We start from the raw sequence: 55,924 nt of genomic DNA, 5'->3' as shown, positions 1-55,924 counted from the left end.
CCTTCTTGATGGTGTGCAGCGACACGGCCCCGTAGATCGCGAACTGTTCCAACGGGTAGGCGTCCAGATACATCGGGTACGCCCCGGCCAGCACCAGGCCGTAGTGGTGCGATTTATGACAGTTGCGGTCGATCAGGACGATGTCGCCTGGCCGGGTCAGTGCCTGCACGACGATCTTGTTCGCCGTGGATGTCCCGTTGGTGACGAAGTAGGTCTGGTCGGAGCACCACGTCGCGGCGGCTTTGTCCATCGCCGCCCTGATCGTGCCGTGCGGATCCAGCAACGAGTCGAGTCCGCCCGAGGTGGACGACGTCTCGGCCATGAAGATGTTGCGGCCGTAGAACTCGCCCATGTCCTGCAGCGACTTGGAGTTGAAGATGCTGGCGCCACGCGCGACGGGAAGCGCGTGGAACTGGCCGACCGGTGCGGCGGCGTAGGCGCGCAGGGCGTCGAAGAACGGCGTGGCGTAGCGGCCGCGGATGCCGGCGAGCACCGTGCTGTACAGGTCGGTGACGTCGTTGAGCCGATAGAACGTGCGATCGTAGACGTCCGGCTGGTCCTCGGTCTCCGCGGCGATCGACTCGTCGGTGAGCAGATACAGGTCGATATGCGGCCGCAGCTTCTTGATCCACTCGCCGCATTCGATCCAGTCGTGGGTGCGGTCGGTCACGTCCACCGCGTCGTTGGCGCCGAGCAGCGTGGTCATCAGCGGGACCCGGTCGCCCGAGCGGAGCGGGAGGTCGTGGCGGATGATCGCGGCCTGGATCTCGCCGTTCAACGCGGCCGCGGTGATGGCGTCCTCGATGCTGGGCACGACGAGCAGTTCGAACCGCACATCGTCCGACGGGGCGCGCAGCGCCCGCAGGCTCGCCGCGAGGCCATCGGGGACCTCGGGTGGGGAATCGTCGCCGAGCAGGACGGTGTAGAACTGCTGCTGTTCGGCCCTGGCCACGAGTTCCTGATCGGCCAGCGGGGCGGAGGTGTCGAACACCGCCGCGCGGTCGCCGTACTCCGAGAGCAGGCGCACGGCCAGCGACACCTCCTCGGTGAGCCGCACCGTCGCGAGGTCGTCGAGATAGTCACGAAAGGTCGTCAGTCTCGCCGGGCCCGGGTACAGCCAGTACCGCTCGTAGGTGCCGAGGCGATCGAGCAGACGCCGCACCCTGGCGGCCACATGGGTGGTGTCCAGCCCGGCCCGATCGATATCGGCGAGCCTGCGGCACGCGTCATCGAGCAGATTCCACGTGTCGATGCGGGAGTACGACGGGTTCGCCACCGCCGCAAGCGCGGAAACAGAAAGCCCTTTCGGGCGCTCGCCGTCTCGATGCATGTCGTCAGCTCCGCCCCTCGGTGGGCTCTCCGAACAGCCATCTCTGCCAACATTCTGCTCCGCCGACGAGCGAATTCCTAGCCGTCGGTCACCGAGCACGGACCGGGCAGTGCGGAAAAACAGGTATACCCCCGGGCCATTCGGCCGTCGCCGGACGCGGCTTTCCGGGGGAGTCTGGAGCGGAACTTGCAGCATCGTTCCTGGGAGCTTCTGTGCACATGAACCAGCTGAAGAGCAGTCCGGATGCCGTCGGGAGCGGCAGCGCACCGTGCCTGGACATGTTGATGATCAACCGCTGTCTGCGGTGTGAGAAGCTGCTCGCGCCGATCACGTCCGGATGTTCGTCCTGCGGATCCGGCGAACTCGAGCGTGTGCCGTCGTCGGGTGCGGGGTCGGTCGTGTCGTGGCGGATTGTGGACCGGGCCCCGACCGATCGGCCCGGCGGGTTGGTGCCGCTGACGATCGCCATCGTGGCGCTCGACGAGGGCCCGTGGGTCTACACCTCCCTCGAAGGGGAGATCCCCTCGGTGCCCGGCCGGTCCGTGCGCGTTCGATTCCAGCCGCATCCCCCGGAAGGGGGGTTCCCGGTCTTCGCGGTCAGCACCGATTCGCCCTGATCGCGCCGCTGCCGGGCACAGCGTTTGCCAGCGCCGCTGTGGTGCGGGAAGGGTATACGACCCCACCGCATCCGACCTGGCGATATCCTGGGGATACGTCCTCGAGAGGTGGGCAATGGTGGGTTGCCGTGGATGGGGTGAATCGGTGTAGTCGATGACCGATGCCGATCCCTTCGCGACACAACGCGATGTGTCCGGTTCGGTCGCGGCGGAGTTGGCGGCGGCCGGGTTCTGCGACGCCGTGGAGATCGGCCGGGGTGGTTTCGGCACTGTCTATCGCTGCACGCAGGTCTCGCTCGACCGGGTCGTGGCCGTCAAGGTGCTCACCGCCGATCTGGACGAGGACAACCGGGCCCGGTTCTTCCGCGAGCAGCGGGCCGCAGGCAGGCTGACCGGACACCCCAATATCGTGAACATCCTGCACGCCGACGTCGCCGATGACGGTCGCCCCTACATCGTCATGCCGTACTACCCACACGGCTCTCTGGACGCACGGCTGCGCGGCAACGGGCCGCTGGGACTCGAGGAAACGCTGCGGCTGGGGGTGAAGATGGCCGGGGCGCTGGAGGCGGCGCATCACTCCGGCGTGCTGCATCGTGACGTCAAGCCGGGCAACATCCTCTACACCGACTACGACGAGCCCACGCTGGTGGATTTCGGCATCGCACATATCGGAGGCGGGTTCGTCACCGGTTCCGGCATCGTGACCGGCACGCCCGCCTTCACCGCTCCGGAAGTGATCGCGGGCGAGGCGGCGAGCCCGGCCGCCGACGTCTACGGTCTCGGCGCCACCTTGTTCGCCGCGATCACCGGCCATGCCGCGTTCGAACGCCGCGACGGTGAGCAGGTGGTGGCCCAGTTCCTCCGGATCACCTCCGAGCCGGTACCCGACCTGCGCGAGCACGGCATACCGGAGGACGTGTGCGCCGTCATCGAAGGCGCCATGGCCGCCGATCCTGGCAGCCGCCCTTCCGCCGCGGAACTGGGCGAGCAACTTCGAGCGGCGCGAACCCGGCACGGTTTCCCCGTCGACGACATGGCTCGGTACGCCTCGCCCGCGGGCGGGTCCTCCGACCGAAAGTTTCCTTCGACGGGCTCGCGGCCGTTGCGAGCTGCGGAGGCTTCTCCGGCTTCGGGGAGCATCCCGCTGGAGCTGACCAGCTTCATCGATCGGCGGACAGAGTCGACGCGAGCGATGAACGCGTTGTCGAGTTCGCGGTTGGTGACCCTGACCGGGATCGGGGGAGTGGGCAAGACGCGGCTCGCGGTGCAGGTCGCCACCGCCGCGAAACGCGATTTCGCCGACGGTGTGGTGTTCGTGGAGATCGATGAGCTGCGGGACGAATCGCTGCTGCCGAGCGTCATCGCGGGCGCGCTGGGCCTGCAGGACCGGTCGGCGCGGCCGTTACGCGACGTACTCGCCGATTTCCTCGCCGATCGTGAACTGTTGCTCGTGCTGGACAATTGCGAGCAGTTGGTGGCAGCGGTGGCCGACCTCGCCGAGTCGTTGCTTCGCGCGTGTGGTCGATTGCGGATTCTCGCGACGAGCCGTGAGCCGATCGGCATCGCGGGGGAGGCGATCGTGCCGATCCACCCGCTGGCCGTCCCCGACCCCGATCGGCTGCCGAGGAACCCGGCCCGTAACGACGCGATGAGATTGTTCGGCGACCGGGCTGCCACGGCAGTGCCCGGCTTCGAGCTGACCGAGGACAACCAGGTCACCATCGCCAGGATCTGTCAGCGGCTGGACGGGTTGCCGTTGCCGATCGAGCTGGCGACGGCTTGGTTGCGGGTGATGTCGCCGGAGCAACTGCTGGGGCGCTTGAACGATCGGTTCGCTTTGCTCACTCGCGGCAGCAGGAGCGCCCCGCCGCGACAACAGACATTGCGCATGTGCATCGACTGGAGCTACGACCTGTGCACCCCCTCGCAGCAACGCGTCTGGGCTCAGTTGTCGGTGTTCGCGGGCAGTTTCGATGTCGAGGCCGCCCACTACGTCTGCGGCGACGATCTGTCAGCGGGCGACCTCCTGGACATCGTGGCGTTCCTCGTCGACAAGTCGATCCTCACCCGCGAGGAGCCGGGTGACATGGTGCGGTTTCGAATGCTGGACACCGTACGTGACTACGGCCGCGAGAAAGGAGAACGGACCGGTGAATACGACGAACTGTGCCGCCGTCACCGCGACTGGTATCGACAGCTGGCGCTCGACGCGTATGCCGACTTCATCAGCCCCCGCGACTTCGAATGGATCGGCCGGTTGCGCCGGGAACAGGCCAACCTTCGGCAAGCGCTGGAATTCTGCGTCTCCGACGATCCCGAAGCCGGACTTCGGATCGCCATTGCGCTGTTGCCCTTCCGGTTCTCCCACGGCTCACTCGTCGAAGAGCGTGGCTGGCTGGAGCGCCTGCTGGCCCACCGCACCGGCCGCGTCACCGTCGACCAGGCCGAAGCGGTGTACGCCGCCTGCCTCATCGCCGCGGTACAGGGCGACCTGCCGGGGGTGGCCGATCTGGTACGCGACGGACACGCGCTGGCCAGGCAGGCGAGCGACCCGCTGATCGACGCGCACATCGACTTCACCGAGGGACTCCGCGCGCTGTTCGGCGGGAGTCCGTCCGAAGCACGCCCATATCTCGAGAGAGCCCTTCGGGTCTACACCGAGCGTGGCGGCCTGCTCCTGTTCCGGATCGACGCGCTGACCTTCCTGGGGCTCACCCACGGATTCGACGACGACAGCGCGCGGGCTATCGCATGTTACGAGCGCGCGCTCGCGATCATCGAAGAGCACGGAGGGACGATGTACCAGGCCTACGCGCTGTGGGCGCTCGGCATTTGCTGGTGGCGCTGCGGCGAACCGGCGCGCGCGTCTCGCCTTCTCACGCGAGCACTTCGGGTGAGCAGCAGAGCGGACGACCGTACGAACATCGGCATGTGCCTGCAAGCACTGGCCTGGATCGCCGCCGACCAGCAGGATGCCGAGCGCGTGGTCGTATTGACCGCGGCCGCTGAACAGATCGGCCGGTCCGCGGGCACCACGCCGACGCAGTTTCCGGACCTGCTGCGCTACCAGGAGGAGTGCGAGCGCCGAACACGAATTTCGCTCAGCGAGCAGACCTACGCCGCGGCCTATCGGGAGGGCGCCGCGCTGGATATCGATGCCGCGATCGCCTACGCCCTGGGTGAACAGGCCTCGCCCGTTGCGGGCGATCCCACCGGCCGCAAACTGACCAAACGCGAGCGGGAAGTCGCCGAACTCGTCGCCGAAGGCCTGACCAACAGGGAGATCGCCGCTCGCTTGGTGATCTCGCCACGCACCGCCCAGGGGCATGTCGAGCACGTGCTGACCAAACTGGGGTTCACTTCCCGGACCCAGGTCGCGGCGTGGATAGCGGCATCGCACGACAACCGCTCCGGAACATGAGCGACCCCCGCACCTCTGTGCCCGCGGCGTCGCCGAGGCCGGAGCCGCCTGCGAGCACGAGCCGGACCACGCCGCGGCACCGCCGTGCGGAACATTTTTCCTATGACCGGCGCGGCCGGCCGGTCGATAGTGGTGGCCCCGAACAGCGAGAAAGGGCCACACATGAGCGACGACGATCTGCTCGACTTCGAGCGCGATACGTTCACCTATGACGGCAAGACCCGCGCACTCTTTCGCCGGGGCAGCGGTCCCGCCGTGATCGTCATGGCGGAATTTCCCGGCATCTCACCCGAGGTGTTCGACTTCGCCCGCCGAGTGGCGGGCCTTGGATGCACGGCGGTGGTGCCGCATCTGTACGGCAAGCCCGGTCGCGACCCGAGCCCGGCGGCGCACGGCTTGGTCTCCGCGCTGGCGAACGTCGCAGGCCAGTTCGGGCCGATCTGCGTCAGCCGTGAGTTCGTCGTGCTGGCCACCGGCCGCACTTCACCGGTCGTGCACTGGCTGCGGGCGCTGGCCGAATACGAGCACGGCCGGTGCGGCGGACCGGGAGTTGGCGCGGTCGGAATGTGCTTCACCGGTGGTTTCGCCCTCGCCATGGCGGTCGACGACCGTCTGATCGCGCCCGTGCTGTCCCAGCCGGGACTGCCGCTGGGGCTGACCTCCCGGCAGAAGTACTCCATAGATCTGTCCGCTTCCGACCTCGCTCGCGTGAAACAACGCTGCGGCGAAGGACTTTCGGTGATGGGGCTGCGATTCCGCGGTGATCGGCGCTCCCCGGCCGAACGATTCGACTTCCTGCGCGACCAACTGGGTGACGCCTTCATCGCGATCGAACTCGACGACGCCGCCGCCAACCCCGACGCGGTGCTCAGTCCCCACTCGGTCCTGACCGAACACCTCATCGACGAACCCGGCCAACCCACCCGAGCCGCCCTGCATCGGGTACTCGACTTCCTCGGCGGGCGGCTGCTGCCGGATCACCGGCCGATCGGCGAGCGCTCGTAGCCTCCTCGCGCTTCGAGCCCGCCACGCGAACCGGGAGCAGAAATTGTCTCCGCCAACCTCTTGCACTCGCCTGTGGAGAGTGCTAAAAATTATCTGTGTCTAGCGACATAGGTTATCTGAGTTCTCTTCAATAGAGAGTGGAGTGAGCTGGAGGTGACGACCATGTTGATGCGCACCGATCCGTTCCGGGACTTGGATCGTCTGACCGAACAAGTGTTCGGCACCCCGGCCCGGCCGGCGGTGATGCCGATGGATGCCTGGCGGGACGGGGACGAGTTCTTCGTGGAACTCGACCTGCCCGGCGTCGACCCTGATTCGCTGGATCTGGACGTCGAACGCAACGTGGTCACCGTGCGGGCCTCGCGCCCACAGCTGGATCCGGGGCGGGCGATGATCGCCTCGGAACGCACTCGCGGCGTGTTCAGCCGTCAGCTGTTCCTGGGCGAGAACCTCGACACCGATCACATTCGCGCGGACTACCGCGACGGGGTGCTGCGGTTGATCGTCCCGGTGGCGGAGGAGGCCAAGCCCCGCAAGATCGAGGTCACCTGCGCCGGGCACGAGCGTCAGGCGATCAACGCCTGAGCGCGGGTGCTGCCGCACCGGAGGTCTGCGTCATGACCGCCGTGGCCGACGTCGGCGCACCCGAGTTGTCGTGGCTGGATGACCGGCTGCTCGCGCTGGATCCGGACCTCGAAGAGTTGTTCGGCGAGGTGGACGACATCCTGCGCGGGGCACAGGCGCGATGGCGGCCACGACCGGGCCGGGCGCGTCCGAGCAATAGCCGGCGACCGCGGCAGCCGCCCCGGTTGCGGGGGCGGCGTCCGGAGCCGGCGCCCGCGACCCAGCGCAGCCCGCCCGCGCGCCCGCTGCGACTGGATGGCCGACCAGGAGTGAGAGCGAGGTGATGCGCGTATCGCACAAGAGCACAACATGATTCCGCGGCCAGCGGAACACGACCTGCCGCACCCGCATCGAGCAGACCGGCTCCCGGCTGTGTCCGGGCATTGACGGTCGCCGTGCCCGCCACCGGAAGTGGCACCGGGCAGGCGCTGTTCCGCCCGTCAGCGGAAGTTCATCGACACATGTCCTTCGATCCCTTCTGTCGACGGGTGGGCCCGGTCGGCGCAGAGCGCCGGGCCCACCCGGCCCTTCGCCGGACTCCCGCACGATCACGGTTCGAGGAAGGAGACCGCCATGTCCACGTTCCCGTACGGCAGCGACACCGATCGCGCCGGCCAAGACACCCTCGTCTACGACCATGACCGCGACATCGGCCTGGACCCCGCGGCGGTGCACCCGCTGGCCGAACGCATTCGTGCCGCGTTCGACACCGCCGCTCTCACCGACCGCATCGACCAAGCCTGGATCACCCCGGACCCGTATGACGACTACGACCTCGCCTACTGACCGCATCCCGCACCTCGACCCGCACACCGAAACGGAGCTACCGCGCTGGCAGCACGGGCACGTCGCCTGGTTCAACACCGAGAAAGGCTTCGGCTACCTCACTCCCGACCGCGGCGAGCCGGTATTCGCCGAGTATCGCGTCATCGCCACTCCCGGCTACAAAACCCTCACCGCCGGGCAACCGGTGATCTTCACCTACACCGACACGCCTCGCGGTCCCGAAGCCACCCAGATCATTCCGTACACCCGCACCGGCACCACTCCACGTCCCGCACCGCATCGCCAGCGCGGCGACCACGGGAGATCGACTCGCCCGCGCCGACCTCACCGCCGGTACCGCCCATGAACGTCGGCGGTACGGGGGCCGAGCGGAATTCGGCTCCGCTCGGTCTCTCGGCCGCCGGCTGCTTGCGCTGGGCGAAGCCGCTCCCCGGTGCCGGGTTCGCCGCACGCGTGCTCTCGAGCCGGTGCCACCGATCGCCCTTGCCGGGTTCCGATTCCACTGCTACACCGGATCTATGTCGATGAATACAGATTTATTAGTTCGCAATCCACAAAATCTGCCACAGAACGCACCGGCGCGCCCGAGTGACTGGCATCCGGGGTCGCTGTGGTGGGATGCCCGAACCGTGCTGGTGACCCACGAGATCGAACCGGGCCGCTGGGAGCGGCTGCGGCGGCTGGTGGTACCGGTCGGGCTCGGACGACTGGCGTTCCGGCTCTCGTCGTGGTCGCCGGAGGCGGCGCGGATGATGCGCGACCGCCGGGTCATCGTCCAGGCCGGGGACTGGCGCGGCGAGCCCGCCATCGGATCCCGCGAGCATCAGGGCAGCGTGCAGCTCTACGGCCCCGGTCCGCTGGCCGACACCGTCGCCGAGGGCCTGCGGATCAAATACGGCCGGCGCTTGACCATGGCCCGGCTCGGGCATCAGCTGCGGCTCGGCTCGGCCCCGTACGCGGACCTCGTCGCCGTGGTGACCGTCCGCGAGAACAAGGGCCTGCTCGCCCTGCCCTGACCGCGCGGCCCTGTGCTCGGCGTCGGCCGCCCACGCGGGAAGGCGGGACCCCGCCGCGTCCTCGAACTATGCCGTGTCCATCGACGGCCCACTAAAACTCGTGCCGGAACAATGCCCTGACGGCGGGGGATTCGACTCGCCGTCGGCCTGCGCGTTTTCCATCTTCTCCGCTGGGTACAGCACCGTGGTCCCCGAGAGAAGGAGTGATGCAAAATGCGCAAGTTCATCGCGATCCCCTTGACGGCGCTCACCCTCACCCTCAGCGGAGTCGGTGTAGCCGAAGCGGTCCCCGCCCCGGCGCCCGTGACGCTGGCCCAGGACATGCATAACGAGGACAAAGACAGTGACAAGACCGGTCTGTGGGGCCTGCTAGGGCTGCTTGGCCTGGCGGGCTTGGCCGGCTTGGCTCGCCGCAAGGAAAACCGCGATGTTCCGTCCACCGGAGCACGCCCCCGCCAGCCCTGAACCGCTTTCGACTCGGGCCCTGTCATGGGCAGGGCCCTTTCTGTCGAATGTTCGGCCGCCAGCTGCGCACGCCGGACGATCCGGCCGGACCTCGGCCACCGTGCCGCCTTCTCGGTGTGTACAGCGGTCTTTCACCCGGACGAATCTCGGATCTGGTCGCTCCTGCGCGAGGCCTGGCGTTGCACGCGCACAACCGGCGGCCCGGCGTGGTCGGCCGAATGCCTTCACCGGCGCAGCGGCGGCCTTGCCATCGCGAGTTCCCCTCGCCGGGCCGCCCGCCACCAGCGCTGTCCGGAGTCGATGCCACGCCGGATCCTGCGCACGGCGGGTACCTGTGTGAGCAGGTGTAGCTGATATCGCCACGGCATTTGCAGCCCGTGCCGAACCGCCATCGCATAGGCGAAGCGCACGGCGTGGCGGTCGAGATACCGGTCGGCGTGTTCGAACCAGACCATGCTCGTACGGGCGGCGGCCTGGATCGGGCGCAGCGCGGCGCGCCGCTGCGCGTCGTAGTTCTCCAGCGCGTCGGCGACCTCGGCATGCTCGTACAGGTTCTGTGCGAGCACGACGGCGTCGAGGATCGCCAACCGGGTGCCCGAACCGATGGTGAAGTGCGTCGTGTGCGCCGCGTCGCCGAGCAGCACCACGTTGTCGTGATACCAGGTCTTGTTGGTCACCTCGGGAAAGCGGCTCCACCTTGCGAACTCGCCTCGTGTCTTGCTCATCAACGAGTGACCGTCGAGGGGGCGCCGGAAGATGTTCTCCAGAACACGCAGGGTCTCGAGGTTGTCCAGGGCATCGAAGCCGAGTCCGTGCCAAGTCTGCGGTTGACACTCGACGATGCAGGTGCTGATTTTCCCGGCAACCGACGGGTAGGCATGGAACCAGATCCACCCGGCCGAGGTGTGTTCGAAGGCGAAAGTGAATCGGCTGAACACCATGTCGGTACCGAGCCAGATATATCGATTGTCGCCGAAAGCGACGGAGGTACCGAAACGTTGACCACCCAGCTGCCGTATCCGGCTGTTCGCGCCGTCGGAGGCGACAACGAGATCGGCGTCTTCACAGCCGGACAGATCGTCGATCTCTCGCCCGTGCTGGACATCGACGCCCAGCTCGCACGCCCGTCGGGAAAGGACGTCGAGCAATGCCGCGCGCCCCATGCTGAATCCGTAGCCACCGAAATATGCGGTTTGGTCGTCGCGTATCCGGATCGCCTGTTCACGCCAGAGGACCGACCCGGCACGCACCGCCTGAGCGCTGTCGGGGTCGTTCCGATACAAAATGTCGAGCAGGTCGTCCCAATACACGACGCCCCAGCCGTAAGTGGACCCGGGGGGATCGCGATCCATCACCGTGATGTCATGGGCCGGGTCGCGCCGCTTCATCGAAATAGCGAAGTACAACCCGGCCGGCCCCCCACCGATACACACGATCTTCATCTCGTCACCGGCTTCAGCCCGGTCGGTCGATCCTGGCGTCACATGTACTCGATGTGGCCGAGCCCGGCACGCTGTGCGTGTCCGGGCTCGATCACCGGCGCTGGAACGCTAGAAGCTGCCCCAGCCTCCCCATCCGAAGGGGTTCCACCAGCCTCCGCCGTTACCCCAGCCGCCCCCACCCCAGCCGCCGCCGCGCCAGCCCCCTCCACCCCAGCCGCCGCCACCCCAGCCCCAGCCCCCGCGGCCCCAACCGCCGCCACCCCAGCCCCCGCCGCCCCAGCCGGGGTTGTCGACGAGTTGGGTTGCGGACGTGGGCGTCGTGGCCTGCGCGGTGGGCGCTTGCGCCGCGGCTGTGACGACCGGAATCGCGGCAACAGCGGCTATACCGGCGGCAGCCGCCAACCGGGCGAACTTCGTGTGTGAATTCTTTCTCTCGAACATGATGGGCTCCAGGTACAGTCCCGACCTGCTCGAATCCTACGCGCCTTCGCGGAACTCCATAAGCCACCGCGGGAACTAATTCAGAATTACACCGCATTTCCGACCGTTGCCCTCTCCGAGGACTCCGGAACGGGCCCAGTGGTCGAGGCGCGTCGCATAGGGATCATCACTGCGGCGTGGCTGCTGGCAATTGATCTGACATATGTACCTAAAGGCGACATTCCCAAGACCTACCTGTTGGACGCCGCGATGGAAGTAGGCTGGTTGACGGCGTGGTCGCGTCCGGCTCTGCGGGCGCGAGCCCAGGCTTGATTCCAACGTGTTCCGGGTTGCCGGCGCTGTCGGACAACCCGTCATTCACCCGGTTTCGGCTCTCGCTTCACGGGTACTTCGCGGGCGCCCGAACGACGAAGAAGGTGCAAGATGGCGGCGATTGCGCGTGAGATCCCACCTGTCGAGGCGATACGGCCTTACCCCGCGCGAGTCGGGCCGAAAGGCTCGTTCCTGTGGAAGATGGTCACCACCACCGATCCCAAAGTGCTCGGGATCCTCTATCTGACCTCGGCGACCGGATTCTTCCTCATCGGCGGTCTCATGGCACTGCTGATGCGCGGCGAACTCGCCAGGCCGGGCCTGCAATTCCTTTCGCCGGAGCAGTACAACCAGTTGTTCACCATGCACGGCACCATCATGTTGCTGTTCTACGCGACACCTGTGGTGTTCGGCTTCGCCAACGCGATCCTGCCGTTGCAGATAGGGGCGCCGGACGTCGCCTTTCCGAGGCTCAACGCCCTCAGCTACTGGCTGTATCTGTTCGGCGCGACGATCGCCACCGCCGGATTCCTCACCCCGGGCGGCGCCGCCGACTTCGGCTGGACCGCCTACACCCCGCTCAGTCTGGCCGAGCACTCGCCCGGCCCCGGCCCCGACCTATGGATCATGGGCTTGGCCGTCTCCGGTCTGGGCACCATCCTCGGCGCGGTGAACATGACCACCACGGTGATCTGCCTGCGCGCACCGGGGATGACGATGTTCCGGATGCCCATCTTCACCTGGAACATCCTGGTCACCAGCATCCTCGTGCTGCTGGCCTTCCCGATCCTCACCGCCGCGCTGATGGCCGTGGCCTATGACCGGCATCTGGGCGGGCACATCTACGACCCGGCGACCGGCGGCTCGATCCTGTGGCAGCACCTGTTCTGGTTCTTCGGCCATCCCGAGGTCTACATCATCGCGCTGCCGTTCTTCGGCATCGTCACCGAGGTGATCCCGGTGTTCAGCCGCAAGCCCATCTTCGGCTACACCGCCCTGGTCTACGCCACGCTCGCCATCGGAGCTCTTTCGGTCGCGGTATGGGCCCACCACATGTACGCCACCGGCGCGGTGCTGCTGCCGTTCTTCTCGTTGATGACGTTCTTGATCGCGGTGCCCACCGGTGTGAAGTTCTTCAACTGGATCGGCACGATGTGGCGAGGTCAATTGACCTTCGAGACGCCGATGCTGTTCTCCGTCGGATTCATCGTCACCTTCCTGCTCGGCGGACTGTCCGGCGTCATCCTCGCCAGCCCGCCACTGGACTGGCATGTCACCGACACCTATTTCGTCGTCGCCCATTTCCACTACGTGCTGTTCGGCACCATCGTGTTCGCCACCTTCGCCGGCATCTACTTCTGGTTCCCGAAGCTCATCGGACGCTTCCTGGACGAAAGACTCGGGAAAATCCACTTCTGGACAACCCTGATCGGCTTCCACGCCACCTTTTTGATCCAGCACTGGCTCGGCAACGAGGGCATGCCCCGCCGGTATGCCGACTACCTCCCGACCGACGGGTTCACACTGCTGAACACGATCTCCACCCTCGGATCGTTCCTGCTCGGCGTCTCCATGATCACGTTCGTCTGGAACGTCTTCAAAAGTGCCCGTTACGGCGAGGTGGTGACCGTCGACGATCCCTGGGGCCAAGGCAACTCCCTGGAATGGGCGACCACCTCACCGCCCCCGCGGCACAACTTCTACGAACTACCCCGCATCCGCTCCGAACGCCCGGCCTTCGAACTGCACTACCCGCACATGTCCGCGCGCATGCGCGCCGAAGCCCACGCGGGGCGCACGACACATGGAACACCCGTAGCGATCGCGAAAGCAGACCAGCAAGCCGACACCGAGCCGACACCCCCCTCCGGAGGATGATGCTCGGAATGCGTGCCCACGCGTCGCCGATGGAGGTAGCCGCGGGAAGCGCGCTCGTCTGAGCGCCGGAAGCGATCGAACCGGCGACGAGGATTCCGGCGCGCCCGCCACGTGTGAGCCGGGGACGGCTCTCGGTCAGCAGCGGCCGAAGACGACGGCTGCGTTGTGGCCGCCGAATCCGTAGGAGTTGTTCAGCGCGTACTCGATGTTCTGGGTGCGTGCGCTGCCGTGGACGATGTCGAGGTCGATCTCGGGATCCTGGTTGTCGAGGTTGAGGGTGGGCGGCACCACCCCGTCGCGCACGCTGAGCACGGTCAAAGCTGCTTCCACCGCGCCGACCGCGCCGACGGAGTGTCCCAGCGCGGATTTGGGTGCGTAGACCGAGGGATGGTCGCCCACCGCCGCGCGGATCCCTCTTGCTTCGGCCAGGTCGCCGAACGAGGTGGATGTCGCGTGGGCGTTGACGTGGTCGATGTCGGTGGGGCTCACGCCCGCGGTTTCGATCGCGCGGCGCATCGCCCGGATGTTGCCCGCACCGTCCGGGTGGGGGAGGACCATGTGGTAGCCGTCGGCGGTCAGGCCGGCGCCCATCAGCCGTGCCAGTGGTTTGGCGCCGCGGGCGCGGGCGTGGTCTTCGGATTCGAGTACGAACAGCGCGGCGGCTTCGCCGAAGACGAATCCGTCGCGGTCGCGGTCGAACGGGCGGGAGGCGCGTTCGGGTTCGTCGATGCGTGTGCTCAATGCCCGCATCATCGCGAATCCGGCCACGGCCAGCGGGTTGATGCGGCCTTCCACCCCGCCGGCGACGACCATGTCGGCTTCGCCGAGGATGATCGAGCGCCACGCGTGCACCAGCGCCTCGCATCCCGACGCGCACGCCGAGACGGGTGTGATCACGCTGGCACGCGCGCCGAGTTCCAACCCGACCACCGCGGCGGCGCCGTTGGGCATGGCCATGGGCACCGCGAAAGGAGACACCTTGCGGTAGCCGGCGTTCTGCATCTGATCATTGGACTCGATGATCGTGTCGGCGCCGCCGAGGCCGGTGCCGATGCAGACGCCGAGCCGGTCGGGATCGACCTCAGGACGGCCTGCGGTGTCCCAGATCCGGTTACCCATGACGTAGGCGACCTGCTGGACGTAGGACATGCGGCGCTTCTGGACTCGGCTGAGTTCGTCGGTCGGATCGAGCTTGAACTGGCCGCCGATGTCCACGGGGATTTGAAAGCGCTCGAACTCGGGGTCCTTGACCTTGGCGATCCCGGTCTCCCCGGCGAGCAGTCCTTTCCATGTCGCGTCGGTGTCGGCGCCGACCGCGGTCGACATCTCGACAGCGGTCACGACCACACCCCGGAACCCTCCGTTGCTGGTGGAGAAGTCCGTCAAATCGGACATCGAACTCCTTCTTTCGGCTTGTCGGCTCGGCTGCTCCAGCGAGGCTATGTGCGCGCCGGAAGCCTGGGGTAGTAGCCCGAGTGCCGATCACCGCTACGATCGGGCCATGGAATCGGATGGGGGCGCGCGCCGGGTGACCGTGGTCATCCCCGACGAAGTAGTCGTTCTGGATGCCGCGATCCCGATCGACGTGTTCGGCTCCGACCCCAATTACCGGCTCGAGGTGTGCGCGGTCTCGCCGACGGCGCCGACGTCGGTGCCGGGGTTGTCCTGTGTGGCGGTGGCCGGGCTGGAGGCTCTGCGGCACGCGGAAACGGTGGTGGTGCCCGGTTACGCCTCCTACGCGACACCGCCGCAGGAGCCGGTGCTGCGCGCGCTTCGCGATGCCCACGGCCGAGGCGCGCGGATGCTGTCGATCTGTACCGGCGCGTTCGCTCTGGCCGCCGCCGGGCTGCTGGCCCACCGGCCCGCGACGACGCATTGGCGGGCCGCCCCGCTGCTGCAGAGCCGGTATCCCGACATCGAGGTCCATGCCGATCGCCTGTTCGTCGACGACGGCGACGTGCTGACCTCCGCAGGCGTGACCAGCGGGATCGACCTCTGCCTGCACGTGGTGCGCAAGGACATCGGCGCGGCCGCCGCCAACGAACGTGCCCGTGACCTGGTGGCGCCACCGGTCCGTGAGGGCGGTCAAGCGCAGTACACCCGGCAGTTCCCCAAGCAGACCTCCGCGGGCGTGCTCTCCGAGACGCGCGCGTGGATCCTCGCGAACCTCGACCGGAGGCATTCGCTCGAGGACCTGGCCAGGCGGTCGAATCTCTCGCGCCGCAGCTTCATCCGCCGATTCCGGGAAGAGACCGGAACCTCGACGCACGTCTGGATCACCAGCGCGCGCCTGAACCAGGCGCGGGAGCTGCTGGAGACGACGGAACTGCCCATCGACCAGATCGGCTACCGCGTCGGACTGGGCAACCCGGCCAATACCCGGGCGGTGTTCAAGCGCTATCTGGGAGTCAGTCCGGGGCAGTACCGACGCACGTTCGCGATCCGCGACTGACGGGCGCCGCCGGTCTAGCCGGGCAGCCGCTGCGCCGGGTAGCCGTGCAGGCGCGGATCGGCGTCGCCGACGACGACAGGATGACCGACCAGTTCGAACATCGCGGTGTCGGAGTGGTGGTCGCCGAACGCCGCGCAAGACGACAGACCGATGGCCGCTTCCTCGGCGTACCGCAGCAAGGCCGCGGACTTGTCGGCGCCGACCATCGTCGCGACGACCTCGCCCGTGTACCTCCCCGCGGCCGTCGCCAAGGTCGTACACAGCACCGACGACGCGCCGACGACCTCGGCGATCGGGCGCAACGCCGGGGTGAACGAACCCGACACCAGGACGATCCGGGTTCCGGTGCCAGACAACTCGGCCAGCCGCCGTCGCACCGCGATGTTGAAGAACGCCGGGTCCGCGCAGCGGGAGGCGAACCATGCACGGCCGACCTGCCGCACGTCGGCGACGTCGCGGCCGGCCCAGTGCCGATAGAACCACCGATGGGATTCGCCGCGGCTCATTCCCGCCGCCCGAAGCGCCAGGAACTCCTCGAGCACGGCGTCGGCCTCGGCGCCGCGCCCGCGTCGCCGCGCGTCGAAGGAGAACAACGACAAGAAGGTGACATCACGCACCAACGTTTCGTCGACATCGACGAAAGCCGCCGGTACCGAGCAGCTTTCGGTTCCCATCGGACTCGCCCCCGCGGATTCCCGAGTCCCCTTGTTGGTCATGGCGCGGCCTCTGCCTGAACGGCTGAACCGGTGCGCTGTCCGTCCCCGGTTCTCCGCTCACCGTCGGGCAGGGCGCGCGGGACACCGAAGAGTTTCAGCAGCGGTGCCGTCATCGCGGTGGTGATCAACGCCATCATGACCAGCAGCGAATACAGCCGCTGGTCGATGACGCCGATCGTGAGCCCGATGTTGAGGATGACCAGTTCGGTCAAGCCCCGGGTGTTCATCAGCGCGGCGAGGGCAGCGGCCTCGGTCCGGCCGGTGCGGCTCAGGCGAGCCGCCAGGTAGGTGCCGCCGAGTTTGCCGGCGAGTGCGGCGAACATGATCGCGGCGAACTCGGTGATGCTGGCGCGGTCGAGTCCGCCCAGGTTCACTTGGAGGCCGGCGACGACGAAGAACGCGGGCAGGAAGATGCTGCTGAGCAGTTGCGCGCCGTTGTCGACGGCCGCGCGCAACCGTCGGGGGAAGACGACGCCGAACAGGAACGCGCCGAAGATCAGATGCAACCCGATCCATTCGGTGGCCGCTCCGAGCAGTAGAGCGCCGGAGACCCCGATGAAGACCATGTTCGCGGGGTTCTTCTCGGATCCCGCGCCCGCGAGGCGATCCAGGGCGGGACGTACCGCCCACCACATGACCACGACCAGCGGAACGAACAGCAGCAATCGCCAGTGGTGGCCGAGGCCGGGTCGGGCGACGCCGATGACCACCGCCAGGACGCACCAGGCGAGGACGTCGTCGAGTGCGGCGCACGTCATGGCGGACTGGCCCAGCCGGGTGCCGAGCAGTTTGCGGTCGTGCAGGATGCGCGCCAGCACCGGGAATGCCGTGACGGCGAGCGCGCAACCGATGAAGAGCGCGAAATTGAGGCGGTTGCCGCCGTCGTGGCGGGCCAGCGCCCAGACCGCGATGGCGGAGCCGAGCGCGAACGGTGTGAGGTAGGCCGACAGCGCGATCGCGGTGACCGATCGCCGCCGTCCGGCGACGGACCGGAGATCCATCTCGAGGCCGGCCGAGAACATGAAGATCATCACGCCCACGTTCGCGAACGCGGTGAGATACGAACGCGTGTCGTGCGGGAAGACGGTTTCCGACAGGTGCGCGCCCAGCACCGTGGGGCCCGCGAGTATGCCCGCCACGATCTCGCCGATCACCGGCGGTTGACCCAACCTCGCGGCCAGCCAGCCGAGCAGACGCGCGGCGGCCACGATCAGGACGAGATCCAGCAGCAGAAAGATCATTTGGTCGCTCGGCAACGCCTCGACTCCGTTCGACACCGAGGACATCGCGGAAGCGGATTCGACACTGGCACGGGGTATCTCCGTATCGCACCGATCGCAGCGCGGAACCCCCGAAACATGGACTGCCTGCCCCGCGACGATATCGCACCCGACCGGCCGGCGAGAGTGGACAGTGAGCTACGCCACCCTCGCCGTGACCGTGTGCGCGCCTGCTGGCGCAAAGGAGTGCATCTCTGTCGCGAATCGGACTGGCTGGTCGTTCTTTTCGGCGGGAATACTTCTCTTCATGGCTTGCGCCGGTCGGAGGGCGCAGCCGAGGGGAGTCGACGTTGTTCGAAGGTAAGACAGTACTCGTAACCGGTGCGGCGACCATCATCGGCGCCGAAGTAGCCCGGGTCTTCGCCGAATATTCCGCGAATGTCGTGCTGGGAGATATCGATACGGACGGGGGACAAAAGGCGGCCGCGGCGATCGGCGACCGCGCCTTCTTCTTCCCCCTCGACCTGCGCAGCGACCCGTCGGTCAGGTCGTTCGTCGCCGCCGCGATCGACCGGCACGGACGCATCGACACGCTGGTCAACATCGCGTGCGTCTACGGTGACGACGGGCCGGGTCCGGACGCGCGGGCCGAATGGCTGGAGGTGCTGAACACCAATGTCGCGGGCACGGCGATGTTGTGCGCGCAGGCGCGCGGCGCATTGCGGGACACGTCGGGGTCCATCGTCACCTTCACCTCGCCCAGCGGACGCATCGCGCAGGCAGGCCGGATTCGATACCCGGTCAGCAAAGCCGCGTTGCTGCAGCTGACCCGCAGTCTCGCCTTGGAATACGCGGCCGACGGGATCCGGGTGAACAGCGTCTCACCGGGCTGGACCTGGTCTCGCGTGATGAACGAGCTCACCGAGGGCGACCGGGCCCGGACCGACGCGGTGGCGTCGCGGTTCCACATGCTGGGCCGGGCGGGCGACGCGCGCGAGATCGGCGAAGTGGCCGCCTTCCTCGCTTCGGACAAGGCGAGCTTCGTGACCGGCGCCGAGTGGACCGTGGACGGCGGCTACTCCGCCCTCGGCCCCGAGCAGACCACTTCGGCGATCGAGCTTCTGTTGCGCGAGCGGCCGCCATCGCACGCACCCTCTCTGACCTAGGAATCGGACCATGACTGCAGCAACAATTTCGGCGACCTCCCTGCTGAGCGCGGTGCGTTCGCTGACCCCCGACCTGGCGGCGCGTCGCAGCGAGATCGATGCCGAGCGCAAGCTCCCGATGGACATCGTCGAGCGGCTTCGCGACATCGGCGTCTACCGCATGTGTTTCAGCGCGGAGATCGGCGGCCCCGGCTTGACTTCGCTCGAGCAATTGGAAGTCGTCGAGGCGCTGTCCTACGGGGACACCGCGACCGGCTGGTGCGCCATGATCGGCGCCGCCACCGGAATCTACGCCGGATATCTCGACGAGCAGGCCGTCGCCGAGCTGATGCCGACGCAGGATCTGATCACCGCGGGACTGATCTTCCCGGCCGGCCGCGCCGAACGGGTCGCGGGCGGATACCGGTTGACCGGACGGTGGAAGTTCGGCAGCGCGATCACGCACGCCGATCTGGTCATCGGCGGTGCGTTCGTGACCTCGGGTGGCCGCATGGAGGAGACCGCGGAAGGCGGGCCGCTCGTCCGGCTGTTCTTCATGCGCCGCGACCAGGTCGCCGTGTTCGACACCTGGGACACCACGGGCCTGCGCGGCAGCGGCAGCAACGATTACGCGGTCGAGAACCTGTTCGTTCCCGACCGCCATTCCTTCGCGTTCAGCGAACGCAAGAGCTGTCGCGGGAGGCTGTCCGAGCCGGAGGCCCTGGCCCGGATCATGCCGGGTGTGCCACTGGGAACCGCCCGTGCGGCACTGGATTACGTGCGCGGCCTCGCGGACGGGAAGATCGTGACCGCGACCGGACAGAAGTGGGCCGACAACTACCGGGCCCAGTACCTGCTCGGCGAGTGCGAGATGGAGTACATCGTCGCGCGCGGCGCCGTCGTCAACACCGTGGCGCAACTGTGGGACGCGCTGGAGGGCAAGCGGTTCGCCGACCTGCCCACCGATCTGCGGATCGCGACCGCGCTGGCCAGAACGAACGCCTTCCGTGCCGCGCAACGGATCGTCACTCGGTTGTGCGAACTCGTCGGCACCGATTCGATCTACCGGCCGAATCCGCTCGACATCTGGTTGCGGGACACGAACACCATGGCCCGGCACATCATCGCGCACGACCAGGTGATCCAGTCCACCGGCGCCTTCGTCCTCGGCGGCAGGCCGGAATTCCCCTTCGTCGTCGGCCTGGGTTGATCGCGATGGAAATCGACACTCGTAAACGGCTGCCGTCGCTGACCGGGCTGCGGTTCTTCGCGGCGTTCTCGGTCTTCGTCTTCCATGTGATGCTGCCCAACTCGCCGATTCCGCCCTACAAGCCGGTGAATCTCTTCGCCGACCCGGATATCGCCTACGATGCGGCGTGGGTGGTCGGCAAAGCCGGATTCCTCGGGGTCTCGTTCTTCTTCATCCTGAGCGGCTTCGTGCTGACCTGGTCGTGGAAGCCGGGATCGAGCAGACTGCAGTTCATCCGGCGACGCGTGGTGAAGATATTCCCCAACCACCTGACGCTGTGGCTGGCGTCGATGGTGCTGTTCGCGGCGGCGATCACGCCGTGGAAGGCATGGCTGCCGAATTTCTTCCTGCTGCACGCCTGGTTCCCGCAGAACTATATCAATGCGGGGGTCAACACGCCGTCGTGGACATTGTCTTGTGAGCTGCTCTTCTATGTTCTGTTTCCGTTCCTGATTCCGCTGGTGCTGCGCATCGACGGAAAGTATCTGTGGTACGGAGCCGCGGCGATGGTGGCCGGCATGGGCGTGATCGTGCTGCTGACCGTATTCGTCATCCCCGGTTCCGAGAAATCGGAACTCACGCCGATACCCGTGCTGCAGCTATGGTTCGGATATCTCTTCCCGCCGACGCGTCTCTTCGAATTCTTTCTCGGGGTGTTCATGGCGCGAATAGTGGCGGAGGGCCGGTGGATACGGATCCCGTTGTGGGCGGCCGTGGCCGCGGTCGGCGTGGGGTACGCGGTGGCGACGTACACGCCGTTCTACATCGGCTTCATCCTGGCAACCGCTGTTCCGCTCGCGCTGCTGATCGCGTCGGCGGCGCAGTCGGACCTCGACGGCACCTCGAAATTCCTGTCCAGCCGGCTCGCCGTGCGACTCGGCGAGATCTCGTTCGCCTTCTATATCTGTCAAGGCGTGACGCTGTTCTATGTCCGCCGGCTGATGAACGCCGCCACGTTCAGTGCTCCGGTCGCGGTGTTGTTGATCATCGCCCTGTTCTGCCTGAATATTTTCGCCGCGTGGTTGTTGTTCACTTTCGTGGAATCTCCGGCGATGCGCCGCTTTGCCCGGCCGAAACGGCCTGCGGTCGCCGCAGAAAGGATGGCCGGCCAGCCGCTCCGGAGCACATGATCGACGGATATCGAAATGCCTGTTCGGAGGTCCGTGGCGTTGCCGCGGGCCTCCGAATTCATTTGTATCCCCATGCCTGGCAATGTGGTTGCCCTGCCGTCCTGGCGGCGGTATCCTGATGGTGTTATAAACCACAGTTTAGATTGTGAATACGGGGGGTGTTTCATCGAATGGGCCACGTGATTCGGATTCGGCTGTGAGCATCGGGGCTCGCCGATCCCGGATATTGATCCGGCGTCTGAATCACTTTCCCACTACGACGTTCTGATCGCAGGCAACTACCGACGGCTCGATTCGCGCTGATGGCGGAATTGTCGCCGTGTGGTCCGTTGCGTGCGCTCGTTGGTGTGTCCGGAAGGTAGTAATGAGCACGACTGTCGACAACGGCTCCGAGCGCGTCCAGGAGCTCGGGCGACCACGACTACACAGACCCGGCGACGACGTCGGATCCGTTGCCACGCAGATACTTCGCATCGTCTTCGCCCGCCGGCGCAGTGCCGAATCGAAGTCCCTGTGCGACCTGGCCCCGTGTGCGGACTGTTTCGCACCGCACCTGGCCAAGGTGATCCGATACCTCGAGGCCCGCGTGCCGGTCCACTTCATCATCCCCGCGTTCCCGGCGAAGTCACGCAACCGCCGCAAGACGCTGGGACGCTTGCCCGATATGGCGGAAACGCTGGCGATCGAGTCCCTGCAAGGGTTCTGCGATCAGATCTCGGCCGTCTACCGGCCCGGCGCCATCGTCACGATCTGTTCCGACGGTCACGTCTTCAGTGATGCGTTGGGAATCCCGGACGCTCACGTCGACGACTACGGCGACGAGCTGCGCCGGATCATCCGGTCGACCGGCGGGGGTTCCATCGGCCTGTACGGCCTGCGCGACGCGATGCCCGAGATGACCTGGGACGAACGCAGGCAGCGGTTGCTGAAGGAGTACTCCGACGGCATCGACGTGCTGCGCGAGGCGGTCAGGACCGATCCCGCGGCCCGGCGGATGTTCAACGGGATCCATCGCTTCATGGTCGAGGACAACTCGGCGCTGCTGCCCGAGCTGTCCGCGACGCAGCGGCGGAACCGGTCGAAGGAGACGGCTTACGAAGTGGTGCAACGCAGTCAAGCGTGGAGCAGTCTGATGGCGGAGATCTTCCCGGACGCGGTGCGGCTGTCGATCCATCCGCAGGCGAACCACTCGGAGAAGATCGGATTCCATCTGCTGCGCACCCAGGACAGCTGGCTGACGCCGTGGCACGGCGTGGTGCTCGACGACGGAACGAATTACACGCTGGTCAAGCGAATGCATGCCGAGGAACTGGGGGCGCGCGTGGTGTGGCGCAACAGCCGCCCCAGCCATTTCGTCCTCGGAACCACGCCAGTGACCGAAACACAGCGAGGGTGAGGAGACCCATGACGAAAAGCGTGAACAAGGTCCTGCTGGACAGTGAGCCGCTGCGGCCCTTCGGCCGGCTGGTGGCGTCCGATACGGAGGGGCGCACCCTCGCTGACGTGCCGATCGAGGAGCTGCTCGCACTCACGCTCCAGGCGAAAGTGGTCGTACTGCGCGGATTCGGGCTGCTCGGCAAGACGGAATTGGAAACCTATTGCCGCGCGGCGGGAGAGATCCTGCAGTGGAACTTCGGTTCCATCCTCGATCTGGTGGTCCGGGACACTGCCGAGAACTACCTGTTCGACAAAGGCGACGTCCCGTTCCACTGGGACGGTGCGTTCGCCGAGCGTGTGCCGCGGTTCTTCCTGTTCCAATGCGTACGAGGAGAGGGCGCCGGCGGCGAGACCGTGTTCTGCGACAGCGTCCAGGCCTATCGGGACGCGCCGGAAGACCTGAGGCAGCTGTGGGCGCGAACCACGATCACCTACCGCACCGACAAGCTGGCCCACTACGGCGGACTGGCCGAATGGCCGCTGCTCGGCACCCATCCGGCGACCGGCGAGACGACGATCAGATATGCCGAACCACTCGACCCCGCCCGCTACGCCAATCCGCTGTTCTTGACCGTGGACGGCATCTCGGCCGAGGACGGCGTCCGGGTCATGGAGGACTTGCGCGAGCGGCTGCACGACCCTCGCTACTGCTACGCCCACGAGTGGCGGACCGGCGACATCGTGGTGGCCGAGAACCACGCTCTGCTGCACGGCAGGAATGCGTTCACCGGCTCGGTCTCCCGGCATCTGCAGCGCATCCAGATCATCTGAGCAATCGGCCATCAGAGAGGAATGTCAATGGCTAACCCAATCTCCAGACCGGCGGACGAGTACGACGTGGTGATCATGGGCGGTGGTCCCGCCGGGTCCACGCTCGCCGCGATGCTCTGCCGCGATACCGATCTGCGTGTGGCGATCTTCGATCGCGAGGTGTTCCCGCGGGAGCACATCGGCGAATCGGGTGCCCACCCCCTGGTGCCCGTTCTGCAAGCCAGCGGCGCGCTGGAGAAGGTGCTCGCGAGCGAGTGCTGGATCCAGAAATTCGGCGGAATCTACCAGTGGGACACCGACCGGCCGTTCGTCGGCTTCTTCGAGCACGCCGACTACCTGGTCGACGGCGTCCACCGATGGTCGGTGCACGTCAATCGCGCCGAATTCGACACGGTGCTGCTCGAGCACGCCGAAGCCTGCGGCGCCCACGTCTTCCAGGGCGTGCGGGTCATGCGGTTCCTCCCCGGCGACGGCAAGGCCACGGTGGTGCTGGAAGACGGAACCGAAATCGCGGCAGGCTATTTCGTCGACGCGTCCGGCCGGGCGAATCAAGTGGCCGCCCGTGGTTCCCAGCGCGACAAGCAATGGCTGTCGGAATACCGCAACGTGGCCGTCTGGTCGCACTACCGCAACTGCGTGCCAGCACAGCGGGCGGAGGGCGACTGGAACGTCTTCCGCGCCGACGATCTGTCCCCGATCTACGCGGTGGCCTTCGAGCACGGATGGGTGTGGTACATCCCGACGCCTCGGTTGGTCGACGGCGTCCGGGAAACCGTGTGGTCCATCGGCATCGTCACCAACCCGGAGTCGATCGCCCGCGTGGATCTGCGTGATCCGGACATCTTCCTGAAGACGATCAAATCGATCCCGGTGCTACAGGATCTGGTGGCGAACGCGGAGCCGATTCGTGCCGAGATGCTGACGGCCACCAACTATTCCCGGGTGAGCGAATGCTTCGGCTCGTACCAGGACCGGTGGATGGCGGTCGGTGACGCGTCGTACTTCGTCGATCCGCTGTTCTCCTCCGGGATGTCCTTCGCCGTCACGCAAGCCTGGGCGGCCGCGCTGGTCCTGCGCAAGACGTTCGACAAGGACCTGGACGAGCGATCGAAGGAAGACCTCTGGCGCGACTACGACGTCGAGTGGCGCGGCATGGCGCAGACCTGGGCACTGAGCATCGACCAGTGGTATCACGAGATCTCGCGCTCGCATCCGGACAGCCCCTACTGGAGCGCGGAAGGCAGGCGGGTGGAGGTCGACAACGCCACCGAGGGAACGTTCCAGGCGCTGCTGAACACCGCGCTGGTGCCCGACCTGCTGAACATCATGACCAAGGGCTCCCGCGACCCGCGTGACCTCGCCACCGAGGGGCCCTACCTGCGGGCCTTCACCGCCGCCGACGCGGTCGAGCTCGCGGCCGACGACATCGTGACGTTGTCGGCGGACGCGCGCATCCGCGCAGGTGTGGCAGCGGACATCCCGGGCTTCAAGGGGATGTCGCCGCCGTTCGAGATCCCGCAGGAGGCGCGCGACGGGCTGGCCAGGTACTGGCGCGACCCCATCGCGAACAGCGACGCGGCGCCGTCGCCGCTCGCCGACACCGTCGCCTGCCACCGGATCTACTCCGCGGCCGACCCGGACGTCGAGGTGCGATGCCTGGAGCGGGACGGGGGTGAACAGCTGTGGGAAACGCTGAACCGTGGTCCCGCCAGGTGGTCGGAGCTGGCGCCCCGATTGACGGTGCTGCAGGGACGAGCCTTGAAGCGTTTGATTCGCGCCGGATTGGTGGTGGCCGGCCCGGAAGCGGACCAGCGGGTCGGCTAGGTCCGACGCATGAGGTCAGTGGCTGTTCTGGCCGTCGACGACGTGATTCCGTTCGATCTCGCGGTTCCGCTGGAAATCTTCGGCCGGACCCGGCAGGAGGACGGAACCGCGGCGTACGAGGTCCAAGTCTGCGGCGTGAACTCCGACGTCCCGTCGAAGTTCTTCGAAATCTCCTGTCTCGGCGACATCGAGTATCTCGAGGAGAAGGCCGAGACCATCGTCGTGCCGGGAGCGATGAGCTACCGGTCGCGGCCGTCGGATCGGCTGTGCAAGGCGTTGGTGCGGGCCCACGCACGTGGGGCGAGGGTGGCGTCGATCTGCTTGGGGGCGTTCACCCTGGCCGCCGTCGGATTGCTCGACGGACGGCGGGCGACCACGCATTGGATGGCCGCCACCGAACTGTCGCGGAGCTATCCGCGGGTCCGCGTGGATCCCACGGTGCTGTATGTGGACAACGGGGGCATCCTCACCTCGGCCGGTGCCGCGGCCGGGCTCGATCTGTGCCTCCATATGGTGCGCAAGGACTACGGGACCGCCGTGGCGGCGGCTACCGCTCGGCTATCGGTCATGCCACTGACCCGCGATGGGGGTCAGGCGCAGTTCATCGCGGAGCGTCCACGGTCGGAGGCGGACAGCAAGTCCATCAATCCGACTTTGGAGTGGGCGGAAACGATGCTCGGTGAGAAGATCACCGTGCTGGATCTCGCGGACCGCGCCGGAGTCAGCAAACGCACGCTGATCCGGCGCTTCCACGAGCAGGTCCGGATGACACCGAACGAGTGGCTCCAGACCGCCCGGGTGCGCAAAGCCCAAGTGCTGCTCGAAACGACCATCCTCACAATGGAATGCATCACCGACCGAACAGGATTCGCCTCGGTGGCAGCATTCCGGAAAGTCTTCCGCAAGACCGTGGGGGTGACGCCTCAGGCGTACCGGCGAGCCTTCCGCTGACCGGTCGCGCCGCCTGGTATCCGGTTCTCGCCGGGGATTCGCGCAAAACCGAATCCGCGGCGAGAACACCTGGGCATCACGAGAAAGCTCTTCCGACGTTGGTCGGAATGGGCCTGATACACACTTCGCGGGAATATCAAGATCAGCCCGACAACGATGCCCGTCTCGGCGCTGCACCGCATCTGATGGTGAACGCCAAGGTTTGAACGCACTTGGCAGGCTCGTGACTGAGAGCGACCTCGCCGAGGTGGCTGAACCGATCTCGTGGTGGAAGAAGGAGTGGCGCAAGCACTACTCCATCATTTCCGCCACCACGAACGTAGGCGTGCTCCGCTCATCTGATCTCGATCTGTCCAGTCGGTCGGCCCAACTGCTGCGGCAGGTGCGGTCCCGGCGTAGAGGGCCGCCGCTATGTCCTTCGGCTCGATGCCGGTTGTGCAGGGGCTGTATCGGTGCGCAGGGCGGGTGCGATCCAGGTCGTGAGGTAGGCGCGCAGGGCGGCGCCGGTGCGGGGCGGGCGGCCGGGGTCGATGACGAAGGACTGCACGATCCGCAGCATGTGCTCGACGAGTTCGCCGAGGCGTGCGTCGTCGATGCCGGCCGCTGCCCAGTCGACGGCGAAGCGTTCCAGGATGGCGCGGCCGAAGCTGAGCGCGGTGTCCGAGGTGACGCCGGGGGAGAACGCGCCGGCTCGGCCCGGGGTGAGCAGCAGGCCGAGGTAGCGGTCGGTGGCCAGGCTTTCCAGCGTGTAGGCGATGCCTTCGACTACTGCCTCAGCGGGATCGGTGAGGTGGTCGAGGTGTGCGGCGAGGACGTCGAGGAACCGGCCGGTCTCGGCCAGCGCGGTCGCGGTCAGTAGCGCGTCGGCGTTGGCGAAGTAGCGGTAGACGGTCTGGCGGGTGACGCCGAGGTCCCGGGCGATTTCGGTCATGGTGAAGTCGCCGCTGCGCTCGATGGCAGCGCGTGCCGCGGCCACGATGCGGTCCACGGCTTCGGTGTCGTCGGCCGGAGCGGTGCCCGACCAGCCGTGTGTGCGCATCCGGACCCTTCCCAGTAGGCGATCGTGTCGAACCGACCCTAGCGAGTTCCGCGCCCCGGTGAATGAGGTCCCGCACCGAATTTAGACCATACAATATGAGTTGAGTGTATGGTCTGGTCTCATGACGACACATACCGGCCCCGCCTGCCCGACCGGGCTGACCGGGCTGACCGAGGAGCTGACCCGCCGCGCGCTGCGCCTGGTACTCGACGGGACCACCGACATGGCCGCACATCCACTGCGCGTGCCGCTGCACTACTACCGCGATCCGAAGATCACCGAGGTCGAGGAGTCGCAGATCCTGCGCCGCACCCCGCTGATGATCGTCCCCTCAGCGCGTATTCCCGAGCCGAACGATTACGTGGTGCGCAGCGTGCTCGGTGACTCGCTGCTGGTGACACGTGACCGGTCGGGCACCGTGCACGTGCTGCTGAACTACTGCCGCCACCGCGGCGCGCAACCGGCCTGCGGCTCCGGCAAGGCGACCCGCTTCACCTGCCCGTACCACGCCTGGACTTATCGCAATACCGGCGAGCTGGCTGGAGTGCCCGGCAAGGAGGGCTTCACCGGGATGAACCGCGCCGACTACGGCCTGGTCGAGCTGCCGAGTCAGGAACGCCACGGGTTCGTCTGGGCGGTCCTCACCGCCGGCGGCGACATCGACGTCGACGATCACCTCGGAACCATGGGTCCCGAATTGGCACAGCTGGACTATGCGAGCTACGGCTATCACGACGACCGCGAGTTCACCTCCGAGGTCAGCTGGAAAGGTGCGCTGGAAGCCTTCGCCGAGAGCTACCACTTCCCGTTCGTCCACGGCCAGAGCGTCATCGGGCAGAACACCGTCGCCAACACCTCCACCCACGACGCCTTCGGCCGCCACCACCGCATGGGCTTCCCCTTCACCTGGATTCGCGCGCTGGACACCGACCCCGCCGGCTCCTGGGACCCGCTGATGAACATGGGCGTCATCTACTGGATCTATCCGAACCTGGTACTGGCCAACAGCCCTGTCGGCGTCGAGATCCTGGACATGCTGCCCGCCGGCGCGCCCACTCGCTGCACCGTGCGACACAGCTGGATGGCCAAGATCCCCGCTACCAGCGACGAGCAACGCGAGGTCTACGACGGCATCTACGCCCAGGTCCACGCCGCCGTGCGCGACGAGGACTTCGCCATGCTGCCGCAGTGCGGCGAAGGCGTGCGCCAGGGCCAGCACGACCACATGATCATCGGCCGCAACGAGATCGGCGTCCAGCACATGATTCGCACCTTCGCCACCGAACTAGGTGTCGCCCTGGACTACGAGGAGACCACGTGACTACCCCACCCCGGCCCGCCGCACTCGACTCGCCGTTACTGCCGAAGATCTTCAAATACGCGGGCCGAGCTCAGGTGTGGATCTACCGCCGCACCGGCGGGCGGCTCGGCTCCCGCTGGCGTATCGGCGCCGGCTTCCGCAAGCCGGTGCCCACCCTGCTGCTCGAACACCGCGGCAGGCGCAGCGGCGCCGGCTACGTCACCCCGCTGCTCTACCGTGCCGACGGCGACGACATCGTGGTCGTCGCCTCGCAGGGAGGGCTGCCGAAACACCCGCAGTGGTACCACAACCTGCGCGCACACCCCGACACCCACATCCAGATCGGCCGCGAGCGCCGCCCCGTGTACGCCACAGTCGCCGACCCGACCCAACGCGCCCGGCTCTGGCCGCTGCTGGTCGAGACCTACGCCGACTTCGCCACCTACCAGTCCTGGACCGACCGCGAGATCCCCGTCGTCGTCCTGCGCCGCCGCAACCCCCAACCGGATTGCCCCGTTTCCCGGTAGTCGGCCGGCGCGTGGTGCAGGAGACGCCATCGAAAGGGGGAATCAGCAGGGCGCTCCGGTCCCCAGTCTTTGCGAAGCGCGACCGAGCCATCGTTTCGGCTGCCTCTCGGTCGAGAGAGCTTTCGGCGGGCGGGCGGGATGCTTCACGCCCGGCTCCCGCTCCGGTGTACGTTCCGCAAAGGCGCGGCCACCACGGCCGACCACGCCTACGGCGATCCCGAACGCGCCGCCCGCCAGCTCGGCAACACTCACGCGGTGGCCGAGACCCCTACATCGACGTGCCGGAGACCGTTCCCGACAATCGGGACGTCCTGGAACGCTGGGCCCGCGGCGACGAGGGCGAAAGTATGAGATTTCGACTGGCTCGGGTCGAATCCGGCCCTATGCCGATGAACGAGAAAACCCCTTCCGACGCTGGTCGGAAAGGGTTTTGTCTGTCGGGCTGACAGGATTTGAACCTGCGACCACTTGACCCCCAGGAATGGCGATCGGTCGTCGGTGTACGTCGCACACGTTGTGCATGTGGGCTCGATGCCCATGGCTCTCGTGAGATTGGCTGGCATGCAGAACGTGTGGTCCCCAGTTGGTCCCCACACTGCCAGGCATGGGCGCGGGCAGTGGTCAGCGTAAATACGGTAGCGGCTCGCATGTTGGGCAGAGGTGGAGCTGCACGACTGTCGTCGTCGTTGTCGTCAGAACTGTCGTCGCCACCCGGTGCGGCAGCCAACTCGGCCCCCAGATCGGTCGTCTGGGAAGTCTTTGCAGGTAGCCCAGTGGGTGTGTATGTGAGTCTGGTTCCGCGCCGGTACCAATTGCCTGGCGTGTGGTCGGAACGCAACTGGCGAGTCGTGAGACGCCAGTTCAAAGTCAGCCTTGCCCCGTCGTGTAGCCAACAGCCGTTCGCGGCTCGTTGGGCTCGCAATCTAGCCCAACTGGAGTACGTGTCGCCATATCCGAATAGCCTGGGGCACAGGATATATCAGTGCAGGAAGGGTCCGATGTCGTACTGGTGGGCGGGTAGTCGCGATGAGCGCTGTTGGATGGAGATTCGGAAGGGCGGTGATGGCCTGGGGCTTTACCTTGAATCTCCCGATCGAAAGATGAACGGGAACAGGGATCCGTGGTATGAGTTGGTGTCTTCCGTCCGAGCGGGCGAAACTGTTTACCACTACTACGGTCCAGAGCGGCGATTCGTCGGACGGTCGGTGACGGCAGCTGACTGCCTGCACGACCTGAGCTCGAACTTGTACAGCGTTGACCTGACCGGCTTCACCCCGCTGGGGGGCAACGTCGACCTGGCGAAGATCCGCTCGAAAGCGGAAGCCCTCTACGAGGCCCGAGATGCGTTGGAGGCGGCCTACGGCGAGCCGCTCTACCTTCCTTTCCAGTTCAAGCAGGATCGTTCATTGTTCGCTCCCATGTCCAACTACTTTGCCAAGCTGCCGAGGTCGTTCATCGAGATTCTGTTCGACGATGAGGATGTGCTGGTGCAGCAGCCAAAGTCTCGTGGCAGCTCTGGGTCTCCTAGGGAAGGCCGGCGAGGGTTCCTGCAACCGTTCAAAGCCAAGGCGGACACTGACTACATCAGCAATGTCGTAGGCGGGAAAAGCGTACGGACACGCAGCCATGAGACGCTGGTCAACAACTTCGCGGTGTGGCTCGAAGCCTGCGGCCTAGTGCCGCTGCGAAATGCCGCAGTCGATCTCGCAACCGACGAACCACCTGTGGTGATTGAGGCCAAAACAGTCAACGGGCATCCGGCAGACGCGATTCGCGCAGCTGTCGGGCAGCTATACGAGTACCGGTACTTCCAGGTAGTGCAGGATGACGCGGGACTGATCTTCCTAGCCGACGAGGCCATACATGCCAAGTGGTGTGCTTACCTTGAGGAAGACCGCGAGATTGGACTCGCGTGGCCAGATGGCCGGGGGTTCCACTTGAGCCACCTGGCACGGGAGTACCTCACTCTGTAGGACGAGTAATCGGATGCTTCCGCGGGATTCATCGACCTTCCCTCGGCCATGCTGCGCTGGCGATGGCTCAGCAACCAAGCCTGATAGGAGCTCGAAGCTGACCCGGGCTGTGTTCGTGTCGATTGGGCGCGGGTGGTTTTCAATCACCGCGTGATGGAGGACTACCACTCGCTACCATCGGTCGCCATCGAGCCTGAATGCGCTGATAGATCGGAATATTCTAAGTTGGAGAATTGCAAATGACTGATTCGGAATTGTCAGATTGGCGCCAAATGTTCGAGATTGAAGAGAACCGACACTTTGAACCACGGGTGCGTGTTCGAAGTCGAGTGGGACCGGTATCGTTGCAAGCGAAGGGGAGTCGTAAGCAAAAGTACATGAACGCCCTTAGGGCTGCGATCGCAGCGTCTACAGAAATGTTGTTCGTTGGCGATGTGAAGGTGGAGATAACCTGGACCGTAGAGGAAGATGCTCGCTACAGGACGCATTTTATTGCCGACATTGACAATATCGTGAAGCCGCTACTCGACGGCATCACTGGTCCAGGTTGCGTCTTGATTGACGACAACCAGGTTCAGGCGCTGTGTGTCAGTTGGTTGGCTCCCTCATTTCCGGGGTTTCATTTTGAGATGGAGGTGCGGAGCCTGATGGTTGACGACCACGTCACGAGAAAGAACGTGACCTTCGTGGAGTTCGATGACGGTCTATGCTATCCAATAGCCACCAAGGATCCGGAAAGGCTGAGAAAGATCGTGACGAGAATGCGTCAGATGATGGATACGGAGAAGGAAATGATTCTAGAGGGATTTCCACCGTCGCAGGCAAACGGGGTGAGATCAGTTCAACGTCCGTTTCCGCGTGCGCGCCTGTCCGGTTACGAATTAGTTCCAGCAGGACACTTCTTGGGGGATTGAGCCGAAGACTGGTCACCTTGTGCTCCGGAGGCAGCCTCGGACTCGGGTTTCGGAGTGGCTGTCGTTGTCGCTTCACTCGGCGATTCGGTCTTCGACTGCATCCCGGCGTCTGATGTGCTTCTGTCAGCGACGTGCCATGCGGGCCTGTGTCGCGTAGCCCCGGAGGCTCGATTGCGAACAGTGCTTCACGAGAGCGGTTCACGCCCGAATCGGTGTGTTCCGCGATGGTCGGCAGGTTGGCATTGATGGCCTGAACTGGCCGACGTTATTGGTTGCGTTGGCGTGTGACGGTGCGGTGCTGCTGCGTATCGTAGCTGCGGAGTAGGTTCCAGTTCGCGGGGGTACGCGACGGACGTGGTTCTTCGGGGGGTCAGTGGGCTTTTGTAGTCCGAAAGTAGCGGTACGGTCGTATGTTCGGACGCGCTTGGCTTGCTACCTCGCCTCCAGTACAGCGGCGATGATGCGGCCTGCGGCTTGGTCAGGGGCTTCATGCTCCCAAACCCTTAGTACTGTCCAACCGGTCTGCCGAAGGAGCGTGTTCGTCCGTGAGTCTCGTTCTCTGTTCGCGCTGATCTTGTTAGCCCAGAATTCCGCGTTCGTTCGAGATGGTCTGTGGTGCTCGGGGCAGCCGTGCCAGAAACAGCCGTCGATGAACACCGCTACTTTGGCCCGAGTGAATACGAGATCGGCCCGCATGCGCCGGTTTCCCTTCAGGGGCGGGTAGTCGACGCGGTATCGCAGTCCTGCGGCATGGACAAGACGCCGGATGGCTAGCTCAGGGCGGGTGTCGCGGCGTCGGTTGGCACGCATCGCTGAGCGGACAGCTGCGGTAGATGCCCAGCTTGCACCCGCTTTTTCAGTTTCAACCATGACTATCCCCGATCTTGTGGGACCTCACGGATAGGATGCCCGGCATGCGGAGTGTAGAGCTGTTCGCGGGAGGTGGCGGGTTGGCCCTTGGGTCACACCTGGCAGGGTTCACGACTGAGGTCGTCGCTGAGTGGGCCAAGTGGGCGTGTGACACTCTCCGTGAGAACAGGGAGGCGGGGCATCCCCTGGTACAGGGTATCGAGGTGTGCGAAGGTGACGTTCGTGACGTCGATTGGTCCGCGATCCCTGACGGGGTCGATATTGTGACTGGTGGTCCGCCGTGTCAGCCGTTTAGCGCAGGCGGGAAGGCGCGCGCGGCCGACGATGCGCGCGACATGTTTCCCGCTACTGCTGAGGTGATCCGGCAACTTCGACCTCGCGCCTTCATCGTGGAGAACGTTCGCGGCCTGACACGACCGGCGTTCGCCGACTACTACTCGTATATTCAACTGCGGCTGGCGCACCCCGAGTTGGTCAGCCGCGACGGTGAAGCCTGGGATGCGCATTTCGCTCGGCTGCAAGCTGAGCACACCTCCATCAGATCGGACCTTCAGTACAAGGTGCTGCCTACATTGGTCAACGCTGCGGATTACGGTGTTCCCCAGCAGAGGTGGCGAGTGTTCTTCGTTGGCTTTCGGTCCGACGTCGACGCCGAGTGGTCGTTTCCGAAGGCCACGCACTCAGCAGCGGCGTTGCGCTACTCGCAAGATCACGGCACGTACTGGGACCGACACAAGGTCGCCAAGAAGTACCGCACCACCACCGTTCGGCAGTCTGGATTGTTCGAGAGTCCGCTTCAGCCGTGGAGAACGGTCCGGGATGCGCTTGAGGGTCTACCGGAGCCGACCCGGGATGGCAGTACCGAGTTCCTGAATCATGTGTTCCAACCGGGTGCGCGTTCGTATCCGGGACACACCGGCTCATACATCGATCAGCCAGCCAAGGCGCTCAAGGCTGGCGTGCACGGGGTACCCGGTGGAGAGAACATGCTCCGGGATGTCGATGGTTCTGTTCGATACTTCACTGTGCGCGAGGCGGCGCGGTTGCAGACGTTCCCCGATCGCTACCGACTGCACGGACCTTGGGGAGAGGCGATGCGGCAACTGGGTAACGCGGTGCCGGTCTTGCTGGCCGAGAAGGTCGCGCTCTCGGTTCGCGAGCACCTCGAACTGGCAACTGTCCGTGGGCATGTGAAGCAGGCGAAGAACCGGCGAAGTAAAGTTCCCGCGTGACCACACCGTTCAACCCGCTCGATATGGAAAACCTCGCGCAGTCGGTGATCAGCCGGATGGAGGAAGCAGAGGCGACGCCGTTGGGTGAGTTATCCTCCTTCTTCGGCGCAGGCGTGTACGAGATCTATTACCGGGGTCCGTTCGGCGCCTACGAGCGTCTCTCCGCGCGCAATGAAGAGACGTGGGCTTGGCCGATCTACGTCGGCAAGGCGGTACCGGCAGGCGGCCGACGAGGGCTTGAGGCACTTGACCATGACAACTCAACCGCGTTGTTCAAGCGGATCCGCGAACACGCGGCCAGTATTCGCGCTGCCGAGAATCTTGATATCAGCGATTTCGCCGTTCGCTGGCTCGTCGTTCAGGACATCTGGATCGCGCTGGGCGAGTCTGCTTTGATCCGTCGGTACACACCGGTATGGAACTCGCTGCTGGATGGTTTCGGCAACCATGATCCCGGTAAGGGACGTATCAATGGGGTGAGGAGCCGTTGGGACACCCTCCATCCCGGCCGGCCCTTCGCCTCAAAATATCCGGAAAGAGCCGAAACTGCGACAGATATCGAACAGGACATCGTCGAATATCTGAGGAGTCGCTTGTAACGTGCGGCGGCGTCACTGGATGTGTGGCCCGCACCCGATCCCTCGGCCGTACCTGGTCGGGGGATCTTCTGTGTTTGGACAGCTTTGCGGGGCTCACCGAACGACTTCGTCTCGCCTGCTCCCCTCTACTGGCTGTCCCGAACTGAGGGAGGTTGTTTCAAGGGCGCTCTTTCCCTTGACTCGGCCGAGCGAGGTCAGGTAAACGGAATGCGGCAGGGGTTTCCGCCACCAAGCGGTTCATCTCTTCGCGGCGGCTCAGAGCTGCGGACGACCTTCAGCGCCGTATGTACCGGTATCGTCTCCTCGCATGTAGGCCGCGTGTTGTGCGTCGGCGCGAGAGGCGATCTCTGATGCGATCCTGGCGTGCTCAAGCCATCGAATGACCACCACGACGATCACCACCACTACGGCCAAGATGACGCCGCTCACGATGTTCTGTGGTTGACCGTTGATCGCGTTACCGATCGCAACAGCAGCACCCGCCACCACAGCAGCAGCTGCTATCCATTTCGGGTATCTGTAGATGTAGTCAGCCACCACTCGGTAAGCGCGCTTGGTCTCTTCGGGGTGGGCGATGCACCACCGCACACCCCAGTACATGAGCACGTACGGCCAGAACAGTATGAACAGCAGCACTTTGATGATCTTCACGTCTACTCCGGATTCTCAAGACAACCGGACTATCGAAGCAGACGTTGAGAGTTGTTGCGGTCAAACGGCACCAAGGCCAGGCCCCCGCTTCGGACTGCTAGCTTCGTGACAAGGCTGCGGGAGGCAAGTCGGGTACGGCACACGACGCGCCCAGCACTGCTCGGCAATCCGAAAGGCGACCTGCGCCGGCGAGGTGACCCGCGGTAGGCCCTGGGATGGGTGGGCCTGCGCAGGAGGGGGCAGGCTTCCCCTGCCTGCCCCGTAGGGCCTGACCCTTCGCGCGTAGAGGCTCCAGGGTCGAGGGTGGGCGGAGCCCATCAGCGAAGCTGACGCCGGTAGGCGCCCTTGACGCTGGAGGGGCGCGCGGACACACTGCAGGCCCATCCATTCCAGGGCCGCGCGGCCGAAGGACGCGGAAGTACTTGCTACAGACAGGTTCTGGCCCGTGTCGTCTTTAATCTAAGTAATAGGCGAATTCGGCAGTCGGTCGTGGTGGCCGGGTTCGGTGACCGGACCTGGTTGTAGCTGGCCCGGTCACCGTGTTCGGATCAGAACGGCGGCTCGTTGGCGTCGACGGTGCTGGTGCCGTTGCGGGTCCAGCGGGTGATCTGTGCGGTCTGGCCTTTCAGGTCGACGGCGACGGTGTCGGCGGTGAGTTCGAGGGCGGCGCGGGGCTTGGCGTCCTTGCCGAGGTAGGGGTCGACGGTCAGGCGGTGGCCGGTGACGGTGACGCGGCAGCCCTTGGTCAGGCTGTCTCCGGCGAGTTGGGCCAGGTCGCCCCAGCAGTTGATCCGGATGACGGTCTTGGCGGCGTCGACCCATTCGTTGCGGTCGCGGTCGTAGCGGCGGTCGTTGGAGATGACGGTGAAGTTGGTGACGAGTTTGCCGGTGTTCGTGACGCGGGGTTCGGGGTTGTCGGCGAGGTGGCCGGTGATGGTGACGGTGACGTTGCTGGACATGACGGCTTCCTCCTGGCGGGGGTTGGGGGCTCGGTCGGCTCCCGGTGGTTGGTGGGACGGAGGACGCGGTGGCGGGGCATGCACGGTCACGTCAAGGCTCGCCATGGAGCCGTCTCACTGAAAGCACATTGTGCGGCAGCTCAATTGGTGAGGCGGTTCGTGGTGACTCGTCTTGGCCTTGTCGGGATCGGGTAGGGCCTGCCATGGTGGCATCCGCCCCGCCGGACACTGGGTGTCGTCCGTGCCGCTCCCCGGCGGGAGGAAGTTGTCGTGGTCGGTGACGGCGGCGGCGCCAGCAGTGGATGCCTGGTCGGCATCACCGAATCTTGTGACGCGGGCGGCTGCGGGCTCGGCGTCGACTGCACCGGGAGCTCCAGCGGCCGGTGGTGCGGGCGTGGTCGCGGCGGAGGGGGCGGTGCCGACATGACCGTCAGTAGGAGCGGCTGCCAGGGCGGCGTGGTCTGGCGCGCTGGAGGCAGCCAGAGCACGGGGTGCTGGGGCGCTGGTGCCGGGTGCCGTCTGCCCGTTGGGTCCTGGCTCGGGAAGGGCGTCGAGTGCCGGGACGGTCGCGGGCACATCGTCGGCGTCGTGGCCGTCGGCGTGGAAGGTCAGAGTGTGCGGGTCGCCGGCTGGATTCGCGGCGGTGGCAGCGGTGGCGAGGTCGACGTGCCGGTGTGCTGGTCCGGGCGCGGTGAGCGGGTCTGATGCGGGCGGGGCAGGTTAGCGAGGACGGCTACCGCGGTCGGCTGCCGGATTCGTCTAGTACTTCGATCAACTGCGGCCCGCTGGTGTGTGCCGCGCGACGCCGAGCCTCCGGCCGCGCGGAGCTTGCGGAGCGCGGCCGTTGTGGGTCGCTGCGTGGCGCGGCGCGCGCCAGCGCGCCGCCTTGATCCTGTATGGCCAAATTCGGCAACAACTCAGCAGTTCCGGCTCGCGCCATAGTAGGATCAACAGCTGTCTGAGCGACCAGGGGGGGATATGAATCTTACAGGAGCGCCGATACGTTGAAGGCTGTCTTGCCCGAGTGGTATGGCCCGAACGACGACCAGATAAAGTCTTTCGTTACCGAGGCCACCATCGCATTAGACGCAAACATCCTGCTCGCACCGTATAGAGTTGGAGATAAGCAGCGGACCGATCTTTTCAAAGTATTACGACAGGTCTCCGAGAGGCTATGGGTCCCATATCAGTCTGCGCTCGAATATCAGAGAAATCGCTTAAGTGTAGCATCCCAGCAGCAGCAACTTTATGACTCTATCGCAAAGATTGGTACCGAAAGGTTTGATGAAGCGCTTGAAGGCACTATAGCCAAGCTGGAAGAGCTTCGTTCGCAAGCGATAAAGGGCCTGCGTGATAACGACATAAGCGGTGTTATTGCGAACGGATTTTCTGAAACATTGGAAGAGATAAAGAAGGTTGGTAAACTTCGCAAGGAGAAGATGCGGCAGGATTTTGACGAGCTGCGACAAAAACATGCCATAGACTTCACTATTGTTCGAAAAGATGATCCGATTCGTGCTGAATTAGATTCGATAATATTGCCGGGTAATATTGGCAAAAGGCTCGATGGGCCGACACGCTCAGATCGGGTGAAGAAGGCTCAAGAACGAGTATCCAATGGAATTCCACCTGGCTACAAAGACGCAGGCAAGGAGGATCCTACCGGCGACTGTCTAATTTGGTTCGAACTTTTAGACTTGGCAAAAGAGAGCTCTCGGCCAGTGCTTTTTGTTACCGATGACGAGAAAAAGGAGGACTGGTACGAGAGGGTTCATGGTCAAACGATCGGGCCGCGGGTCGAGCTTCGAGCCGAGATGTTGGAATTCGCCGGGCAGCCTTATCATCAAACAACACTTGATAGGTTTCTTCAACTCGCTAACGTTCATCTCAAGTCAGCGGTACCTGAGGAAACTATCAGCCAGTATCGAACAACAAGATCGGAATCCAAAACGGAAAGATTGCTACGAGAAGCACTCAGCGCGACAGGGGTTGATCAGAGTTCCGATGGCGGTCCTGCGCAACTCAGCGACATCGAAATGCTGTTAGAGCAAGAGTTGGCGGTGCTTCAGGCCGAGCGGAGAAAGGCGAGAGTGGCGCGACGAAACAAAGTGGCCCTTCTTACCGACTCGGATCGGCACAGGGTGGCCCGGGAAAATGCGCGTGCTCTTACCAATCAAGGCATGCATGCGGAGGCGATCAGTCTCCTCGAAAATCTCCTTGAATCCGAACTTGTGAAAGGGGCGTATACTGACCTGGAGCCTATGAGAACGCAGATCGCACTTGCTCATGCTTTCAGGGGTGCCGGAGACGTTGATTCGGGCATTAATGTACTGAATAGGCTATATGTTAAACAGAAAGTTAAATTCGGTGAAGAAGATCCTCGCTGTGAGTCTACGGCAAGGCTCATCAATGACATGTTGTCCTCAATCGCTGACATGGATATGTCGTAACGGTGCTGCGTGACGCCCGGCTCTGGTGGCAGCAACAACGCTGATGCCCCGGTAGGCGCTGCCTCCGAGAGTCCCACTCCACGCGCCCCGTGGCAGTGAGCGCAATGCAATCTCGGTGCGCCTAATCGGTGTGTGGTTCCCATCTGCGCTTGGTGCTTCTGACGGCTACCGTGGTGGCCATGACGCAGAACCTCGTGAACTGGGCCGCAGATGTCGCTTGGGAGCATCTGCGTGCTTTACCTCGCCGGCTAAGTCATGTGGAGGGCGTTGCGCGGAGGGCTGCGTTGGCGGCGGACGTCGCGGATGATGGGGAATTGCTTGTGGCTGCGGGTTGGCTACATGACGTGGGGTATGCGCCGAGCCTGGTGCGAACCGGATTTCACCCGGTCGATGGAGCTACGTACCTGCGGGAGACTGGCGCGTCCGAGCGGTTATGTGCACTCGTGGCGAACCACTCGTGCGCCCGCATTGAGGCGCGCAACCGCGGACTCGTCATCGAGTGGCCGGATGAACAGAGTCCGCTTCGTGATGCGCTGTGGTGGGCCGATATGACGACGACGGCCTCAGGCGAGGACACGACACTCTCCGAGCGGTTGTCGGATGTCTACCGGCGGTATGGGGACGGCGACGTTGTCAGTCGATCATTGCGGGAAGCGGAACCAACTTTGCGTGACGCGGTCGAGCGAACCGAAGGCCGGATGCGGCTTCAGGTGAAGTAGGGCTCCTCGCTCGGTTGTAATCCTCGCTGAATCCGTTCTCGGATTGACGGATGTATATCAAGAGTTGCCAATTCGTCCGATGCAACCCAGCAAACGGCCTTGGATTCCGAGCTTTTTCTGAGCCTCCCGCCGACCGGCTCTGCCTTGAAGCAGATTGAAAACTCTTGACGGACCTCACCATCGTCGTACGCGACAACGTGGCGTGGATTGGAGAAGACTCCAAGTAGCGCAATCGGCCGGACTAGTATTCCGGTTTCCTCGGCGACCTCTCGAACGACCGCGTCGGCTACGGTCTCGCCGACCTCCATGCCTCCGCCCGGAATTGAGTACTTGTTGTTATCGGTCCGGTGAATCATGAGGATCCGACCCTCGGCGTCCTGAACAAACGCGCTGACAGCGACCTTGAGACTGTTTGCGGCGGGGGCCTCGGCGTCATTGAAGTAGTCAGTTCTCATGCCGCACCCTCCTGAAGAGCCGCAGGCCGCGAGCCAGCCCAGACCTGTTCGAAGCTCGTGACATACGTATCGAACAAGTCACCCCCTGAGAGTCGACGCAGATGCATAGCAGGTGCATACGCGCCAGGTTGACCGTAGACGTGCATGTTGACAACCATCTCATCATCGAATCGAAAGATCGAGTTGTACAGAGTGGTCTCGTGGTAGTGCAGCTCGATGCCGTCAATCTGAGCCAGCGGCGAAACCAGCGCCAGCGCATTGCGAATCCGCGCCGAGACTGTTCCCTGTGCGAGCCGTTCTTCACTGGCGCGCTTGTCCGCCTCGTCCGCAACCGGATCTCCAAACAGCAAGCGTATGGAGGTGCCCTGGTGCGCCTTCTGCTTGATCTTCCTGGTGAACGAAGGCTCTTCGGCTAAGAACAGTCCTGCCAGGACAAGGATTTCGATGCGGTCGTTGGCGCTTTGAAGCAGGCGCGTCCAGAGGTCGGCGGGAACAGAATTCCGGTGTGGATATACCTTGACCACTTCGGACTCAGCGATCGCCGAGCGTCGATTGGGGCTGATTGCCTCGGGCCACAGATAGCTTTCGGTCTCTTTGACCAGTGAGGCGACTGTGTGCCGATGACGCGGATAGGGCGCACGTCCCTTAGTGATCCACCGCTCAACGGTCTTCTGATCGACGCCCGTCGCTTCGGCTACTGTCTCGGTGCTCAGGCCGTTGCGGAGAAGCGCTTCGCGCAGTCTCTCGTTCACCATGCCGCCTCCTAGGGACGAATAGGGACGACTTAAGCGTATCCGAGACGTCTCTAGTTGTCCACGTATGCGGTCTTCCTGTCGCGCCATTTGTCGGAAAGTACTGGTCGGCACAGCAATTTGCGAAGCAGAAGGAGTTTGAGCGATGGCTTTGAAGGATGTTTGGTTCACCCCGGCGTTCGAGGACGCGTTTCCGATGGGCCTGTTCCTGTTGGGGGAGATCGCGCCGGTGACGGAGTTCAGCTCCGACCGCAACGCGCCGAAGCGTCAGCGGCTGGATCTGGACGCGGAGGGCAACGGCACCGGTAAGCGGCTGTGGAAGGGCACGGTCACCGACCCGGCGGCGGCGAACGCCCGGCAGGCCAGCTTCGACATCGTGTTCGTCGCGGATGTGCAGCCGGTTCCGGCAGCCCCGGAGATCGCGCGGGGTATGCGGCCGGTCGAGCTGGAGGGGTTGCAGGTCAAGCCGAAGATCGCCGGTCAGGGTGAGTTCAAGTCGATCGGCTGGACGATCCGCGCGACCGGGATCAAGGGCGACAACTCCGGTGCCAAGTCGGCTGCGAAGGCGGCGTGATCATGTCGTTCTTCAACACCACGGTTTCCGGTTACGACGGGATCGCCGTCGAGTACAAGGCCGAGCGGGAGAGCACCTACGGGCGGAATCCCGCGTGGGTGCATGTGGCGTTGTCCGGTTCGGATGCGTATCTGTGCCTGAGCATCGTCGATGCCCGCACGCTGGCGCAGGCCCTGCCCGGCATCCTGGCCGAGCATGATGCCGCGGTGTCCGCGTCGGTGGATAAGGCCGCCTGAGGATGGGTGCGGCGGATCGGTCGGCGGGGATGCGTCTTGCGCGCTGGTCCGCCGTGGTCATCATCATCGCGGTCGGTGCGGCGGCGTTCCGGCTGTCGTTCGCCACGCTGAAGGATCTGGCGGTGCTCGCGCATGTCCCGGCGTCGGATGCGTGGCTGTTCCCGCTGATCGTGGACGGCACGATCCTGCTGGCGACGTTCGGGGTGCTGGTCTTGGCCAATGCTCCCGAGCGCCGGTTCTTCGTGACGGTTCTGGTGGTCGGGTCGGTGGTGTCGGTGGCGGGTAACTCGCTGCACGCGGTCGCGGCCGGTCGGGAGCTGCCGTGGTGGGCGTCGGCGTTGGTGGCTGCGATCGCCCCGATTTCCCTGCTGGCCGACACGCACGGGTTGGCGCTGTTGATCCGTGCCGCACAACGAGATTCGGCACCCGAACCGGCTCCTGTTCCTGTGGTCGAGCCTGCCGCAGAGCAGACCCCGGCCGAACCGGAGCGTGAGCCGGAACCGGTGTCGGTTCCCGAGCCCGATCCCGTGCCTGACTCGTTGCAGGTGCCTGAGCCGGTGCGGGTGGCTGAGCTTCGTCCGGCGCCTGTCGCGTCGGTTCATCCTGTTCCTTCTTCGCGACCGCAGCAAACGATGCTGCCGATCGCTGTTCCTGTTGGGGGTTGAGATGACTGCTTTTGTTCCTGCTGTGGCGACGGGCGTTTCCGCGCTGGTGACCGTGCTGGCCGGGGTCGGGATGCTGGTGGACCGGCCTTCGGATACTCCGGCCCCGATCGTCCCGGCCGCGGCGTCCTCGGTGGTAGCGACCACGCCCGCGAGCCCGGCTCCGGCTCCGCGCGGGTGCGTGATGTTCTGCGAGGACCCTGGACCGAATTGGCCTGAGGACGAGAAGGTTCCGACCTCACCGGCGCCGGAGGGCTGCCGGTTGTTCTGCGAGTTGGAGCGTGGCCGGGAAGGTGGGGGGTTCTGATGAGTGTCGCGGGAACGGTGATGCTCGCTGGTGGGATGTGCACGGGCGCGTCGGCGTGGTGGTGGCTGCGGTCGATCGCCGCACGGGGTGGGGAGATGCAACCGGCTGGTGCTGCCGGTGAGGTCGCCGCGGCTGCTCCGGAGCTTCGGACGGCGGTGTTCGTGGTGACCGACTCGGCGCAACTGGCGCTGATGTGGCCCGCGCTCAAGCTGGGTTCGCCGGAGACCGGCTACCCGAGTGTACTGTCCGCCACCTACACCGAGTTCGGCATGTCGGTAGAGGTGCAGATGCTCGGCGGTCAGTCGGTCAACGACTGGAACAACGACAACACCCGTGCCGCGCTGGCCGCCTACTTCGGCGTCCCCACCGTGACGGTCACAGCCACCGATCCCGGATTCCTCCGCCTGGACCTGCGGGTCTACGACACCTTGGCCGACACCGCGGCCCTGCCGGGCACGGCTTCTGAGGTGGGTGTGGACCTGGAAGCGGTCCCGGTCGGGGTGACCGAAGACTTCGACACCTGGCGGGTGCGGGTGCTCTACGGACACATCCTGCTGGCCGGCGCGACCGGTTCGGGGAAGGGGTCGGTGCTGTGGTCGATCATCGCCGCACTCGGCCCCGCGATCCTTGCCGGGTTGGTGGATCTGTATCTGGCTGATCCGAAGGGCGGCGCGGAGTTCGGCAAGGGCGAGAACCGGTTGTTCGTCCGGTTCGCCACCGACAACACCACCATCCTCGCCATGCTCGCCGAAGCCGTCGAGCTGATGCGCGAACGGTTGGCGCGGATGCGGGCGGCGGGTCTGCGCAAGATCGTCCCGAGCACCGATGAGCCGCTGATCCTGATCATCATCGACGAAGCCGCCTCCCTGTCGTCGTACGCCAGCCGGGAGGAGCAGCAGGAGTTCCGGCGCCTGACCGGGTTGTTGCTGTCGCAGGGGCGTGCGGCGGCGGTGTCGGTGATCGCGGCGTTGCAGGACCCGTCGAAGGAGACGATGCCCAACCGGCAACTGTTCCCCGTCCGCATCGGCCTCCGGTTGGACGAGCCGACGCAGAGCGCGATGGTCCACGGCCAAGGCGCACGCGATCGCGGCGCGCGCTGCGACGAGATCTCCGATCAGACACCGGGTGTCGGCTACGTCGGTGAGGACGGCACGAGCGAGTTCGTTCGGGTGCGGGCGTACTTCGTCTCCGATGACGACATCGACGCCATCGTGGACGCCTATTCCCCAGCGCCTGAGATCGTCGCTCCGAGTGAGGATTACAGCGGCTTCGATCCCGATGACCTCGGCGACGGCGACGAGTCCGAAGACGGGCCGGTGGCGGCATGAAACGCGGTCTTGTGATCGAACAGCACGTGGTTGTCTACTGCGACACCTGCGGCGACCACTACACCGAGGGCGAGAACGAGGCGATCTGCTTCGACTCCATCACCCAGGCCATCGCCTATCTGACCGTCCATTCCGCGGGCTGTGTCGGCTGGGTCTACGACGGCGACAAGGTCGTCTGCGACGGCTGCCAGGCCACCAACCGGTGCAGCGAGCACGGCCACACCTTCCCTGAGTCCTGGCGCACCACGGTGTGGCCGCTGGGCAATTCCACCCGTTCCCGCACCTGCGAGGTGTGCGGCGTCCCCGAGATCGAGGTCCAGTCATGAAGAAGCCCATCGTCCGCGACAGCGACGGTCGTTTCGACCGGGAGGACATCGACGCGGTCGTGCACATCCGCTCTCGGCGCCGCTGCCAGCTCGAACGCCGCGGCGCGGACCCGGTCGCGGTGGCATTGCACCTGCTGGCGGAAACCGGAGACGCGCCCGGGTGGGATGCCGGCATGGACAGCTACGGACCGGAGGCCGCGTGATGCTGACGGTGACCGACTTGTTCTGCGGCGCTGGCGGTTCCAGCTCCGGCGCCGCCGAAGTGCCGGGTGTGGTGGTGCGGATGGCCGCCAATCATTGGCGACTGGCGGTGGAAACCCACAACACCAACCACCCGGACACCGACCACGCCTGCGCGGATCTGTCGCAGGTCGACCCGCGGTTGTTCCCGCGTACGGATGTGTTGTGGGCCTCGCCGTCGTGCACCAACCACAGCGTGGCTCGTGGGCGTCGCCGCAACATCGACTCCACGCCGGACCTGTTCGGCGAGATCCTGCCCGATGAAGCGGCGGAGCGGTCGCGGGCGACGATGTGGGATGTGGTGCGGTTCGCCGAGCATCACCAGTACCGGGCGATCATCGTGGAGAACGTCATCGACGCCGCGAAGTGGGTGATGTGGCCCGCCTGGTTGCAAGCGCTCGACTTGCTCGGCTACCGGCATGAGGTCGTCTACCTCAACTCCATGCACGCCCAGGCCGCCGGAGCTCCGGCGCCGCAGTCACGGGACCGGCTGTATGTGGTGTGCTGGCGCACCGGGGACCGCGCCCCGGACTTGAATCGGTGGACTCGCCCGAAGGCCTGGTGCCCTGCCTGTGATCGGGAAGTGACGGCGGTGCAGGGTTGGAAGAACCCGCGTCGGCGGTGGGGCCGCTACCGCGCCCAGTACGTGTGGCGTTGCCCGTCGGTGTCGTGCCGTAACGCGATCGTCGAGCCCGCGTGGTTGCCTGCTGCGTCGGCGATCGATTGGAGCTTGCGCGGTGAGCGGATCGGGGATCGGCGCAAGCCGTTGGCGGACAAGACGATGCAGCGGATCTCTGCTGGGTTGGCGAAGTTCGCCGGGGACCCGTTCGTGGTCCGCCACTACACCCCGCGCGGCAGCTACGCGCAGATGTCGACCGCGGTGACCGCCCCCGCACCGACCTTGACCGCCTCGCAGGTGCCTGCGTTGCTGGTGCCCGCCGGCGGGACGTGGCGGCAGGATTCGACGAGTGTCGTCGACCCGATGCCCACTCGCACCACTCGGGAGGCGGACGGGTTGCTGATCCCGGTGGAGGGACGTGTCGGGGTGCATGCCCGCTCGACGGGGGATCCGATGCGGACGATGACTACCCGCAGCGAAACCGCGTTGCTGGTGCCCTACTACGGCAACGGCACCGCCCGCCCGGCGTCCGAACCGCACGGCACCGCCACCACCCGCGACCGATACGCGCTCATTGTGCCGCTGCGCAACCACAACACCGCCAAACTGGTCACCGAACCCCTCGACACCGTCGCTGCCGCCGGGACTCATCACGGGTTGACCATTCCGGCACCCGCGGTGGAGGACTGCGAATTCCGGATGCTTGAACCCACCGAGATCGCCCGCGCGATGGCGTTCGACCGCTCCTACGTCATCCTCGGCAACCGTCGCGAACAAGTCCGGCAAGCCGGGAACGCGGTCACTCCTCCTGCCGCGCGCGACCTGGTCTCCGCGGTGGCCGAAGCGCTCGGTCACGAGGTCGCGGCATGACCGAACCGACCAAACCAACTGCGTCTCAGGTGAATCCGATCGTGAAGGCCGCTGCCGACGAAGTCGCCGACGGCAAGCGGCGCCCGCGCCGAGATATTCACGCCCCGTGTGCGGGGCAGTTGTCCTTGTTCGATCCCTCCCCGGGGAAGGCTGACCGATGACCACCCAGAACGTTCACATCCGGAAGAACCAGCACCTGGACCTGTTCGACCGGCTCGCTCTCGTGCTGCTCAACATCCTGTGGGGGACTGTCATCGGGTTGTGGTGGCTGCTGCTGTTCCCCATGATCTCCGCCCCACTCGCCGTGGCGGTCGCGGTGTGGGTGCTGTGGGGTTGGCCGGTGGGGGTCGCGACCGGCGGGGTGTCCGTCGCGGGCCTCGTGCTGTGGCAGCGTCAGCGCCCGGAGAAGTTCGACCGGTGGGTCACCCACCGGGCACGCACCCGCGCCCTGACGTGGTGGCGCTACCGCCGTCGCTGGGTTCGGCTGATGGAGGCCTGCCACCTGAGCATCGACCGCGGTGACCGCACCCTCGTCCCGCGTCTGCTCGGTGTCGAGATCGGCCCCGCCACGGATCGGGTGCGGGTGCGGATGCTCGACGGGCACTGCCCGGCAGACTTCGAAAACCGCGTCTCGCAGTTGGCGCACGCCTTCGGCGCCCTGGACTGCCGCGCCACCATCACCGGACCCGGCACCGTCGAACTCGCGTTCCGGCGCTCGGATGCGCTGGCCGCCACCGTGATCCTGCCGCGCGTGGATCACTGGACCAACCCGAAGAAGGCCGCCTGATGGAACCCAACACCACTGCGGTGGTCCCGGTCCGGCAGACCGCGGCCGAGCGTCGTGCGCTGCCGGACTTCCGGGACGTCGCCGAAGCCCTGGCCGACGAGGAAAAGGTGTGCCGCCGGCCGGTGCCGATGCGGGTGGAGAACCCGCACACCTTCGAAGTGTCCTACGTCGGCGCCCCGTGCAAATCCACCGTGGCGTCGGTGTGCCCGGCCTGCGCGGCCCAAGCCCGGTATCTGCGGATGACCCAATGCCGCGAAGGCTGGCATCTGGACCACGAACCGGTCCAGGACACCAACGACCCGACCGAACAGCAGAAAGCGTTGCTGGCCGCACGGGCGGACCTGTTCAACACCTACCAGCAGGCCAAGGACGACGGGGACCAGGACACCATGTCCGGCATCCGCGAAGTCGTCGGGGACCTGGATCGGGAGATGCGCGAGAGCGGGTTCCGTGGTCGGCTGCCGGACCTGGACGCCAAACCGCAGGATCGGCGCTCCCGTTCTACTCGGCGTCGTCAGGATGTGCCGGATCTGCCGCGTAAGAAGGTCGCCAAGCACACCATCGGGCAGGCGTATGCGGGCAAGCACCGCCCGGGCATGTTCATCACCCTCACCATGCCCTCCTACGGCGGCATCAACCGTGACGGCGCCACCGACCAGGACGGCAAAACCTGCTCCGACGGCTCCCCACGCAACCCGGACTCCTACGACTACGTGCGCGCAGCGCGGGACATCGTGCACTTCTCGGCACTGTTCGATCGGTGGATCCAGAACCTGCGGCGGGCAGTGGGCTATGACGTGCAGTACTTCGCCACCGTCGAACCGCAACGACGCGGTGCCCCGCACCTGCATGTGCTGCTGCGCACCGACATCCCCCGCGAACTGATCCGCCGGGTCACCGCCGCGACCTACCACCAGGTGTGGTGGCCGCACTTCGACCAGCCCGTCTACGACGACGACCGGCTGCCGGTCTGGGACCACACCGCGGTGACGTTCGTGGATCCGCGGTCGCGTCGGCCGCTACTGGACTGGGACGCCGCGTTGGATGTCCTCGACACCGTCGACGATCTCGAGCCCGCGCACACGCTGCGGTTCGGTAAGCAGGTCGACCCCCGGCACATCCGGGGTGTGGTGCCAGGTACTGAGGCGGACAAGACGATCGGCTACGTCACCAAGTACCTGACCAAGTCGATCGCTGAAGTCCTGCACACCGACTCTGCGCGCACCGAGATCCATTACGACCGGTTGCATGCGGAGTTGCAGCGCATCCCGTGCTCGCCGCGCTGCCCGGTCTGGCTGCGCTACGGCATCGTCCCGAAAGGCGCCAGCGACAAGACCATTCCCGGCCGCTGCAAGGGCAAGGCGCACCGTCGCGACACTCTCGGCCTGCCCGGCCGCCGGATCTTGGTCTCGCGTCGCTGGTCGGGCAAGACCCTGCCCGATCACAAGGCCGACCGCGCGGAGTTCGTTCGGCAACTGCTCGCCGATGTCGGCATCGTCAAACCCGACACCTCGCACCTGGTGGTCACCCCGGTCGAGCCCGGCGACCAGTCGGTCCCACCCCGCGATCACCTGATCCTGGCCGCCATCGCCCAACGCACCCGATGGCGCGCGGAATACACCAACGCCCTGCTCGCCGCGGGGCCGCCAGCGCGACAGGAACATTCGGCAATTCGGCAAGCAGCATAGGAGGAGACTGCGATGGAGCTGAATCAGCTACTGGGGACCACGTGGTACACGACTGAGGAGGTCGCGCAGATGCTGCACGTGGATGCGTCGAGCCTTCGACGGTGGCGGACTGCTCGCCCGCCGCAAGGGCCGCCGTTCGTACAGGTCTCCGATCGGGTGGTCCGCTACAGCCGCACCGACGTGGAGGCGTACATGCGGGCCAAGCGTGTAGACCCGACGGCGGCGTGATGGCCGAACAAGTGCATATTCTCCCGCTCGGTGTCGAGTTGCGGGCGGACGTGGAAGTTCGGCAACGTGCCAAGCCGTACCGTGCCCGGGTCCGCTGGGTCGATCCCGCGACGAAGAAACGCCCCTCGGTGTCGGAAGCGTTCGAGACCCGGGAGGAAGCCGACGAGTGGATCGAGCGTATTCGGCAGGCTGCGGCTCGGGGTGTCGATCCGAAGATGGCCACGGCGACGCTGGCTGACTACGGGAAGGTCAGCCTGGAGCTGGCGTTGCGTGGCATCGAGCCGAAGACCCGCGACCCGTATCTGGCGGGCTGGCGCCGGCGGGTGCTGCCCACGGTCGGGCATCTGCCCGTCACCATGATCACGGCTGGTGTGGCCGATCGTGCGGTGGGCGCCTGGATCGCGGACGGGTGCAGCAAATCGACGGTGAAGAACACCCTGGCGGTGTGGGGCCGCGTGATGGATCAGGCAGTGCGTGACGAGCTGATCGACCGAAATCCGGTACAGGTGACCGGCTGGCAACGACAGTTCGCGCAAGTCGAGGACGAGCTGGAAGACCCGCGCGCACTCGCATTGCCCGATTGGCAGACGCTCACTGCCCTGGCGGATGCCCTGGTTGCCGCGTCGGCAGACAACTACCGCGGTTGGGGTGAGGTGGTGATCTTCGCGGCGTGCACCGCCACGCGCATCGGAGAGGTCTCCGGCTGCCGGGTCACCGACATCGACGTGGACGACTGGGTATGGACGCTGCGACGGCAAACCACTCCCGGCCCGGGCGGGATGCAGGACAAGGGCACGAAAGGCAAACGGGCACGCAAGATCCCGATCATCGCGGAACTTCGCCCGCTCGTGTCGCGTCGGATCGCCGCGATAGGGGACAAGCCGGAGGCACGGTTGTTCGTCGGTCCCCGGGGCGGGCGAATCTCGACCGGTGTCCTGCGGCGGGCGACGCACTGGGACGACGTGGTCGCCGCCCTGGGCTACGAGCATCTGCGGCGGCACGGGCTCCGGCACACCGGCCTGACGTGGTTCGCCGACGCGGGCGTGCCGGTGCATCGGCTGCAGAAGATCGCCGGACACCGCGATCCCCGGATCACCGAGCGCTACCTACACCCGGACATCAAGTCCTTGCAGGATGACGGCAATCTGCTCTCGCAGCATCTACGGTCCCCACGTGGTCCCCAACTCCGCGTGGTCGGCGAATGAGTAAAGCCCCTCCGACGCTGGTCAGAGGGGCTTTCTCGTCTGTCGGGCTGACAGGATTTGAACCTGCGACCACTTGACCCCCAGTCAAGTGCGCTACCAAACTGCGCCACAGCCCGTTGCGTCCGCTGTGCGGGCGCTCGAAGAGATTACCGCACGAGGCTGGAGGGGTGCTAATCGCCTGGTCACACGGGGTTGGAGGGGTGGGTCAGCGGTAGTCGTCCACGTGGTCTACCGCCCATTGGGCGAAGGTGCGGGCGGGGGTGCCGGTGATCGGTTCGGAAGTGGGGCCGACCGGGCTCGGTTCCGAGCCTGCCTTCGCCCACATGTCGAGGACCGGGCGGTAGTAGACCTCGGCGGCTTCCTCGTAACTCAGTTCGATCAGCTCGACCGGCTCGCCGAGGGCGGCGGCGATGGCAGCGACCTGTTGGTGGTGGGACAGGGATTCGGGGCCGGTGAGGGGGTAGGTCTTGCCCGCGTGGGATGGGTCGTCGAGTGCGGCGATGGCCGCGTCGGCGATGTCGGCTTCGTGGATGGGGGTCAGCTGCAGGTCGGGGAAGGGGACGCGGACGACGCGCTCGGCTTTGATGGAGGGAAACCAGGTGCGGGCGTTGGCGGCGAACGCGCCCGGCCGCAGGACGGTCAGCGGCAGGCCGGATGCGCGCAGCGGATTCTCCACCGCGAGATGCCTTGCGCCGATGGGGTTCTTGTCGTTGTCCGCCGCGATGGAGGACAGCAGCACGACGTGGGCGACCCCTGCGGCCTCGGCGGCGTCGATGAAGTTGCCGATGCCATCGGCGGCGGCGTAGCAGAAGACCTTGTCCACACCCGTGAGGGCGGCGGTGACCGACTCCCGGTCGGTCAGGTCGAGTCCGACGAGTTCGACATCGTCGGGCACTGTGGTCTCGGCGGGGCGGGAGCTGGCCGCCCGCACCGGTTTTCCGGCCGCGCGCAATTGATCGAGGACGGTGCGGCCGACGATGCCGCGCACGCCGGTGACGAGGTAGGTCATGAGGTTTCTCCTTCGGAACGGGAATCGGTGAGATGGGCGAGAATGCGGCGCAATTGCTCGCCGTAGCGCTGCTCGAACTCGGCGGACCGAGCCTCCACCCCGAACAGGTCGCGCACCTGGACCGGTAGCAGCAGCGGGGCGATGACCATCCCCATCACCGCGAGCTGGAACGCGGCCGGGTCGAGGTCGGCGGCGACCTCGCCGCGTTCTTGACGGCGCCTGGTCACGGCGATGTCGGTCCCCGAGATCGGGTGCGTGCCGGTGGGGGCGGCGTCGGACAATCCCCGCCACATGAGCAGGCGGATGCCGCGCGGGTCGCGCAACCCGTCGCGCAGATAGTTCGTGACCACCTCCGCCAACGGCAGCTCCGGATCGCTCAGACCGGCCTCGCGCTCCAGCCAATTCGCCTGAAGCGCCCGGTAAAGGCCTTCCTTGCCGCCGAAGTAGTAGGTGATCAGCTGCTTGTTGACACCGGCTCGCTGGGCGATGTCGCTCACCCGAGCACCGGCGTAGCCCTTGGCGGCGAACTCCTCCATGGCGGCCTCGAGCAGGCAGCGTTTGGTGCGTTCGGCGTCGCGGACACGGTGCGCGGGATCGGGGGTGCGGTGGGTCGCCACGCGCCCAGACTATGCAGTTATTTTACATATGGCTAATTGTTTTAGATGTACGGATGATACGTCGGCGGCGGGGGTGCATGTGCGGTGCGGTAACACACCCGCCGTCGGCGTGAAACGAAAGCCGGGCGCAGACGCCGCCGGTGCACGGAAGGCAGTTCGGTTCGTCGGCGGTACCACCAGCCGGATCTCCGGTAGGGCGTCCAGCAGCAGTTGGTCGAGCGCCGCTCTGGCCATGGCGAGCGACTGGGCAGGGCGAGTGTGCGGACCGGCGCCGCGAACGATTGCCTTGGCGTCGCGTCCGCACCGCGAACAACCTGCGACAGCTGCGATCTGCGTACGACTCGCTGCCGAGCGTTTCGCCCGGATGACGAAGCGCCTGCTAGTGAAATGTCCGTCAGTCGACGTCTCGCGTCAAAGGATGCCGCCCCGGGGCGACGGCGCAGGCGCCTGCACGACCGTCGACTTCGAACGTTTGCGCAACGTGAAGCCCAGCGTCTCGTACAAACGGATCGCCGACGTGTTCGCCGCGGCAGCGTGCAGGAAGGGTGTCTCACCGCGAGCGCGGATGCGCGCGCCGACCGCGCGGACCAGCCGCGTGGCGAAGCCGCGGCCACGGAATCCGGCGTCGGTGCACACGGCGCTGATCTCGGTCCAGCCCGGCGGGTGCAGCCGCTCTCCGGCCATCGCCACCAGTTTGCCGTCGATTCGAAGCCCCAGATAGGTGCCCATTTCGATGGTCCGCGGCGCGTATGGGCCTGGTTGGGTGCGAGCGATCAGCTCGAGGATCTCCGGTACGTCGGCCGCGGTGAGCACGTCCAGTTCCGGGTCGTGGGCGACGCGCAGCGCGGTGCCGTCCATCTGCACCGAGTCCATTTCGCGCAGGACCGTCCAGCCGTCGGGCGGCACGTGGCCGTGGCCGCGCAACGAGGTGCTGCCGCCCGGACCGAGGAGGGTGGCCAGATCGGCCCAGTCTCGTTCGTCCAGCACCGGCGGGTGGCCGACGAACCTGGCGACCTGCGGGTCGTAGCGGCCGATCCGGCCTACCCAGCCGGCGAACCTGCGGTGCTCGCCACGCAGCGACGCCCGCACCGGGTCGTCGAGCGGGTGCAGCTCGACGTCGACGATCGACTCAGTGGTCACCGCGCACTCCTCCACAACAGCGTCCGACGAGAGAACGTTAGCGAGGCACACGATCGCGGGACATGGTTGCGCTCAACGCGATTCGGATGCGTCGACCGTCGTGATGGGGCGGCCGGGCCGAGCGGCGGGGTCATCGAACCTTCGACGCGCCGGTCCGCCGCGGCTCGGCGCCGGTGCGGAAGGAGCGCGCGAACGCCGCCGCGGTCGCCGAAGCCGAGGCCGCGAAGCACAACAGCACCGCCGGGCCGAGTGCGCCGACCGTGGATCGCTCGATTTCTTGACCTCCAGGTCTAGAACGATTACGGTTCGGGTCATGGGCAGGCCGCGCAACTTCGACCCGGACACGGTGGTGGAGCGCGCCATGGAGGCGTTCTGGACGCACGGGTACGCCAACACCTCGCCCGCGCAGTTGGCCGAGGCCACCGGCATCGGAAAAGGCAGTCTGTACCACACGTTCGGCAGCAAACGCGCTTTGTTCGACTTGGCTCTGCGTCGCTACGACCAGCTGGGCGCCGAGCTGGCCGCCGACCTCCTGTCCCGCCCTGGCTCCACCCGCGAGTGTGTCGCCGCCTTCCTGGGCGGCCTGGTCGATTCCGATCTCGCCCAGCCGGTTCGGCGCGGCTGCCTGGCGGTGAACACCGCTATGGAACTGGGCGGACACGACGCGGAGATCACCGGCGCGGTCCGCGCCATGCAGGACCGTGTGATCGCGGCGTTGGAGACCCGGATCGATCAGGGACGGCGCGACGGTGACGTGCGCGCAGGCACCGATGCCAGGGCGGCGGCCGAATTCTTGATGAACACCATCGTCGGCTTGCGGGTGATGGCCAAGACCTACGACGCGCCGACGCTGCATCGCATCATCGAAACCGCGCTGACCGGCCTCTGAGTTCCGATGTCCGCCGTCGCCCCGCTTGCTGCGTCAATTATTGACCTGTAGTTCAAGAAAGAAAGGTTCCAGTATGGATCTCGAACTGTCCGGCAAGACCGCCGTCGTCACCGGTGCCGGTCGCGGCATCGGGCTCGCGGTGGCCGAGGCTCTGACCGCTGAAGGCGTCCGTGTGGTCGGCGCCGCGCGCACCATCACTCCCGAACTCGAAAAGGCCAGCGTCGCGGCCGTCTCGGCCGACCTCGCCACCGCCGAGGGGGCGACCCGGTTGATCGACGCCGCGCTCGACGAGCTGGGCGGCATCGATATCTTGATCAACAATGTCGGCGCGGTGAACGCCGCGCGCCTGGAGCTCGGCGGCTTCCTCGACGTCGAGGACGAGCAGTGGCGCGAGCTGTTCGATCTGAATCTGTTCAGCGCGATCTGGGTCACCCGTGCGGCCCTGCCCAGTCTGCTGCAGCGGCGCGGCTCGATCGTCACCATCTCTTCGATCAACAAGCATCTTCCCGCCGCGGGCCCGGTCGGCTACAGCGAGGCCAAGGCCGCGTTGACCGCGCTCACCAAGCGGCTCAGCGAGGAGTTCGGGCCGCGCGGAGTGCGGGTCAACACCGTCTCTCCCGGCGTGGTCGGCACGCCGCTGTGGCGCGGGCCGGACGGCGTCGGCGCCAAGTTCGCTTCGGCACAAGGGGTTTCGCAGCAGGAACTGCTCGCGTCCGTGCCCGAGCAATTCGGTATCGCCTCCGGCCGGATCAGCGAACCCGAGGAGGTCGCCGCTCTCGTCGCCTTCCTCGCCTCGCCGAAAGCCGCCAATATCGTCGGTGCGGATTACGTCATCGACGGTGGCACCTTGAAGATCGCCTGACGACGCCAGCGGCGGGAGTGCTTCCCGCTCCCGCCGCGCCGCGAATCGAGTCGAATGCGTTCGCGCACTTCGCATCACAAGCGCACTCGGCGTCTGTCGCGTCCGCAGGCCTCAGCGTGTAGCCTGGCTGGCCGGAACGCGCGGATAGGAGCGGACTGGTGCGTGTCCATCATCTGGATGCCGGGGGAACACGTCCTTTCGGAGGCCGTTTGTTCGACGGCAGGCCGGGGTTCCGGCGTAAGGCCGCCGGGGCATCTCATTGTTTGTTGATCGAGCACTCCGGCGGACTGGCCCTGATCGATACGGGGTACGGCGAGCAGGCACTGGTCCGGCCGGATGACTGGGTGGGGCGCCAACTCATCCGGCAATCCGATCCGGTGCTCGACCGGCCGATCGCGCGGCAGATCGAGGCGCTCGGCTTCGCTCGCGAGGATGTCCGGGACATCGTCGTCACGCACCTCGACCTCGATCACGCCGGCGGCCTCGCCGATTTCCCGTGGGCCACCGTGCATGTGCACCGAGCGGAGTTGGACGCCGTCGCGGGGCCGTTCGGCCGGCGCGAGAAGTTGCGGTACCGGCCGGTGCAATTCGAGCACGGCCCAGAGTGGGCGGTGTACGACGAGACCGACAGCGACGCGGAACGCTGGTTCGGTTTCCGGGCGGTGCGCGAATTGCGGGGGCTGCCCCCGGAAATACTCATGGTTCCGCTGGCGGGACACACCCGCGGTCATGTCGGTGTCGCGGTCGACACCGGAGACGGCTGGCTGTTGCACGCCGGTGACGCATACACCTATCACGGGCAGATGCTTGCCAAGCCGTCGATGCCGGTGGGCACGCTGATCTTCCAGTGGTACGTGGACACTCGGCGGCGGGCTCGGATCGACAACCAGCAACGGCTGCGTGAACTCGTCCGCGACAACGGCGACGCGGTCACGGTCTTCTCCGCGCATTGCGCCACGGAGTTCGAGCGACTCCGCGGTTGACCCGGAGCGCCGTGCGCGCTGCTACCCCAGGCAGCGGTGCGAGCCCGACCTGCAGGGCTGCGGCCGGTGTCGTCGAAGATGGCCGGCTCCATCCGGTGCGCGGCGTAGGGGACGAACCCGCCCGCGTGGGCGAGAACGAAGCGGATGTCGGGATACCGCCGCCGGATGCCGTCGCGCACGAGCAGGTACGCCGCCCGGGTGGTGTCGAGCAGGAAATCCGCGGCGAACGGCGCGACACCTGGGACGGCGGGCGCGGGCAGGCCCGCCGGGTGGACGAACGCGACGGCTGATCGCTGGTTCAGCACGTCGAAGAGTTCGTCCTGCCCTAGCTCGCCCAGATAGCTCCCCGGTGCGTTGGCGAGCAGCACGACGCCGTCGGCGTGCTGGTCGTCGAGGGATCGCCGGGCCTCGGCGGCGACCGCAGCTGTGTCGGGCATGGGGAGGGTGGCGAAGAACCCGAAGCGTCCGGGTTCGGCGTGCGCGAGCGCGGCGCTGTAGTCGTTGACCGCCCGCGCGAGTTCGGCCGCTTGTGCCGGATCGGATAGGAAAGTGGTGCCGGGCGTGGAGACCGACAGCACCGCCGAAGCGATCCCGGCTCGCGTCATCGACGCACGCGCCGCTTCGGGGCTCCACTCGGGAAGTGCGCGGCCGCGGCCTGGCGACCGGGGGAGCGGCGGCC

The 55,924-nt window shown here is 65.9% G+C and carries 57 protein-coding genes, 1 tRNA gene and 1 pseudogene (1 of these 59 running past the window's edge); 42 read left to right on the top strand and 17 right to left on the bottom strand.

Annotation, left to right across the window (positions count from 1 at the left end; translation table 11 throughout):
- Positions 1-1,330 carry the beginning of an aminotransferase class I/II-fold pyridoxal phosphate-dependent enzyme gene (locus U3653_RS22400; RefSeq protein ID WP_195081535.1) on the bottom strand. 1,481 nt of this gene lie to the left of the window's left edge, so the window shows 1,330 of its 2,811 coding nt (coding positions 1-1,330); it begins with the start codon at positions 1,328-1,330; its stop codon lies beyond the left edge, outside the window.
- Positions 1,331-1,548: 218 nt separating this feature from the next.
- Here U3653_RS22400 and U3653_RS22395 point away from each other — a divergent pair, with 218 nt between their 5' ends.
- The 9 genes from U3653_RS22395 to U3653_RS22355 all read left to right on the top strand — a co-directional run bounded on the left by U3653_RS22395 (position 1,549) and on the right by U3653_RS22355 (position 9,267).
- On the top strand, positions 1,549-1,947 hold the full coding sequence (locus U3653_RS22395) for a Zn-ribbon domain-containing OB-fold protein (RefSeq protein ID WP_195081536.1): 399 nt from the start codon (positions 1,549-1,551) through the stop codon (positions 1,945-1,947).
- A 154-nt stretch (positions 1,948-2,101) separates the two neighbouring features.
- A complete protein-coding gene (locus U3653_RS22390; RefSeq protein ID WP_195081537.1) occupies positions 2,102-5,371 on the top strand; it encodes a protein kinase domain-containing protein in 3,270 nt (1,089 codons plus the stop codon).
- A 162-nt stretch (positions 5,372-5,533) separates the two neighbouring features.
- A complete protein-coding gene (locus U3653_RS22385) occupies positions 5,534-6,376 on the top strand; it encodes a dienelactone hydrolase family protein (RefSeq protein WP_195081538.1) in 843 nt (280 codons plus the stop codon).
- Positions 6,377-6,523: 147 nt separating this feature from the next.
- Complete coding sequence (locus U3653_RS22380) at positions 6,524-6,961, top strand: Hsp20/alpha crystallin family protein (protein ID WP_323124324.1); 438 nt, start codon at positions 6,524-6,526, stop codon at positions 6,959-6,961.
- 32 nt (positions 6,962-6,993) lie between these two features.
- A complete protein-coding gene (locus U3653_RS22375; RefSeq protein ID WP_195081539.1) occupies positions 6,994-7,284 on the top strand; it encodes a hypothetical protein in 291 nt (96 codons plus the stop codon).
- Positions 7,285-7,573: 289 nt separating this feature from the next.
- The gene (locus tag U3653_RS22370; protein ID WP_195081540.1) at positions 7,574-7,786 is read left to right on the top strand and encodes a hypothetical protein; all 213 of its coding nucleotides are present in this window, start codon (positions 7,574-7,576) and stop codon (positions 7,784-7,786) included.
- The gene (locus U3653_RS22365; RefSeq protein ID WP_195081541.1) at positions 7,761-8,132 is read left to right on the top strand and encodes a cold-shock protein; all 372 of its coding nucleotides are present in this window, start codon (positions 7,761-7,763) and stop codon (positions 8,130-8,132) included. The genes U3653_RS22370 and U3653_RS22365 overlap by 26 nt, the downstream gene beginning before the upstream one ends.
- A 283-nt stretch (positions 8,133-8,415) precedes the next feature.
- Positions 8,416-8,802, top strand: a complete 387-nt coding sequence (locus tag U3653_RS22360) for a hypothetical protein (RefSeq protein ID WP_195081542.1) — start codon at positions 8,416-8,418, stop codon at positions 8,800-8,802.
- Positions 8,803-9,015: 213 nt separating this feature from the next.
- Positions 9,016-9,267 (top strand): WGxxGxxG family protein, encoded by a 252-nt coding sequence (locus tag U3653_RS22355; protein WP_195081543.1) that lies wholly within the window; start codon positions 9,016-9,018, stop codon positions 9,265-9,267.
- Positions 9,268-9,491: 224 nt separating this feature from the next.
- On the opposite strand, the gene U3653_RS22350 is transcribed toward U3653_RS22355, so the two are convergent.
- Complete coding sequence (locus U3653_RS22350; protein WP_323124299.1) at positions 9,492-10,655, bottom strand: FAD-dependent monooxygenase; 1,164 nt, start codon at positions 10,653-10,655, stop codon at positions 9,492-9,494.
- Positions 10,656-10,817: 162 nt separating this feature from the next.
- Positions 10,818-11,150 (bottom strand): hypothetical protein, encoded by a 333-nt coding sequence (locus U3653_RS22345; RefSeq protein WP_195081545.1) that lies wholly within the window; start codon positions 11,148-11,150, stop codon positions 10,818-10,820.
- A gap of 423 nt (positions 11,151-11,573) precedes the next feature.
- Here U3653_RS22345 and ctaD point away from each other — a divergent pair, with 423 nt between their 5' ends.
- A complete protein-coding gene (gene ctaD / locus U3653_RS22340; RefSeq protein WP_323124300.1) occupies positions 11,574-13,340 on the top strand; it encodes an aa3-type cytochrome oxidase subunit I in 1,767 nt (588 codons plus the stop codon).
- A 135-nt stretch (positions 13,341-13,475) separates the two neighbouring features.
- Here the strand turns inward: ctaD and U3653_RS22335 are convergent, their stop codons facing one another.
- Positions 13,476-14,735 (bottom strand): KasA/KasB family beta-ketoacyl-ACP synthase, encoded by a 1,260-nt coding sequence (locus tag U3653_RS22335; RefSeq protein WP_195081546.1) that lies wholly within the window; start codon positions 14,733-14,735, stop codon positions 13,476-13,478.
- A gap of 106 nt (positions 14,736-14,841) precedes the next feature.
- Here U3653_RS22335 and U3653_RS22330 point away from each other — a divergent pair, with 106 nt between their 5' ends.
- On the top strand, positions 14,842-15,792 hold the full coding sequence (locus U3653_RS22330) for a GlxA family transcriptional regulator (RefSeq protein ID WP_195081547.1): 951 nt from the start codon (positions 14,842-14,844) through the stop codon (positions 15,790-15,792).
- A gap of 14 nt (positions 15,793-15,806) precedes the next feature.
- Here U3653_RS22330 and U3653_RS22325 read toward each other — a convergent pair whose 3' ends face one another.
- Together U3653_RS22325 and U3653_RS22320 are read right to left on the bottom strand one after the other, a co-directional pair.
- Complete coding sequence (locus U3653_RS22325; protein WP_195081548.1) at positions 15,807-16,466, bottom strand: HAD family hydrolase; 660 nt, start codon at positions 16,464-16,466, stop codon at positions 15,807-15,809.
- A gap of 38 nt (positions 16,467-16,504) precedes the next feature.
- Positions 16,505-17,794 (bottom strand): cation:proton antiporter, encoded by a 1,290-nt coding sequence (locus U3653_RS22320; RefSeq protein WP_323124301.1) that lies wholly within the window; start codon positions 17,792-17,794, stop codon positions 16,505-16,507.
- Positions 17,795-18,078: 284 nt separating this feature from the next.
- On the opposite strand from U3653_RS22320, the gene U3653_RS22315 reads away from it, so the two are divergent.
- From U3653_RS22315 to U3653_RS22285, 7 genes are all read left to right on the top strand, one after another.
- On the top strand, positions 18,079-18,894 hold the full coding sequence (locus tag U3653_RS22315; RefSeq protein ID WP_195081549.1) for an SDR family oxidoreductase: 816 nt from the start codon (positions 18,079-18,081) through the stop codon (positions 18,892-18,894).
- A gap of 10 nt (positions 18,895-18,904) precedes the next feature.
- Positions 18,905-20,083: an acyl-CoA dehydrogenase family protein gene (locus U3653_RS22310; protein WP_195081550.1), complete on the top strand. Its 1,179-nt coding sequence runs from the start codon at positions 18,905-18,907 to the stop codon at positions 20,081-20,083.
- A gap of 5 nt (positions 20,084-20,088) precedes the next feature.
- Positions 20,089-21,252, top strand: a complete 1,164-nt coding sequence (locus tag U3653_RS22305) for an acyltransferase family protein (RefSeq protein WP_195081551.1) — start codon at positions 20,089-20,091, stop codon at positions 21,250-21,252.
- 364 nt (positions 21,253-21,616) lie between these two features.
- Complete coding sequence (locus U3653_RS22300; RefSeq protein ID WP_195081552.1) at positions 21,617-22,648, top strand: L-tyrosine/L-tryptophan isonitrile synthase family protein; 1,032 nt, start codon at positions 21,617-21,619, stop codon at positions 22,646-22,648.
- An 8-nt stretch (positions 22,649-22,656) separates the two neighbouring features.
- Positions 22,657-23,460: a TauD/TfdA dioxygenase family protein gene (locus U3653_RS22295; protein ID WP_195081553.1), complete on the top strand. Its 804-nt coding sequence runs from the start codon at positions 22,657-22,659 to the stop codon at positions 23,458-23,460.
- Between the two features lie 27 nt (positions 23,461-23,487).
- Complete coding sequence (locus tag U3653_RS22290) at positions 23,488-25,284, top strand: NAD(P)/FAD-dependent oxidoreductase (RefSeq protein ID WP_195081554.1); 1,797 nt, start codon at positions 23,488-23,490, stop codon at positions 25,282-25,284.
- Between the two features lie 9 nt (positions 25,285-25,293).
- Positions 25,294-26,235: a GlxA family transcriptional regulator gene (locus tag U3653_RS22285; RefSeq protein WP_195081555.1), complete on the top strand. Its 942-nt coding sequence runs from the start codon at positions 25,294-25,296 to the stop codon at positions 26,233-26,235.
- A gap of 409 nt (positions 26,236-26,644) precedes the next feature.
- On the opposite strand, the gene U3653_RS22280 is transcribed toward U3653_RS22285, so the two are convergent.
- Positions 26,645-27,274, bottom strand: coding sequence for a TetR/AcrR family transcriptional regulator (locus U3653_RS22280; RefSeq protein WP_195081556.1), 630 nt, complete (start codon positions 27,272-27,274; stop codon positions 26,645-26,647).
- A 121-nt stretch (positions 27,275-27,395) separates the two neighbouring features.
- Here U3653_RS22280 and U3653_RS22275 point away from each other — a divergent pair, with 121 nt between their 5' ends.
- From U3653_RS22275 to U3653_RS22260, 4 genes are all read left to right on the top strand, one after another.
- Positions 27,396-28,595 carry an aromatic ring-hydroxylating oxygenase subunit alpha gene (locus U3653_RS22275; RefSeq protein ID WP_195081557.1) on the top strand — a complete coding sequence of 400 codons (1,200 nt, stop codon included), beginning with the start codon at positions 27,396-27,398 and terminating at the stop codon, positions 28,593-28,595.
- Positions 28,592-29,101: a nitroreductase family deazaflavin-dependent oxidoreductase gene (locus tag U3653_RS22270; RefSeq protein WP_195081558.1), complete on the top strand. Its 510-nt coding sequence runs from the start codon at positions 28,592-28,594 to the stop codon at positions 29,099-29,101. The genes U3653_RS22275 and U3653_RS22270 overlap by 4 nt, the downstream gene beginning before the upstream one ends.
- A 1,040-nt stretch (positions 29,102-30,141) precedes the next feature.
- The gene (locus U3653_RS22265) at positions 30,142-31,074 is read left to right on the top strand and encodes a hypothetical protein (protein WP_195081559.1); all 933 of its coding nucleotides are present in this window, start codon (positions 30,142-30,144) and stop codon (positions 31,072-31,074) included.
- Positions 31,075-31,313: 239 nt separating this feature from the next.
- On the top strand, positions 31,314-31,988 hold the full coding sequence (locus U3653_RS22260) for a RusA family crossover junction endodeoxyribonuclease (protein ID WP_195081560.1): 675 nt from the start codon (positions 31,314-31,316) through the stop codon (positions 31,986-31,988).
- Positions 31,989-32,420: 432 nt separating this feature from the next.
- Here the strand turns inward: U3653_RS22260 and U3653_RS22255 are convergent, their stop codons facing one another.
- A complete protein-coding gene (locus U3653_RS22255; RefSeq protein ID WP_195081561.1) occupies positions 32,421-32,858 on the bottom strand; it encodes a very short patch repair endonuclease in 438 nt (145 codons plus the stop codon).
- 44 nt (positions 32,859-32,902) lie between these two features.
- Here U3653_RS22255 and U3653_RS22250 point away from each other — a divergent pair, with 44 nt between their 5' ends.
- Both U3653_RS22250 and U3653_RS22245 read left to right on the top strand, forming a co-directional pair.
- Entirely contained in the window at positions 32,903-34,090 is a 1,188-nt protein-coding gene (locus U3653_RS22250; RefSeq protein WP_195081562.1) for a DNA cytosine methyltransferase, read from the top strand.
- On the top strand, positions 34,087-34,689 hold the full coding sequence (locus U3653_RS22245; RefSeq protein WP_323124302.1) for an Eco29kI family restriction endonuclease: 603 nt from the start codon (positions 34,087-34,089) through the stop codon (positions 34,687-34,689). Before U3653_RS22250 ends, U3653_RS22245 begins: the two co-directional genes overlap by 4 nt.
- Before the next feature lie 255 nt (positions 34,690-34,944).
- Here the strand turns inward: U3653_RS22245 and U3653_RS22240 are convergent, their stop codons facing one another.
- Both U3653_RS22240 and ssb read right to left on the bottom strand, forming a co-directional pair.
- Entirely contained in the window at positions 34,945-35,340 is a 396-nt protein-coding gene (locus U3653_RS22240; protein ID WP_195081563.1) for a hypothetical protein, read from the bottom strand.
- Positions 35,341-35,888: 548 nt separating this feature from the next.
- Positions 35,889-36,299 carry a single-stranded DNA-binding protein gene (gene ssb, locus U3653_RS22235; protein WP_195081564.1) on the bottom strand — a complete coding sequence of 137 codons (411 nt, stop codon included), beginning with the start codon at positions 36,297-36,299 and terminating at the stop codon, positions 35,889-35,891.
- A 423-nt stretch (positions 36,300-36,722) separates the two neighbouring features.
- On the opposite strand from ssb, the gene U3653_RS22230 reads away from it, so the two are divergent.
- From U3653_RS22230 to U3653_RS22220, 3 genes are all read left to right on the top strand, one after another.
- Positions 36,723-37,004, top strand: coding sequence for a hypothetical protein (locus U3653_RS22230; protein ID WP_195081565.1), 282 nt, complete (start codon positions 36,723-36,725; stop codon positions 37,002-37,004).
- Between the two features lie 299 nt (positions 37,005-37,303).
- Positions 37,304-38,749, top strand: coding sequence for a PIN-like domain-containing protein (locus U3653_RS22225; RefSeq protein ID WP_195081566.1), 1,446 nt, complete (start codon positions 37,304-37,306; stop codon positions 38,747-38,749).
- Positions 38,750-38,928: 179 nt separating this feature from the next.
- The gene (locus tag U3653_RS22220) at positions 38,929-39,468 is read left to right on the top strand and encodes an HD domain-containing protein (protein WP_195081567.1); all 540 of its coding nucleotides are present in this window, start codon (positions 38,929-38,931) and stop codon (positions 39,466-39,468) included.
- Here the strand turns inward: U3653_RS22220 and U3653_RS22215 are convergent.
- Positions 39,456-39,923, bottom strand: a complete 468-nt coding sequence (locus tag U3653_RS22215) for an NUDIX hydrolase (protein WP_195081568.1) — start codon at positions 39,921-39,923, stop codon at positions 39,456-39,458. The genes U3653_RS22220 and U3653_RS22215 overlap by 13 nt on opposite strands.
- Positions 39,920-40,678, bottom strand: coding sequence for a DUF5919 domain-containing protein (locus tag U3653_RS22210; protein ID WP_195081569.1), 759 nt, complete (start codon positions 40,676-40,678; stop codon positions 39,920-39,922). The genes U3653_RS22215 and U3653_RS22210 overlap by 4 nt, the downstream gene beginning before the upstream one ends.
- Before the next feature lie 142 nt (positions 40,679-40,820).
- Between U3653_RS22210 and U3653_RS22205 the strand changes: the two genes are divergently transcribed.
- The 12 genes from U3653_RS22205 to U3653_RS22150 all read left to right on the top strand — a co-directional run bounded on the left by U3653_RS22205 (position 40,821) and on the right by U3653_RS22150 (position 49,745).
- Positions 40,821-41,249 (top strand): hypothetical protein, encoded by a 429-nt coding sequence (locus U3653_RS22205; protein WP_195081570.1) that lies wholly within the window; start codon positions 40,821-40,823, stop codon positions 41,247-41,249.
- 2 nt (positions 41,250-41,251) lie between these two features.
- Positions 41,252-41,485: a hypothetical protein gene (locus U3653_RS22200; RefSeq protein WP_195081571.1), complete on the top strand. Its 234-nt coding sequence runs from the start codon at positions 41,252-41,254 to the stop codon at positions 41,483-41,485.
- Between the two features lie 2 nt (positions 41,486-41,487).
- Complete coding sequence (locus tag U3653_RS22195) at positions 41,488-42,150, top strand: DUF2637 domain-containing protein (RefSeq protein WP_324722443.1); 663 nt, start codon at positions 41,488-41,490, stop codon at positions 42,148-42,150.
- Position 42,151: 1 nt separating this feature from the next.
- Positions 42,152-42,454, top strand: coding sequence for a hypothetical protein (locus U3653_RS22190; RefSeq protein ID WP_195081572.1), 303 nt, complete (start codon positions 42,152-42,154; stop codon positions 42,452-42,454).
- The gene (locus U3653_RS22185; RefSeq protein ID WP_195081573.1) at positions 42,454-43,782 is read left to right on the top strand and encodes an FtsK/SpoIIIE domain-containing protein; all 1,329 of its coding nucleotides are present in this window, start codon (positions 42,454-42,456) and stop codon (positions 43,780-43,782) included. Before U3653_RS22190 ends, U3653_RS22185 begins: the two co-directional genes overlap by 1 nt.
- Positions 43,779-44,108, top strand: coding sequence for a hypothetical protein (locus U3653_RS22180; RefSeq protein WP_195081574.1), 330 nt, complete (start codon positions 43,779-43,781; stop codon positions 44,106-44,108). Before U3653_RS22185 ends, U3653_RS22180 begins: the two co-directional genes overlap by 4 nt.
- A complete protein-coding gene (locus U3653_RS22175) occupies positions 44,105-44,311 on the top strand; it encodes a hypothetical protein (protein ID WP_195081575.1) in 207 nt (68 codons plus the stop codon). Before U3653_RS22180 ends, U3653_RS22175 begins: the two co-directional genes overlap by 4 nt.
- On the top strand, positions 44,311-45,837 hold the full coding sequence (locus U3653_RS22170) for a DNA cytosine methyltransferase (protein ID WP_195081576.1): 1,527 nt from the start codon (positions 44,311-44,313) through the stop codon (positions 45,835-45,837). The genes U3653_RS22175 and U3653_RS22170 overlap by 1 nt, the downstream gene beginning before the upstream one ends.
- Before the next feature lie 157 nt (positions 45,838-45,994).
- Complete coding sequence (locus U3653_RS22165) at positions 45,995-46,624, top strand: hypothetical protein (RefSeq protein WP_195081577.1); 630 nt, start codon at positions 45,995-45,997, stop codon at positions 46,622-46,624.
- On the top strand, positions 46,624-48,312 hold the full coding sequence (locus U3653_RS22160) for a replication initiator (protein WP_195081578.1): 1,689 nt from the start codon (positions 46,624-46,626) through the stop codon (positions 48,310-48,312). The genes U3653_RS22165 and U3653_RS22160 overlap by 1 nt, the downstream gene beginning before the upstream one ends.
- 12 nt (positions 48,313-48,324) lie before the next feature.
- Positions 48,325-48,540, top strand: a complete 216-nt coding sequence (locus tag U3653_RS22155; protein WP_195081579.1) for a helix-turn-helix domain-containing protein — start codon at positions 48,325-48,327, stop codon at positions 48,538-48,540.
- Positions 48,540-49,745, top strand: a complete 1,206-nt coding sequence (locus tag U3653_RS22150; RefSeq protein ID WP_195081580.1) for a tyrosine-type recombinase/integrase — start codon at positions 48,540-48,542, stop codon at positions 49,743-49,745. Before U3653_RS22155 ends, U3653_RS22150 begins: the two co-directional genes overlap by 1 nt.
- Before the next feature lie 42 nt (positions 49,746-49,787).
- On the opposite strand, the gene U3653_RS22145 is transcribed toward U3653_RS22150, so the two are convergent.
- The 4 genes from U3653_RS22145 to U3653_RS22130 all read right to left on the bottom strand — a co-directional run bounded on the left by U3653_RS22145 (position 49,788) and on the right by U3653_RS22130 (position 52,511).
- Positions 49,788-49,861: transfer RNA gene (locus U3653_RS22145), tRNA-Pro, on the bottom strand.
- An 89-nt stretch (positions 49,862-49,950) separates the two neighbouring features.
- Complete coding sequence (locus U3653_RS22140; protein WP_195081581.1) at positions 49,951-50,754, bottom strand: SDR family oxidoreductase; 804 nt, start codon at positions 50,752-50,754, stop codon at positions 49,951-49,953.
- Positions 50,751-51,371 carry a TetR/AcrR family transcriptional regulator gene (locus tag U3653_RS22135; RefSeq protein ID WP_323124304.1) on the bottom strand — a complete coding sequence of 207 codons (621 nt, stop codon included), beginning with the start codon at positions 51,369-51,371 and terminating at the stop codon, positions 50,751-50,753. The genes U3653_RS22140 and U3653_RS22135 overlap by 4 nt, the downstream gene beginning before the upstream one ends.
- Positions 51,372-51,782: 411 nt before the next feature.
- Positions 51,783-52,511, bottom strand: coding sequence for a GNAT family N-acetyltransferase (locus U3653_RS22130; RefSeq protein WP_195081582.1), 729 nt, complete (start codon positions 52,509-52,511; stop codon positions 51,783-51,785).
- 313 nt (positions 52,512-52,824) lie between these two features.
- On the opposite strand from U3653_RS22130, the gene U3653_RS22125 reads away from it, so the two are divergent.
- From U3653_RS22125 to U3653_RS22115, 3 genes are all read left to right on the top strand, one after another.
- Positions 52,825-53,400, top strand: a complete 576-nt coding sequence (locus U3653_RS22125; RefSeq protein WP_195081583.1) for a TetR/AcrR family transcriptional regulator — start codon at positions 52,825-52,827, stop codon at positions 53,398-53,400.
- 73 nt (positions 53,401-53,473) lie between these two features.
- Positions 53,474-54,262, top strand: coding sequence for an oxidoreductase (locus tag U3653_RS22120; RefSeq protein ID WP_195081584.1), 789 nt, complete (start codon positions 53,474-53,476; stop codon positions 54,260-54,262).
- Positions 54,263-54,420: 158 nt separating this feature from the next.
- Positions 54,421-55,245 (top strand): MBL fold metallo-hydrolase, encoded by an 825-nt coding sequence (locus tag U3653_RS22115; protein ID WP_195081585.1) that lies wholly within the window; start codon positions 54,421-54,423, stop codon positions 55,243-55,245.
- A gap of 50 nt (positions 55,246-55,295) precedes the next feature.
- Here U3653_RS22115 and U3653_RS22110 read toward each other — a convergent pair.
- Positions 55,296-55,895 (bottom strand): annotated as a pseudogene (locus tag U3653_RS22110) (amidohydrolase family protein); the annotation flags it as partial.
- Positions 55,896-55,924: the final 29 nt, after the last annotated feature.

Source organism: Nocardia implantans, from assembly GCF_035544775.1.
Lineage (GTDB): Bacteria > Actinomycetota > Actinomycetes > Mycobacteriales > Mycobacteriaceae > Nocardia > Nocardia implantans.
The sequence above is the reverse complement of the archived record's forward strand: the minus strand, read 5'-3'. Positions and strand labels throughout refer to the sequence as shown.

Bases quoted from the DNA above. Each gene is read 5' to 3' on its own strand.
- U3653_RS22350 (WP_323124299.1), bottom strand. From the start codon at position 10,655: ATGAAGCGGCGCGACCCGGCCCATGACATCACGGTGATGGATCGCGAT.
- ssb (WP_195081564.1), bottom strand. From the start codon at position 36,299: ATGTCCAGCAACGTCACCGTCACCATCACCGGCCACCTCGCCGACAAC.
- U3653_RS22300 (WP_195081552.1), top strand. From the start codon at position 21,617: ATGAGCACGACTGTCGACAACGGCTCCGAGCGCGTCCAGGAGCTCGGG.
- U3653_RS22265 (WP_195081559.1), top strand. From the start codon at position 30,142: ATGGAGATTCGGAAGGGCGGTGATGGCCTGGGGCTTTACCTTGAATCT.
- U3653_RS22395 (WP_195081536.1), top strand. From the start codon at position 1,549: ATGAACCAGCTGAAGAGCAGTCCGGATGCCGTCGGGAGCGGCAGCGCA.
- U3653_RS22195 (WP_324722443.1), top strand. From the start codon at position 41,488: ATGGGTGCGGCGGATCGGTCGGCGGGGATGCGTCTTGCGCGCTGGTCC.
- U3653_RS22205 (WP_195081570.1), top strand. From the start codon at position 40,821: ATGGCTTTGAAGGATGTTTGGTTCACCCCGGCGTTCGAGGACGCGTTT.
- U3653_RS22370 (WP_195081540.1), top strand. From the start codon at position 7,574: ATGTCCACGTTCCCGTACGGCAGCGACACCGATCGCGCCGGCCAAGAC.
- U3653_RS22390 (WP_195081537.1), top strand. From the start codon at position 2,102: ATGACCGATGCCGATCCCTTCGCGACACAACGCGATGTGTCCGGTTCG.
- U3653_RS22275 (WP_195081557.1), top strand. From the start codon at position 27,396: ATGACGACACATACCGGCCCCGCCTGCCCGACCGGGCTGACCGGGCTG.
- U3653_RS22290 (WP_195081554.1), top strand. From the start codon at position 23,488: ATGGCTAACCCAATCTCCAGACCGGCGGACGAGTACGACGTGGTGATC.
- U3653_RS22190 (WP_195081572.1), top strand. From the start codon at position 42,152: ATGACTGCTTTTGTTCCTGCTGTGGCGACGGGCGTTTCCGCGCTGGTG.
- U3653_RS22280 (WP_195081556.1), bottom strand. From the start codon at position 27,274: ATGCGCACACACGGCTGGTCGGGCACCGCTCCGGCCGACGACACCGAA.
- U3653_RS22365 (WP_195081541.1), top strand. From the start codon at position 7,761: ATGACGACTACGACCTCGCCTACTGACCGCATCCCGCACCTCGACCCG.
- U3653_RS22160 (WP_195081578.1), top strand. From the start codon at position 46,624: ATGGAACCCAACACCACTGCGGTGGTCCCGGTCCGGCAGACCGCGGCC.
- U3653_RS22250 (WP_195081562.1), top strand. From the start codon at position 32,903: ATGCGGAGTGTAGAGCTGTTCGCGGGAGGTGGCGGGTTGGCCCTTGGG.
- U3653_RS22150 (WP_195081580.1), top strand. From the start codon at position 48,540: ATGGCCGAACAAGTGCATATTCTCCCGCTCGGTGTCGAGTTGCGGGCG.
- U3653_RS22155 (WP_195081579.1), top strand. From the start codon at position 48,325: ATGGAGCTGAATCAGCTACTGGGGACCACGTGGTACACGACTGAGGAG.
- U3653_RS22320 (WP_323124301.1), bottom strand. From the start codon at position 17,794: ATGTCCTCGGTGTCGAACGGAGTCGAGGCGTTGCCGAGCGACCAAATG.
- U3653_RS22220 (WP_195081567.1), top strand. From the start codon at position 38,929: ATGACGCAGAACCTCGTGAACTGGGCCGCAGATGTCGCTTGGGAGCAT.
- U3653_RS22170 (WP_195081576.1), top strand. From the start codon at position 44,311: ATGCTGACGGTGACCGACTTGTTCTGCGGCGCTGGCGGTTCCAGCTCC.
- U3653_RS22310 (WP_195081550.1), top strand. From the start codon at position 18,905: ATGACTGCAGCAACAATTTCGGCGACCTCCCTGCTGAGCGCGGTGCGT.
- U3653_RS22120 (WP_195081584.1), top strand. From the start codon at position 53,474: ATGGATCTCGAACTGTCCGGCAAGACCGCCGTCGTCACCGGTGCCGGT.
- U3653_RS22305 (WP_195081551.1), top strand. From the start codon at position 20,089: ATGGAAATCGACACTCGTAAACGGCTGCCGTCGCTGACCGGGCTGCGG.
- U3653_RS22210 (WP_195081569.1), bottom strand. From the start codon at position 40,678: ATGGTGAACGAGAGACTGCGCGAAGCGCTTCTCCGCAACGGCCTGAGC.
- U3653_RS22260 (WP_195081560.1), top strand. From the start codon at position 31,314: ATGACTGATTCGGAATTGTCAGATTGGCGCCAAATGTTCGAGATTGAA.
- U3653_RS22385 (WP_195081538.1), top strand. From the start codon at position 5,534: ATGAGCGACGACGATCTGCTCGACTTCGAGCGCGATACGTTCACCTAT.
- U3653_RS22325 (WP_195081548.1), bottom strand. From the start codon at position 16,466: ATGGGAACCGAAAGCTGCTCGGTACCGGCGGCTTTCGTCGATGTCGAC.
- U3653_RS22200 (WP_195081571.1), top strand. From the start codon at position 41,252: ATGTCGTTCTTCAACACCACGGTTTCCGGTTACGACGGGATCGCCGTC.
- U3653_RS22165 (WP_195081577.1), top strand. From the start codon at position 45,995: ATGACCACCCAGAACGTTCACATCCGGAAGAACCAGCACCTGGACCTG.
- U3653_RS22255 (WP_195081561.1), bottom strand. From the start codon at position 32,858: ATGGTTGAAACTGAAAAAGCGGGTGCAAGCTGGGCATCTACCGCAGCT.
- U3653_RS22185 (WP_195081573.1), top strand. From the start codon at position 42,454: ATGAGTGTCGCGGGAACGGTGATGCTCGCTGGTGGGATGTGCACGGGC.
- U3653_RS22335 (WP_195081546.1), bottom strand. From the start codon at position 14,735: ATGTCCGATTTGACGGACTTCTCCACCAGCAACGGAGGGTTCCGGGGT.
- U3653_RS22230 (WP_195081565.1), top strand. From the start codon at position 36,723: ATGACCGTCAGTAGGAGCGGCTGCCAGGGCGGCGTGGTCTGGCGCGCT.
- U3653_RS22375 (WP_195081539.1), top strand. From the start codon at position 6,994: ATGACCGCCGTGGCCGACGTCGGCGCACCCGAGTTGTCGTGGCTGGAT.
- ctaD (WP_323124300.1), top strand. From the start codon at position 11,574: ATGGCGGCGATTGCGCGTGAGATCCCACCTGTCGAGGCGATACGGCCT.
- U3653_RS22355 (WP_195081543.1), top strand. From the start codon at position 9,016: ATGCGCAAGTTCATCGCGATCCCCTTGACGGCGCTCACCCTCACCCTC.
- U3653_RS22330 (WP_195081547.1), top strand. From the start codon at position 14,842: ATGGAATCGGATGGGGGCGCGCGCCGGGTGACCGTGGTCATCCCCGAC.
- U3653_RS22180 (WP_195081574.1), top strand. From the start codon at position 43,779: ATGAAACGCGGTCTTGTGATCGAACAGCACGTGGTTGTCTACTGCGAC.
- U3653_RS22285 (WP_195081555.1), top strand. From the start codon at position 25,294: ATGAGGTCAGTGGCTGTTCTGGCCGTCGACGACGTGATTCCGTTCGAT.
- U3653_RS22295 (WP_195081553.1), top strand. From the start codon at position 22,657: ATGACGAAAAGCGTGAACAAGGTCCTGCTGGACAGTGAGCCGCTGCGG.
- U3653_RS22345 (WP_195081545.1), bottom strand. From the start codon at position 11,150: ATGTTCGAGAGAAAGAATTCACACACGAAGTTCGCCCGGTTGGCGGCT.
- U3653_RS22175 (WP_195081575.1), top strand. From the start codon at position 44,105: ATGAAGAAGCCCATCGTCCGCGACAGCGACGGTCGTTTCGACCGGGAG.
- U3653_RS22215 (WP_195081568.1), bottom strand. From the start codon at position 39,923: ATGAGAACTGACTACTTCAATGACGCCGAGGCCCCCGCCGCAAACAGT.
- U3653_RS22140 (WP_195081581.1), bottom strand. From the start codon at position 50,754: ATGACCTACCTCGTCACCGGCGTGCGCGGCATCGTCGGCCGCACCGTC.
- U3653_RS22125 (WP_195081583.1), top strand. From the start codon at position 52,825: ATGGGCAGGCCGCGCAACTTCGACCCGGACACGGTGGTGGAGCGCGCC.